This window comes from Brucella daejeonensis (assembly GCF_014199265.1).
In the GTDB taxonomy this organism is placed as follows: domain Bacteria; phylum Pseudomonadota; class Alphaproteobacteria; order Rhizobiales; family Rhizobiaceae; genus Brucella; species Brucella daejeonensis.
Window position 1 is genome coordinate 1 of record NZ_JACIJG010000023.1, and the last position, 53158, is coordinate 53158.

Genomic DNA, 53158 nt, shown 5'->3' on the forward strand with positions numbered 1-53158 from the left:
GTCACGCGGGTCAGCGCCATCATCTGCCCAGATGATGGCTCAGAAGCCGATCATGCATTAAGATTGAAACCGGACCACATCATAGGGGCAGGCCACTTTATTCAACGTGAATCAATGGACTGCGGCCTTCGGTAGCGCTTTGATTGATGTGGGCCTTATGTTTGCAACGGCCATTCAAGGCTTTGTATACGGCGTGTATATGACGCTTCTGCCGGTATTCATATCTTACGGACTTGCGATTATTCTCTTTATTACGCCATTTATGTTCCTCATGGGGCTGATCGTTCCAGCACAGGCACCAGCGGTTATTGTCGCGCCAATTATTGGAATTGCTTTCCTGAAGACTGTAAGCATCGGATTGATCGTTCTCGATCACGTCTTTATTTATCTTATGTTTTGGGTGGATCATATCAATCTGTCCGACCCTGTTCTTTACAAGAGCGTGCTGATTATGATGCACCTGACGGCCAGCGTAATGCTTTTCTCAGTCGCAGGCTTCATATTGTTCGGTATGCGTGACCCCGGTGCGTTTGCAAGTCATATCGGCGGCTTGGATAAGGCAGGGCAGATCAGCTTCAACGAGGTCATGAAATACGGGGCTGCTCCCGTCGCTGTCGCCGCTAAAGGCTTGCAATTGGCAAAGAGCGGTGTGGAGGCAACCGGAAAAGTTGGAGGATACGCTGTTGGGCAGGTGCAAAACCTGTCTACCGAACGCATGAAGTCGGCGGAACAAGGTCGTGCCAAGGCGTTAGCCGACGGGCGCATGGAAGATGTTGCAAAATATGACAAGACCATCAAGCGATGGGAAGATGTCAACGATACGGCTGGTGCGCTCCTGACATTAGGTTAATTCATGCCTGTCGCTGGCAAAGGGCTTCGTAAGGGATACGCCAGCGCGACCGATAGAACCGGCGAGATATTCCGTGCCACGCAACGCGCTGGTGGTGTACGCATGTTGCAGCAGAATGATCCCGGCGAGGCGATCCTGAATGCTGTGAACAGCAAGCATGAAAGGCTCGATCAGCAGTTGAAAACGCACCACAGCGTACCAAGTAGCATGTTGAAGGGCGTGCCGATGGGGGATGGTCAACGCTCGTTGGACGGTATCACCAAAGACGTGCGCTCACTGATAGACAGGGATATCGGTCGCGATGTGAGCGACCCGGCAACGCTTGCCCGCTTGAAAGACCGGCGCGCGACTGCCTTCAATACCGCCATCATCGCCAGACAGCAAAATGGCACCTTGGGCGATCACTACAAGACGCATACGATGGATGACGGGAAGACCAAGGCAACGTTCGCCAGTGTTGAAGCCCTGAAGAACGATGCCAAGCTTAGCGACAAGATGATTGAACAAATGCGGGCCAAGGGCGAAATCCACACGATTGATGGAAAAGAGTTTGGGAAGCTCGATGGTGAGGGCGACGTTGGCAAAGTTATCAACGCCATGACCGGCAACAACTGGTCCTCATCCGGATACGGGAATGTCTCGGTCAACGTGACGTTCGGTTCCCGCGAATAAATAAATAATTAAATAAATATGGATGGCTACATTGTGGGAGAAACTGGAACACATGAAATTCTGACGGGTATCTGTTGGGATCAACGTTTGGGGTTGAACCCTTCACAGAAATTGGCTTGGCCGCTTTACGCTGGCCTCGTAAATAATGCCATACAATCGAAAGCGTCGTTGGAATGGTCCGAGCCATGCGGCCACAATGTCGTTCGCGCCGCCGAATTTTCAGCGGGTTCGCAACTGGAAAGTACGGTGGCGGTAAGTCCGCTGTTCGTCCGCGATCTGGCCGGGCGCATTATCCATATCGGTTTTGGCCCGATGTACAAGGAGAGAGAGGAATGGCGAAACGCTCCGCTGCGCGCATTCCCTCGCTTTAGCAGGCCGATCGGTCAGGAAGACGCGCCGCATCTGGAAAAGATATTCCTGACATGCTTCCGTACATTGGATATGTCGCTGTCGAAAGATGCCAGACGATCTGGCCAACCGCGCGGCGTCTACGGCCATGTAGCGTATCAGAATGCCAATCTGTACCCCTACAAGTTGCGGCTCGACACTTTCTATCAGGATGGCTGGCGAATTCCGCAGACGGAATATCTCTACACCGTCAGCGAGAATATCAACCTGAAGGATAGCGAAGCCTTGGTCGCCGCCGCCTTGAAGAAATGGGACGAGAGGCCAGCAGGCCAGTCGTATGAGCAATTCTATGAAGGCCAGAACGGCGACGAATGGTTTGAAGAACTCTTTTGGCAGGGGGTGACCGTCATCCCGACTTTTGAGGCGCATAATGGCTTCAACAAGGTATCCAGCGATTTTGCCCTTCAGGACTTTTGGCCTGGCCGTGCAGTGTCGGACCTGCACAAAATTATTGAAGAGCGTCCGAGCGATGCGCCGAAAGGCACGATTCTGGACGTGATACGTCCGGGTTTCGCCTTGGCGCGCCGCATAGAGCAGGCTCATGTCGTCGTCAGCGATGGTTCAGGCTACCGAAGCCCGCACGCGCATGACCCGGAACCTCTGTTGCCCGATCTGCGTCTGCCGCATACACGCTGTGTTGCCGAATGGGGCGCGTGCTGGCTTCCCACCCATCCGAAGCACTTTGAAGCCCCCAGCCTTTGGGGCTGGGACGATGATCTGGGCTATTTTACACAGCTTAGCGGACCCCTGTGGGATCCACTGCACTATTACTACAAGTCCGTGGATGAGGTGGTGAAAGCATTCAAAACACCGCTGGCCGATGATCCAAAGCTCGTTCCAGTGCCAGAGAACATGAAGCTGGCTTTCTATCCTGTCACGGTCATGGACGGGTTTGACGTTTCCAGTTCGGAGGTTTTCTTTGCGCGCAGGAAATCGGGCATCCGTATTGATTCCGGGGTCAGGAGGATTCCGCAAGAGCAGCCTTCCAGCACTCTTGGCTATCATCCGTTGCCGATGGAACTGGAATACGAACTGGATAACTGGTGGTTTCCCGAACTTGCTCCGAAATACCGCCTGAAAAACCCTCGCCCAGCGAGAGAGCTTGCCCAGCGCATAGCGCCGGTGATCAAGAGCCACATAGCGCCCGCCGATTATCTGGTTCACGTCGAGGATGAGGCATGGTGGATCAAGAATCCTGAAGGGCTTAAAATCGCTTCAGGCAGGCCGCTGGAAGATTATCCGCTGCTGAACCGCTATTTGGGTGAAATGGAAATCGTGGAAGCGGCCAAGCATCTTGTCCTGCATCTTGAGCACGTGGAAAGCAGCGTGCTGACCAGTTCGCCCTATCAGTTGTGGCCCGATGATAAGGCTGATGTTTTAGACAAAATAGTTCCGGGATTTTATGCCGCGCTCATGACTGCCCGTGAATACGGCCTGAAACTTCTCCGCTTCCGGCACGACCTCTATCAGAACGACATAGACGCTTACTATCTCGGCTTTTGGATGCTGCTGCCGCCTGATGTGGTGGCACAAATACTGATTGATGGTAACGTCAAGCAGGTCGCGCCGGATAATCGTGTCGAAGAAACGAGCAAGTACCTTTCCGGTGAAGGCGATACAAAGAAGCCGAAATTAAGCGGTTCTATTGGCGGAACAGTGGAAGAAATACGGGAATAGGGGAAATTTATTCATTTTATTTGACGGATGCGAAAGGTATGCTACGCTTCAATTAGCAAGAGCCGATTGAACCCGATGATGAAAATCATCAGTTTCTTACAAGTACACACCACCACGGCTCTTGCGCCTCAATTAAAGTTTTTCATAAGCCAGCCAGCCGATTTGCACATTCATCACGGCGTCTATGCAGTGTTCGTCCAATGGCACGGCCATGTCGCTGATATCAAGGACGAGTTTCGTCGTGCTGACTCTTGGGGTTGTTTGCAGATGTGCATAGACCTGTTCCAGACAGGCCCGTTCTTCGGTTGAAGCGGGAACCGTTCTCAGGGTCAGGACAATAGCTGGCGGTGCTTTATATGCTTTCGGGAAAACAACCTCGCCCAAGCCGGTAACGCCTGTCTGCATATTTGCCCTGGAGACAATGCAGCCATCGGCATCAGCATTCGGTGCGTCGGCGGCAGGAATCATCCCTTTCCCATAGCAGCGCGCAAATAATGCAATTTCCCGCTGCTGTTGGGCGAAATCCATCTCTGGCGCTTCGTCGGCCTTCCTTGACGGCCATTTCATGATGGTGAGGTAGCCGAGTGCGGCTACTATTATCGTCGCCAAAATAAGAAACTTCGCCTCCGCTCGTCGCATTTTGGTGCCCCTCGATTCGTGCCGCGTCTTTCTTCGAGACTTGGATTTATTATTAAAATACATAAATTATGTTATTTTATTTTTGCTGAAACACATAATATAAAAGGGTTATCAGGTTAGATTGGTCATTTCTGTGAAGTGTAGAGTAATTTTATTATATGCAATACTGTCTATAACGACTGCGACGGGTGCTGTATTCGCCGCAGATTCGCGGTATGATGCGGAACAGCATAAGGGCAATGATCCCATTGATCTGTCCGAGCGGGTTCTGCAAAAGCCGTTTCAGTCCACCACGGGTAGCCAATATGGCGTCTTGGGGAACATTGGTCGCCCGGTGATCGGCGGGAACTCCATCGCCAAGGATCAGCTTTTACTCACAGAGGATGACCTGAATACGCTCTTCGATGAGGATCAGGGCGCTGCTGCGCGTAACCAGATTCTGGGCTGCGGCGTCATTGATGAACATGCCGCGATGGTTACGGCCATGGACGTAAAAGAGGAACAAGTTAAGGACTATCTCAATAGTCAGCTTGCAAAATATATGCTGACTACCCTGTACAATTCCCCAGCCCTTGCGGCTGTTTATGACAGCGTGGAAAGTTATGGCGCGAAGCGCGTTCAATTGATGCAGGACCGATGCCAGGCCGTGCAGTCGGCGGCAAGCCTTTCGTCTGAAGATATGATGCGCTGGCAAGCGTTGCAGGAATGCGTGCGCCGGAATGTTGGCACGGAAAACCTGAAAACCGGCTCTGCCAAAGAAAATGGGGAAGACTACCGGGACGGCAAAGAAGCGCTGGCATATGCGGCCGCCTACCGGGCGTGCCTGTACGGTTCCCAAAGCCAGATCGCTATGTTTAACGAAAATGGCACGATCAAAGCAACTCTTGGGAAGAATGAGGTGGAATTCAAGCCAAGTGAAAACTTGCAGAAGAAATCCCTTGAGCAGGTTTTGGAAACAAGCCTTCTCAACCCGGACGAGGATGAACTTAAGCCGAGCATGTGGACCGGAGGGCTTCTGGACGCACTGAAAGGCACGTCCCTGTGCTATGTGAAAGGCGGCGGTGGCGGTGCAGCGAAACCAAATGAGGAAGGCGCAAAAGACTGCGCGATCATGGCGTTCATTCCGAATGTCAGATGGTGTGTCGGCTCGGAGCGCTCGAAACAAGCGTGCCTGAACCAAGAGAAGCCGCGCCTGTCGAATGCGCTGTTTACGCCTATTCAGGTTTTCGACATCGCCTATGCGCTCGCGCAAAACGAGATAAACTACCGCTACACTTTCGCAGAGAACCTTACCGAGTTGGTCGGTTACGATAACGCAATGGACATTGCCGTTAAAGGTGAACTGCTTCAGGAACCGATGCAGGAAGCGAAGGTGGCTGAACAGAAGCTAACTGATTCTGAGCCAGATACCGAAATGACCAGATACTTTGGGTGCTCAAAAGGGTATACGCCGGAAGACTTTTCGGAATACATCACCCGTGCCTATAACCTGAAGATAACCAAAAACGACGAGGACTTTCCGGCTCTTGATCCAGAGGCGACAATGGTTTCTGCCTACAATCCTAGCGGTGGCGGTGATGACGATGACGTAAACTTAGTAAAAATAAAAGACTTGGCCGAACAAGTCGGAAAGATGGTCACGAAGCCTTCCAATTTGAACACCGAATATGTGATGGCTGACCTCAAAGAGGTCAACAAGCTTGCCCATGGCGACTATTTGGGCGGAGGGTTGTCAGGGGCCAGTGGGAACCCAGCATCATTCTTCATATTGTCGACGGTGCGCTGCGCAATGGAAAGCTATGTGCGGGGCACGTTGGCCGATTACGTAGCTGTTACCAGCATTGATAATGATGGCGAACGGACAGCCATTCTTATGGCCATGCGCACGCGCACAGCACAGGTAGCGACTGAGATGCTGTACCAGTTCCTCAAGGAAAAATTGTCGTTGGCAAGTATCGAGCTCGCCTACGCAGGGCCGACAGGTAGCGTGAAGGCGACGCCGCCGCACGTATTGCGTGCAGTTGAGAATGTCATTGCCTTGCTTGACAATCAGTTGAACGCCATGGCCGAGGTACAGAGCAGGCAAGCAGGGTTTGCAGATTTGATTAGCCGCCTGCGTGTTGCGAAAGCAGGGATCGGCACAGTCAATCCGGCTGAATAATCGGAGACAGTGCGTTTCCCGCTGGAGAGAAACGCACCGATATGAGGAACAGAATATTATTATTCGTTGGTAATTATCGCCTTATCAAGGATCGCTAATCTATCCTTATATTTTTCCATTTGAGATTTGATTTCTTCCGAATCTATATCCCTTTCTGGAATAGCTATTCCGTCGACTCGCTCTTGAACAAACATGAAGCCAAAAAGGTCATCATACGTGCTGAACGTACTGAAATAGCTTTTTTTGTACGAATTCTTGATTCTATCGATATAATCTGGCAAGCCACCGATAGCGGCACCTTCGTAATTTTCGACGTTCTCGAAGAGTTTTACGAATTTAGTTTTGGTTATGACGATGTATTTGCTCCCATCGGTCGCAAAGGCGTTCTGAAACATCGAGCCGCTAAGCAGTACTGCGAGTCCGCAGGCGTATAGGGCGGATTTCATCCGTGACATGGCTTTCCTCTATTGGAATATGGTGGAGGGTGGCGTTCTTCGGTGATTGTTAGGCGGCGCTGTTTGCACCATCGGCCCGGTTACGTCCCGAAACTCCCAAGATTTCATCTATCTTGTTCTTTAGGGCGACCGCCTTCTGCATTTGCTCGCTTAGCTTCTGGTCTGTGTGGTTGAGATTCTCGGCTACTAGGTTGATTTCTTTTTGATTGTTTTCAATGATGGCCTTGTTCAAAAACTTTGCGAGCATTGCGCCGCCAACAGTGAAAATAAATATGTAAAACAGGTAACCAGTAAAACTGGGAGCTGATGTTGTAAATATAGCCAGAGCCGCGCCAATGACGGCGAACAATGCCGGTGACATCTGTTTCTTCATGGCCTGCTCGGCCCTATATTGCTTTACGTTAGCTTTTTTGGATTCAGCGTCATGTTCACCAGATAGCCTGTCATGCAGCGCGGAAAGGATATGGTCGCAGGCCGCACCGATATTGCGGATGCGCATGGTCGTTTCCACGACGCCTTCGCCGTCTTTCACGGAAAGCTCTGCTGGTTCGGGGCCTTCCACATTCGCATGGGCTTTAAGTTCTTTGTAGAATTGCAGCGCCGTATCTGTCTTTGACCGCCTGTCTGAAACGTAATCGGCTTCAGCCAAGTCAATGACTTTGCTGCTTGCGAAGTCCTTGTCGCTTGAGAACTTGAGAATATAGGCGGGATCGAGATCAAGGGCCTTGCGCGTGGCGGCGAAGGTGGTGTCTTCGTCGCCACGCCGGACGGATGCCTTGGCTTGCAGATAAAGCGCTTCGGTCAAACCACCGTCGATTTCGAGGGCCTTTGCGCAATGCGCCAGAACGGATTCGGTGTCATCAAGGCAATATGCAGCAAAGGCGGCGTGGCAGTACGCTTCAGCCGCAAAGAGGCGGACTTTCTTTTTTTCGCTGCCAACGGCATAGCGGGCGGCATCTTCAAAACTTTGCTTGGCGGCTTTTACGTCCACCACTTCCGGGTCATGGTGCTTGTTGTTGCCGAGCAGAATGTTGCCCTTGAGGAAGTGAAAGCGATGGTCTAGCCGATTGCCTGTCTGGCTTTGATAGCCGTTAATGGCGTTATTGATGAACTCCAATGCTTCTTTGTCGAGGCCGCGAGCATAGGCATCCCGCGCCATGTCAAATTGCTCAAAGGCCCACGTCTGTGACGGCGATTTCGCCGTCTTCAACAGGTCTTTCAGCGTTTGGTTCATCTGGTGGTGTTCCGCCAGAAGGTCACGGAAACCCCATTCAAGGGTGGCACCCATGCTACGCAGGTCTCCACCAATGTTCCGCAATTCTGCGGTAATTTCCGAACTCGCAAAAGCGATTTCGTTCATGATCGCCTCGTTGCCTTGGCGAATTTCGGCGGCAATGTTCCTTCCCGATTTCGTTACGGCGTCCGCGACGTGCATGGAGCCGAGAATTGCGGCCAAGGACGCCGTATCAGAGCGTTTTTGACCGATATAGCCATTCCATGATTTATGTTCGGTGAGCGAAAACATCGTCGTTTCCTCTATTCAATTCAACGAGTAACCAATGAAAATTGCCGTGCGCGCCGCTTCATCGCGCAGGCATTCCGCTTCCAGCGCCATGCCGGTTTGCCCGTACTGGTCGGCATTCTGGAACACCGAACATTTGATGCGGCTGAAGCGCTCGCTTTCCTTGGCGGTTTTGGCAATCGTGGCGGAAAAGCTGGTGCCGTTGTCTTCCTTCCAGCCCTTCACAGCCCTGTCGCGCAGCGTGTTCCATGCAGCCGCCTCATCCAGCAGGCATTGGCTTTGCTCTGCGATCTGCGGGATCATTGCTGCATTTTCTGCCTTGGCTGCGCATGGGTCCGAATATCGGCCAATGCACACGCGCGCGTCTTCAGGGTTTACCTTGCCTTTCAGGCAGTCCGTCAGCGTCTGAAGGGCGGTTTTGGGGGATGCTTCCGCCGTGGGCGGAAGCATCAGGATGCCGGTGAGCATTGCTGTGAGAAGCGTAGCTTTACGCATTGGCATTGCGCTTTTTCCAGCCGGTGTAAGCAAGGAAGCCGCCAATGGCGAATACGGCAAGATGCGCTGGTTGAATGCCGCGCAGGTACAAGATGGTTTCAGTCCCTATGCCGCCGAATACGCCAAAGGCTTGATCCATTGCCAAGCCACGCATGATCTTGTCGTGGAAGATCAGGAAATAGGCGACCGGCGCGAGGATAGCCAAGGCGATGCCGATGCCGAAAAGTACGTTGGGATTGGCCTTCTCCAACATGGTTGTTCCCCTTCTGGCGCTAGTTATTTGCTAAGGTTTGCCAGGACGACAAAGAAGATGATGACCCATGCGACGGGCGATGCAAAAATGGCCGTCAGCAACAGGCCAAGACCGCCCTCTTTACGCTGCATCTGCATGACCGCTATCAGCATGGCGATGGCGATAAAAATCGCACCAACGAATGTTCCAAGGATGGGGATGGCGAAAAACGGTCATCCGATAAAAAGCATTATCCAGCCTGATTTGCTTTTGGTGGAAGGCGTCGTGGTCAGTTGCGACATTTCAATTGCTCCTTATGCGTATGCCGAAATGGAAAAGGTGCGCGGCGCTTGTCGCGCCGCGCATCAGGACTGACAGAGGGAAGGCTAAGAATTGGCTTTGTTCAGGCCGAAAAAGCCGGTGGCCGCGATGGCAACGCCCGTAAGAAACACGCCCACATGAGCCAATTGCAGAAACCGTGCGTCGGTTTTCGCTTTCAACGCTTCGGCGCTGGCCGATGCGGAATCAACGGTGTGTAGGACTTCGTAAATGCTGGCGTGATGCAGGCCAAAATAGATTGCGGCAACCATCGCCGCTGCCGCTACGCCACTGATAATCAAAGCCCATGGGTTTACTGGATTCATGCCCTAGCTCCTTTTGGCCTCGGAGCGAGCAATGCCCCCCCGCCCGTTGGCCGAATAAGAGGATGGGTTATGAAATCAGTTGCCAAGGAGCGGGCTTATTTAGAATAATGACAAAAACGTTCCAATTTGTCAGAGATGAAATATTGCATTTCTGACGCATCATCGGGGGAGAAATTGGCGGTTTAGGGGCGTTTGCTAAATTATTGCAAACAAAGGCAAAAAGGAACGTTTTTGTCAATGTAATAGCTGCGTTTTTCCCTTAAAATAGTAATGAAATGAAAGCTCTATAAATGCGTATCGGCTATGCCCGTGTGTCAACTGTTGAACAAAATCTCAAACTCCAACTGTCAGCGCTTCAGAAGGCCGATTGCGAGCGCATCTTTGAAGACCTTGGCATATCCGGTAGGGCAAACGACCGCAAAGGGCTAGCAGCGGCCATGGACGCATTGCAGGCAGGTGATACGCTGGTTGTCTGGCGGCTGGATCGGCTTGGCCGGTCACTCGCGCACCTCATTGAGATCATCAACGAGATTGCCGCCAAAGGCGCGCATTTCCAATCGCTGAATGAGGCCATCGACACCAGCTCATCGGGCGGGCGGCTGGTCTTCCACATGATGGGCGCGCTTGCCGAATTTGAACGCTGTCTTATCAGCGAACGCACCCGTGCTGGCATGAAAGTCGCCAAGGATGCCGGAAAAACCCTTGGGCGGCGGCGGTCGCTGTCTGCTGATCAGGTCGAGGCGGCGCGTAAATCCTTGACCGTTGGCGAAACCACCATTGACGACCTTGCCAAGCAATACGGCGTTCACGCGCGGACACTGGCCCGCGCCCTCAAACGGAAAGCCGCCGGTTCGTAAGCTGCGCCCAAGCGGGCATTGATGCGGATGGCGGTATGGTCCGCGTGTCAAATTCTTACACCGAAACTGCGGTTTGCCTTTGGCTTTGTCGCGAATATGGAAGCGGCCATGCTCTTTCTCGGCGTTGAATATTGCAGGTTGGCTCGTCCAAACGGCGTTCTGCCTGCACCTTTGCCGATGCACAGATGAACTTCCTTGCTTTGTGGAGTTGTTCTCATACTGGCATTCCTGGCGAGCATTCCCCTAAGACCTCAAGGCGGCGGCAGTTATTTTTCTCCCCGCCTACAGCTCCTCGCGGCCACTTCGTTCCAGAAAAATCCCTGCCTCTGCCTCTCACCCTGCGGGTTCGCCCAAGGGTGAGGTCGGAGCCTGCCCGCTTCACCGTCAGCCATCGAACAACGCACAAGCAAGAAAGGAGTGCATACGATGGCAAAGGTAACGCAGAAATTCGACGTTTACACCGAAATCACCAACCAGATTATCGCCGCAATCGAGAAAGGCGCAGACACGTTCCAGATGCCTTGGCACCGTACCGGCACCGACACCATGTCGCCGGTCAATATCGACACCGGCAACGCCTATCGCGGCATCAACATCGTGTCCCTTTGGGCGGCGGCGCACGTCCGGGACTTCAAGACCGGGGTTTGGGGTACTTACCGCCAATGGCAGAACGCCGGTTGCCAAGTCCGCAAGGGTGAAAAATCCGCTGTCGTCATCTTTTACAAGGAATTTGAGCACGACGATGAAGATGCATCCGACGACCAGCCGCGCAAGCGCCTTATGGCCCGTGCATCCCGCGTCTTCAACGCCGATCAGGTTGACGGTTACGCTCCTGAAGCCAGCACGCCAATCGTCAATCAGGTTTCGCCCATCGAAGCCGCTGACCGCTTCATCACCGCCACGAAGGTAGAAATCCGCCACGGCGGCGAGAGCGCCTATTACGCCCCGGCAACGGACGTGATCCAGATGCCGCCTCGCGAAGTCTTCCACGGTTCCGCCACCAGCACGGCCACCGAAGCGTATTACAGCACCCTTTTGCACGAATTGGTGCATTTTTCAGGCCACGAGAGCCGTTGCGCACGGCTGGAAACGGTCAACCCTGACAAGGACGCCTATGCTCGCGAAGAACTCGTTGCCGAGCTTGGCGCGGCCTTCCTGTGCAACCAGCTTGGCGTGACGCTGGAACCGCGTCCCGACCATGCGGCCTATATTTCCCACTGGCTGAAAATCCTGAAGGCCGATAGCAAGGCTATCTTTCAGGCTTCCAGCCTCGCCACCAAGGCGGTCGATTTCCTCAAGGGGCTACAGGCGTAGCCCCTTTAATTTCCGCATCATCATGCGTTTCAAGTCTTGCATCTTTTGGCGCAAGTTATCGTTCTCCGCCTTCAATTCCTGCATGGCCTTTATCAGTGTCGGCGTGAGATCGCTGCTGTTCAGAATCGGAAATCAGGCGCGGCCTAGCCGTCTCTCAAATCTTTTTCCGCTTTCGTGCTACTTCGGGCAGTACCTTTTCTGCCTCCTGCGCAATGAAGCCGCGCTTTAGGCCATTCATGCCTGGCTTGCCTTCGGCATAGCTGGCTTTGTAGCGAAAACTGACAGGGCGCAGGTGCATGATGGTATCAAGGTTGAGAGCGTGTAAGCGGTTTGCGAACTGCGCCCTGGTCTCCTTCTGTTTGATGGTAGTGTCCACCGGCGTCACACGCGCGGGATGCCCCTTGCGGTCGGGTGAGAGTCGGCAGAATCTTTCCCGTTCTTTTGCCTTGGGTGCTGCCGTGCTGGTTTCCAGATGCCTTTCTTGCCCGGAATGAACTGATTTCGGGTCGTTGGTAAGGTGTTCTGGTTTCGCTGGCATGGGAAACTCTCTCCCCTTTTGGGGTCCGCGTCCCCTTCTCGGCCTTGATTGATGGCGCTGATAACCCGCCCCGTTCGTCCTGCAAGAGGCTGCCCGCTTAAACGTGTTGCCGCTTGCACGCCGAACTTTTCGTTCGGGTTCTTTTCAGACCATCAGGCCGCGTAGGGCGCGGTCGTAACCAAAAAAGGAGATAGACCCATGACAACATCAGCGAAAACCAAAAACCAACCAACGCACGCCCTGTTCCATGTCACCGGCGGCAAGGATGACAAGGCACACTGGACCCGCATTGGCGCGGCATGGCCGCACAAGGACGGCAAAGGCTTCAGCCTGTCCCTTGATCTTCTGCCCTGCGATGGTCGCATCACTCTGCGCGTGATCGACAACGGCAACGACAACAACGCTCAATAAGGGAGAACACGGCCATGCTGTCCATCGAACCGCGTACACGCCTCGACATGATTATCAAATTGCGCTGCCTTCGCGATCAGGCTGACGAACTTCTCGCCATCGCCGTTGAAACCGACGATCCCAACGATTGGGATAACTGGAAAGAAGCAGACGGCCTGTATTACGGCTATCAGGACGCCATGGATGACGCCTTCGACCAAGCTGCCTAATCAGCCTTCAAAGACAAACAGCCTCGCGATTGCGAGGCTGTCTTTTCCTGTTTTCGTCTATCTGGCGCTTTCAGCCCGTGGGGACGAGGCGGTGGCTTTCAATCCAACTCTGGAATGCCTTGCGGTCGATATAGACCCTGTTGGAAATCTTGATGATGGCCGCTGCAAGCCCGTTCGTGTGTGCATGAAATATGTACCAGCGAAGCATTTGTTCGGTCAGAAATGGTGCTTCGGCTACAAGTTGCTTTACGGTGCGCAAGTCCTCGTAATTGGCCAAGTTTTTTATCCATCAATTCGATGTTGCATGAGTATGGTGGATAAATCACTCCCAAAATATGATTGTTTCTGCCAGATTCAAGAACTTTTTTACATGCCCATCATTCACTAGGGAAATGGTAGGCGCTACCAAGTCGCTAGGTATTGCCTACCTATTGGCTTGGTAGTGCATATTTATCACCTACCTACCGCCTACCTCGTGCCTTGGTAGGCGGTAATGGACGATATTTCTTGTCGGTTTCTCCTTCTCTGCGATGAAATCAAAGAAAAGGGAGAGGAAATATGCCTGTTATCGTTTTCGCCAATTCCAAAGGCGGCGTAGGGAAATCCACGTCAGCCGTTGTGCTTGCGCAAGTCCTGGCGCAGCGTGGAGCCACGGTCAGCCTCATTGACGCTGACCCAAATCAACCGCTTTCGCAATGGTGGCAGCGCGACCCTGCGCGCGTGCCCGCCAATCTTGCGCTGGTTCCCAACGTCAACGAAAACACCATCACCGATGCCATCGATGATGTCGCAAGCCGTTCGGCTTTCGTTATTGTGGATTTGGAAGGCTCCGCAAACCTTGCGGTTTCATACGCTATCGGACGTGCTGACCTCGTTTTGGTTCCCATGCAGGGAAGCCAACTCGACGCCGATCAATCCCGCCGTGTGATTGACCTTATCCGCCGTGAAGAAAAAGCGTTTCGCCGCGCCATTCCCTATGCCGTGTTTTTCACGCGCACCAATGCCGCCATTCGCTCCCGCGACTTGCAGCACATTGAACGCGATCTGAAAGAAAACAGCGTTCCACTCCTTCCCGTGGAATTGACTGAACGTGCCGCGTTTCGCGCTATCATGCAGCTCGGCGGCACACTCTACGACCTGACGGCAAGCGAAGCATCCAAGCCGGAAGCTGCGATTGAGAACGCCGAAGCCTTCTCCCGTGCCGTGACGCAGATGCTTATGAACGCCCAACAAGAAGGAATTGCCGCATGACACGCACCCGACCAAACACATTTGCACCACTCACGGATGACCCGCTGGAAAAAGTGGCCGTTTTCCAACCACGCACGGAAAAACCTACCGTGCCCAAAGACGAAACGCGTCGCATTGCCGAAGCAAGCGGGTTTAGCGCCAGAACGCAGAATACCGCATTGCCGAAGGTTGATGCCCGTTCGCTTCGCTCACGTGGCCGCACTGCGCAGTTGAACATCAATGTTAAGCCTGAAACCAAAGATGCGTTTTGGCGCTTCGCGTCCGCCAACGGTTACGGGGCAGGGGAAGAAGCATTGCAGGCGCTTTTGGCTTTAGCCTCGCCGCAGGCGTGATCGTCACCCCGACTTAATAGGCGCTACCTAGTGACTAGGTAGCGCCTATTGCTTGGAAAGGCGATATATAGAAGGTGCGCGGCACCATCAGAAGATGTTTGCATCCAGTTTTTCCGCCAGCCCGCGCTTGTGATCGCCGGACAGGTGCGCATAACGCTTCACCATTTGCAGGGTTTTATGGCCGAGCATATCCGCGATTTCCAGCAGGCCCGCCCCTTGCATGGCAAGATAGCTGGCCGTGCTGTGCCGCAGGTCGTGGAAACGGAAATCCTTGACGCCGGATTCCTCTAGGGCGTTTTCCCACGCAGCACGAATATCAATCGCGGCCAGCAGGTCGCGACGCGGAAACAGCCAGCGCGTTTCCGCTTCCGGGTATTTTTTATTGTAGCTGTCATTCACCCACTGGATATGCTCTTTCAGCAATTCATGCAGGTGGCCGACGATAGGCACTGAACGGGTTTCGCCGTTCTTCGTGTCGCGCAGCACGGCAAGGCCGCGTGCCATATCCACGTCGCGCAGGGTCAGGCCCAAAATCTCGCTTTTGCGCGCCCCGGTCGAAAGCCCGAAAATCACGATGGGGTAAAGCTGATGGTTTTCGCTGGTGCGGCAGGCTTCCAGCAGGGCTTTCCGCTCGTCGTCGTCAAGGTAACGGTCGCGCTGGTCGCGGATGCCCGTGATCTTGTTGACGCCATCCAGCGGATTGCTGCCGATCCAGCCCCATGTATGGGCATGGTTGAACAGCACCGCCAGCGTGTCGCGGTAGTGCTTCAGCGTCTTGCGGGACTTCGGTTTCGGGGCAGGGGAGATTTCCTTGCCGTCTTTTTCTTTTGGCTTGGCGCGGCCATCGGGGGCCGTCGCCAGTTTTTCCATGCGCTCGTCAATCAGTTCTGGCGTGATATAGGACAGGGCATGTGCGCCAAGTTCCCGCTTCCAGTATCCCAAATACGTCTGTGCGGCGCGCTGTGTCGTTTTTGCGAGGTTCGGAAGGACTTCCCGCTCATAGCGTTCAATAACGTCTGAAAGCGCCTTACGCTTCGCCGTGCGCACCACGTTCTTGATTTCGCCGTTGCGGATTGCCGTTTCGGTTTTCGCGGCCCAAATCTTGGCGTCAGTCAAACGCTGAAAGGTCTTCTTCTGGCGCGGCACACCCGCAATCCGAATATCGACCATATAGACGGTGCCGCCCTTGCGCTCGCGCTTCTCAATCGTTGCCATATGTGCCCTCTTTGAACGTGCCCCCGGAACATCGGGAAGGGATAACCTGAAGGTGAGAAAATCGCCCTTTAGGGGCAATTCAGGGGCACATAAACACATAAAATACCTCTATTCGTCAATAGGACGGAAAGGCGACATCAAGGCAACTATATGAAAAAACTATGAAATCCTATTGGCGTTCATTGGCGATTATAACGGAACATGAGGCTCATAACCTGAAGGCCGCAGGTTCAAATCCTGCCCCCGCAACCATCTCAACTTGCGATCGGCCCGCCCCTCCGGCGGGCCGTTTGCCTTTGAGTGAAATCCCAAGGATGCCTGCAAGATCGCCACGCACATCAATCTTCAGCTCGCCGTCCTCGGGTGTCAGAATGATGTCCTTCACAAGCGAGCGGATCACGTCGGCCGCCGTCATCCTCTTCGCCTCCGAATCCTCCTGAAGCGCCGCATACAGTTCATCGACCTGAACATGATAGTGGTGCGCCATGTTCGGATGCAGGAGGGGCGGCGGTTCCTCTGCTTCTTGCAGGAAAGCCGTCAGTTCCTTCTGACGGACCTCCAGCTCTTTCATCTGCTTCATCATGCGGGTGGGCGCGTCGTCGTCACTGGAGGCCATGATGAGCTTCATCAGCTTATCGAGCTCCCGGTCAATCCGTTTCCTCTCGGCTTCGGCTTGATCGATCGACGCCCGCCCTTCCATGCGGAGCCGATTCATCTCGCGGGTGAACTCGTCACAGAATTCCTTGAACAGCGCGGGTTCCATAAGGTGATGGCGTAGCGCGTTGAGAACGCGTGCTTCAAGCTGATCGCGCCGGATGTTCTTGCGATTGTCGCACGTACCCTTGTTGCGTGCCGTCGAGCAGCCGACCAGATCAGCTGAGATCATCGAGTAGCCACCGCCACAGCAACCGCATTTCGTCAGGCCTGAGAACAGGTATTTGGGACGCCGACGCTCGCGGAAATGGATTTCGGCCTCGTTATCGTCGTTCCGGTTTTGCTTGACGGTCTTCTGGCGCTCCTTCACGGCCTGCCAGAGATCATCGTCAAGAATACGCAACTCCGGCACGTCCTGGGTGATCCAGTCCGCCTCCGGGTTCATCCGGGCCTGGCGTTTGCCCGTATCCGGGTCCTTGATGAAGCGCTGGCGGTTCCAGATCAGTCTGCCGACATACAGCTCGTTGTTGAGGATGCCATTGCCGCGTTTTGGGTTGCCATTGATCGTGCTGAAGCCCCAATCGCCGCCGCTCGGCGCGGGGACGGCCTCCTTGTTCAGTTCGAAGGCAATCCGCTTGGCGGATTTTCCGGCTGCATAGTCGCGGAAGATGCGGCGGATGACATCAGCCTGGAACTCATTGATGGTCCGGTCACCGCGGACCGGCTCACCGTTTCTGTCGAACTTCTTGACCACGTCATAGCCATAGGCGTTTCCGCCTCCCGACTTGCCCAATTCCACCCTTCCACGCTGTCCGCGGCGCGTCTTGTCGGCGAGGTCCTTGAGAAACAAGGCGTTCATCGTGCCTTTGAGGCCGACATGTAGATGGGTGACTTCGCCCTCCGAAAGGGTGACGATCTTCACATCCGAATACGCCATGCGTTTGAAGAGGCCGGCGATATCCTCCTGATCGCGTGAGAGGCGGTCCATAGCCTCGGCCAAGACATAGCGGAAGCGGCCACGGGTCGCGTCGGAGATCAGGGCCTGGATACCGGGACGGAGGAGAGAGGCGCCGGATATTGCGTGATCGGTGTATTCCTCGACCACCTGCCAGCCTTGCTTCTCGGCATGGAGACGGCAGATGCGAAGCTGGTCGGCGATCGAAGCGTCGCGCTGATTGTCGGATGAATAGCGGGCGTAGATCGCAACCTTCACAACGCACTCTCCTGTGACATCAGGAGCGCGTCGTTTGGCGTTCCTTCGTCTGCTCCTCGAACGCTTCCCGCGCGGCCCGGCGGGCGAGCAGGCGAACCAGCTCGACCAGACGCGGATCCGGACCGTCGCCATGGGGCAAAAGCGTCAATTCCGGCTCGTTGAGCCGAAGCGTACTCCTTTGCTTTGGGCGGTTGCCAGAATTCATCGTTGCGCCGTTCGAAGCCAATTGCAAGTATATCGGCTTCAAGATTGGCGTGAACCGAAGTATAAGCAACTGCAATCAGAGGCGAATATTCGGCCACATCAGGCTTGCCCTCGTCGGTGCAGGCGAAATCTGGCGTAGCGAAGCGCGTCATGGAAGACGGAAAATACTGACGTTGCTCCGGCCTGCCGAGATCGTCGTGGACTCGCTCTGTCATCCTGTCCTCACTTGTCGGCGTTACAAATCTGGACTATATATCCAGACATAGCACGGAGGATAGTCATGGGCAATGCCGCACAGAAAAGAGCGACGCAGAATTATCGCACGCGCCTGACGCAGCGAGGCCTCACACGCTTCGAGATCATGGCGCTTGAATCCGACCGCGAACTGATCCGCACGCTTGCGCGTCGCCTGGCTGAGGAAGGCCCGGAAGCGGAAAGCGTCCGTTTGGCTGTCAAGACAGCCGTCGGCGGCAAGCCGCCGAAGCCCGGAAATATCCTGACCGCTTTGCGGCGCTCGCCGCTCGTCGGCGCCGAACTCGACCTTTCCCGCCCCCGTGAAGAGGGGCGCAAGGTCGATCTGTGACGCGCTATCTTCTCGACACCAACATCCTAAGCAATATCGTAAAGCCAAGGCCGTCGGAGTCGCTGCTGGCCTGGATGGCCGAGCAGCGCGATGAGGATCTGTTTATTGCCTCGCTGACAATCGCCGAAATCCGGCGCGGCATTCTGGAAAAGCCGCGAGGCAAGAAGCGTGACAGCCTCGACGCCTGGTTCGCGGGGCCAGAGGGGCCGCAGGCTCTCTTCGCCGGTCGTATCCTCTCCTTCGACGATAAGGCCGGTCTACTCTGGGCGCGACTCATGGCGGAGGGCAAAATGGCTGGCCGCCCCCGCAGTGGTCTCGACATGATCATTGCGGCCGTTGCAGGCGCAAATGACTGCGTTGTCGTAACGGACAACGAAAAAGATTTCGTGGGGCTCCAGATCATAAATCCGCTGCGCGGCGGTTTGGAGGGGGGAGAATAAAATGACAGCTGCGCCGCCTGTACCTATCGAGTATCAGCTCATTGGCTTGACGGAAGACGGCAACGCCGGCGATCTTCTGCTTGGGCTCGACCAGAAACAAGGGCGCATTCGCCTCCAGGCTCTGATCTCCGAATGGTTGCGAATGGAAAACCTCGTCGTTCTGACGGGTTCCGGCACGTCGGTTTCGGCGGGCGGCAAGACGATGGCGAACCTCGAAACTGCCGTTTTTGCGACGATTGAGGCTCTTCCCGATGTGCCGGCCTCTATCGGCCCGATCATCAAGGCGCGGCAGGATGCCGTTTCGATGGCCGATCTTCTTGATGAGCCGACGCTGGGGTTCGAGGCTTGGCTGTCCTTTGTCGCTAACGCACTTGTCGTTGGACAGTCGAAGGACGCGCCATTCTCCGGTGTCTCTTGGCCGGGCACGCCAGCACCGAGCCTGGACGATCTCAAGTGGTTCGTTGATCGTCTGCGTATGTCGATTTTCGCCGAATGCGCGCTGTCCTTGCCCGATACGGCCAAAGCGAAGTCGGCAAGCGAGATCGCTCCGCAGCTTGCGTTTCTCTCCAAGCTCGTGGCGCGCGACAGCAATCTTGGCCGAACTCACCTTTTCACGTTGAACTACGATACCCTCTTCGAGCAGGCCCTCGAACTTCTCGGTATCCAGTATTTCGATGGATTCACCGGCCGTGCCGCTGCCCGCTTCGATCCTTCGGTTTACGGGCTCGATATCTATTATCCGGGCGAAGTTGCCGAAGGTCGCGTAAGGCGCTTCGACAAGTTCCTGCACTTCTACAAGCTACATGGGTCCATTCACTGGTTCGAGCAGGACGGCGAGATGCGTGCGCGGCATCCCGATCTTGCCCCGTTCAGAGCCTATGCCGGCCTGAAAGCGGACGAGAAGGCGGCCGCACTCGTCGATTTGGCAGGGGAGACGCCATCAGTCGGAATTCTGCCGACGGCCAATAAGTTCGCGCAGACGCTGACGATGCCTTACGCGCATCTCTTCCGGTCCTTTCAGGTTCGCCTCGGTATCCCGCAGACCTTCCTGCTCGTTCTTGGCTATGGCTTTGGTGACGATCATGTCAGCCGTATCATTGAAAATGCGCTTATGAATCCGTCACTGGTGATGCTCGTGGTTGAGCCTAATCCAGCAAGCCCCGTCATCGAGCGGGTGCGCCGCTACAAGGATCTCGGCAAGCGAGCTTTTGTGCTGACCCCAACCGACGCCGCATTTGCTGCTGCCAAGTTCAAGCATGCCACCTTTGACGATTTCGCTCGCTCGGTAATGCCCGACGTACAGTGGCTGGACGACTTCCTGCGCCTGCGACGTTTCGAGAAGCAGATTGCTTCGTCTGCGACGCCGACCGACCCTGATCCGGCGGTGTAGGATGGATAATCCACGTCTTATCGGCCACATTGTTTCAGTTCAGGGTTTCCGGGTGAAGGTGGAATTGCTGCCCGAGACTCGTTCGGCGCTGCGGGCGACCCTCGATGGAGTTCAGGTCGCGATCGCCATCAATGCTTATCTCACCTTCTCGCTTGGCGCAGGCGAAACTGTCATCGGCATCATCACCGATCTCGAGGCGCGGGAAAGCTTCGACCCTTCCAGCGGAGATGATCTCAGTCTGGAACTTATGAAGCCACGCCGGATTGCCAGCGTGCAGTTGTTGGGCACCATCGAGCACGCCGATGATGAGCCGTCTTTCAGTCCAGGCATATCCGTTCTGCCGACGTTGGATACACCGGCAGAAATCGGATCGCCCGACATCCTGCGTGCGATATTTGAGACCCCACCCCGTCGCAACAGGCCGGAAGGCTATGATGACAAGGATTTCGACTACGACTTGAAAATCGGCTTTCCCACTGGCCAGGCGCGCAATGTCGTGCGAGCGTCCTACAATGACCTGTTCTCCAGGCCGTTGGCGATCGTTGGAAACACCGGCTCAGGCAAATCCTTCTCAGTGTCGAGCCTTATCCAGAAGGCCATGAAAGCACTGGACGGTGCTGCGCAGGAGCCGCACGTCTTCATTCTCGACATCAATGGCGAATACGCCAAAGCCTTTCCCGCCACTATGGCCGAGACACGCCTGCCGGATCGCATCTATCTCAATGGCAGGGAGTTCAGCCTCCCGCTCTGGTTCCTGAACGCCGAAGAGATCTGCGCATGGCTGAGCGCATCGGAACAGACGCAGGAACCCGTACTGAAGGACTGGTGGGCGATCGCGAAGGGCGGGAACGCTACGGCTGCCGCCAGCCTCGGTTCGCTGCAAAATGCAATGAGCGCGCTCGATCAGCTTCTCAGCGAACTGACGAAAGTGAAAAGGAAGTTCGCCGGTTCTTACTGCGACGCCATTGTGGGCCACCTCGCGGATTCCGACATCGACACTGCGGCCTTCGAAGTCCTTTTCAAGACTCATCGCAGTGTCGATCAGTACAACCAGGACGTAATGGGCAATCAGGCTGCGGTCGCGGCCGAAGCGGAGAAGCTCAAAGATGCCATCCGGATCAAGATTGTCGGCGGGAGCGATACGACGGAGGCAGGCGCGCGCACCGCAGATTCGCCGATCCCGATTGCGCGTTCAACGCTGACCGATCCGTCTCTGATCAATCGGGCGGTGTCAAAGGAAGACACGTTCAGGGTGGACGCCCATTTGACGACGCTGAAGCTGCGTTTGAAGACCCGCCTCGATGACAAGCGGTGGCGCGCATTCCTGAACTACGAGGACGCTGGCACTACGATCGCCAATCTATCCACCTGGTTCGCTCGCTTCGGTTTGGGCGCCACCACAGGTCCGAAGGTGTCTGTGCTCGACCTCTCGATGCTGAGCAACGAAGTGCTTCCCTATGCCTGCGCCGTCATCGGGCGCGTGCTGCTGGAAGCGCGGGAACGCTTGCCCGCGGCGTCGCGCTACAAGCACCCATGGGTACTCGTCCTCGAAGAGGCGCACAATTACGCCCGACCAGCTCGTACCGACGAGGATCGCGGTCATCGCCTGGCGCGGCTGACCTATGAGCGCATCGCAAAGGAAGGGCGCAAGTTCGGACTGTCGCTCATCATCGCCAGCCAACGCCCGAGCGAGATCAGCCAGACAATCATCAGCCAGTGCGCCAATTTCATCAGCCACCGTCTGCAAAACCCGGATGACATCGACCATTTCCGCCGGATCATCCCGATGCAGGCGCGGCGTCTGCTCGACCAAGTGACGATATTGTCGTCAGGCGAGGCGATTGTTTTTGGAAGCGCATTCCATATCCCGACGCGGGTCCAGTTCGATCGTCCGGAGCCCGGTCCATACAGCCAGACAGCAGCGCCGTATCACGAATGGTCGAAGGAAAAGATCCCATTTCCTCTGGGCACAATCATCGACGCCTGGGGAGCATAGAGGAGCCAACTGCCTCAGTTTTTGAGGCCTATACGATGCGCTCTCCGGACCTCTGGTGCAACGCCTCTAGCTCTCGAATCCCTCCTTCGGCGACCATCGCCTCGTCTCGAACTTTCGTGGACGGAAAGGATCGCCTACCAAGGCCAGGCCATCGCGGAACAGCGCGTAATTATAGTCAGAGCCGTCGGCACGCCGACCCCGGCTGTCCTCGCGAATGCCGAAACCAGCGGGATCAAAGCTGGGGAGGTCGAGTCGTTCGGGACGATCGTCACCACCGGCTCGGATCATACTGGTGAGGCTATCGAGGAACGCTCTGCAGGCCGTCTCCTCCATGACGAACCAACCAACCGACTCGCCCAGCAAACCGCGAACGATAGTGTCTCGAATGGCAAGCCGCCGCCAATTCGGATCGTCCCAGAGCTCGTCGTGCCACCAATAGGGGCGTAAAGCCGGCCAGATCGAGAAGGCGTTGCCAAGATACCAACGGCCTGCATATGGAAATCGGACAAACGTGACTGGCCCGGATTCCACGGGAAACTCGCCAGCCGTATTGATCCAATCGATCCAATTGACAACGGGGCTCATGCCCATAAGCAGGAAGTTCGACCGGTGGGTTGCCAGCGCCATTTGCGTTGTCACGCCGCGGCCAACAGATGGCTGGCTCGTAGGCGGCAGAGCCTTTTTCCTTGGTTTCGTAATCCGCGTTTCGGCTACGCTCAGGAAGGCGCCAGACGTGCCCGGCTTCGAGCCAAAGGCCACGGAATAGCCGTGGACGACGTGGCCGAAGGGAGATCTCACATTCACGTAGGGTTTCACCTGCCTTGCATATTTGCGCTTCGCTTGCGAAGCGACTGTCTTCTCCGTGGCGTTGGCAGCGAATGAACCGTGGGCTTCAGCCAGCACGACACCGTGTCCATCGGCGTTCCCGCCGTCGTAGAGAAAATCGGCATGGGGATCGAGCGTGCTGGACAAGCAGGCCGCATTCGCGCGCCAGACATATCCCAAAGCGTTCATATAGAGATCGGTTATCCCGGCTCCGCACCGTGCGGTGAACAGGGTCCGTTCGGTATCAGCCAGATCCGCAAAGTCATCGGTGAGTTCGAACTTCGGAGTGTTCGAGATCAGGCATTCCAGTTGAGCGAGTGCGCTCTTCTGAAGGCTGGCCAGCAGTTGCGCTCGCGCCTGACGTGTCGTCGCCGTTCTGGCGACAGCCGCCGCCAGCGCGACGGGAGAGAACGTCAAGGTCGACGCGGCCTGAGGCGCTTCGAAATGCGGTGATACCGGGCTGGGAACATGTCTGTGCTTTGTATGGGTCGTCAGGCCGATCGTGACGTCGACATCCCACAATTTGGCAGTTGCACTCACAACGTTCATCCGTCCCCCAAGCGCTGGTCCTACTTGCTACTTGCCTTAGCGGTAATGTCGAAGTCAGGAATCGAAAGGCCGACGATCAGGTTAATGAACTTCTTCGCTTCAGCAATCGCATCCTCGGCCTCCTTTGCATTGCTGAATGTGCCTTGATGCACGACTGCGTTTCGCACGACATTGATGTTCTCGGCGGACTTGATGAGTGTCTTCCCTGTTTTACTCTTCGCGGGATGAGCGAAATAGATGGGCACGAACAGGCGGGTGACTTTGCCGTGGAGGCCGTTCGCCCACCGCAGGAACTGGTCGATGATCGTTGCGTCGAATTCGGTTTGGCGAGCCCATTCGGTTCGGATGGCATAGTTCGCAGCGATCTCGGCAGCGGTTGCGCAACGCACGATGGCGGCTGAAGGCTCATCCCTCAAATGAAGGCCAGATAGCTTGTTCCACTGCGATTGCAGCTTCTCGAGGTCGGATCGCTCATTGTAGGGTTTCTTGGATGTCTTCCTGTGCGTTTCATTTGTCGTTTTTGTCATAGTCTCCCAGCCCTCATTAAAGACGCGCCTCCAGCAATATCGTTTATGTTAATTCTTCTGCCGGGCAGATAAATGCTGAAACTTGATGTATTCACAGTATAGCGAGTTGCCGACCCTTTTTAGAAAGAAGAAACGACAGCAACAGCTGCGGCGAATGCCGACTCTCTCATGCGCTCTGGTGAGCCGCACCCACAGGGCGAGCATCAGCTTGGCCGCAAGCGGATGGGGAAAGCCTTCCCCCTGGCCGGCGCCAAGGTCGCCGGCGCACCCCCTTCTGCGGGGAGGCCCCGCAACGCCCCCTAAGAGTGAGAGTGTGGATTGGGTTTCCATGACGGGTTGAGGGCTGGAGAAGAGGTCTCCGGCGCCCGTCATGGAGATTGCTCCCATGAATATGCAGGTTCTCGACGGTCGCCGTGACGCGAGCGGTGGCTACAAGGTGGATGTCAGCCGCGGCGAGCGCATCGGCCGGGTATCTTCGGAATGGTTCTCGCGCCCAGCCGACGAACGCTATCTCTCGCTCAACGAATTGATGGATTCCGTGCGCGGCCGCGCCGAGCGTAGCCGGACGCGCGTAATGGAAAGCGCGCTCATCCATGTAGAGGCAAGTCGCACAGACGCTGAAAACCTCTCTCTGATCCTGCCCGGTTCAGACACGCCGGTCGCGCCGACGCACTGGAGTTTCGGTCAGCTCGCCAGTCAGGTCGGCGCTCCCGCCGCCTATCTGCGCCAGCTCCCAGCTGCGCTTGCAGGCATCAACCTGCAATACGGTCTGACGTCCAACCGCGCCGAGCAGATAAAGACGCTCGAAACCGACGACGGCCGTGTCGAGCTCCGCGCCGTTACCGGCCCTGACTATGGACGCATCTACGACTACGAACTTGTCGAGGCCGTGCAGCGCATCGCCGGCAACGGCACCGGGGATACCCGTTGGAAGGTGCCGGGCGTGCTCGACTGGTCGACCGGCATCTACAATCCGCGTGTTGATATCACCAAGGATACGACCACGCTCTACGCTTCCGATCGGGACGTCTTCCTCTTCCTCGTGGACGATCTCAACCCCATCGAAGCCGGGCGTCTGCCGAATGGTTCGCCCGACCTCTACTTCCGGGGCTTCTATGTCTGGAATTCGGAAGTTGGCGCCAAGACGCTCGGCATGGCCAGCTTCTATCTCCGGGCGGTCTGCCAAAATCGCAATCTGTGGGGCGTCGAGGATTTCGAGGAAATCACCATCCGACACTCCAAATATGCCGCGTCCCGTTTCGCGCACGAGGCGGCTCCGGCGCTGCTAAACTTCGCCAATTCCTCCCCGGTGCCTTTCATCAACGGCATCAAGGCCGCCCGCGAGCGGATCGTGGCGAAGAATGACGAGGACCGCACTGACTTCCTGCGCAAGCGAGGCTTCTCCAAGGCCGAGACCAGCAAGATCATCGACACGGTGCTGGCCGAAGAGGGCAGGCCGCCCGAGTCTATCTTCGACTTCGTGGCCGGTATCACCGCCGTTGCGCGCAACAAGCCGCATCAGGATGCGCGCCTCGACATGGAGGCTAAGGCCAAGAAGCTGCTCGACAGGGCAGCCTGACATCCGTCAAGCGGGGAATGCGGGTTTCCGGATTTCCGGCTTTGCACGTTTCTGCCTTCCGTTTCGCCGGTTTCGTGGCGCTGCCCTCCTAGAGTGAGAGGGCGGCGCTTCGCTTCATGACGGGTTTAGGGTCGAGAGAAAGGCTCTCGGCGCCCGTCGTGGAGACTACCCCGATGGCTACTGCTACTCAGAAAATCACGTTGTCGTCCTCGCGCGACATTCCCTTCAACAAGCTCGTCCTGAGCCAGTCGAACGTCCGCCGCATCAAGGCCGGTGTCTCGATCGAAGACCTGGCGACTTCGATTGCGCGTCGCGGCCTGATCCAGAGCCTTCACGTCCGACCTGTCCTTGATGCAGACGGTCAGGAAACCGGTATGTTCGAAGTGCCTGCCGGAGGACGCCGCTATCAGGCCCTCGCAATCCTGGTAAAGCAGAAGCGCCTCGCAAAGACCGCGCCGGTCCCCTGCGTCGTCGGCGATGCCGCCAGCAACATCCTGATGGAAGAGATTTCCTTTGCCGAGAATGACGAGCGCGTGCCGCCCCATCCGCTCGACCAGTATCGCGCCTTCCAGACCATGCGCGACAAGGGCATGACCGAGGAAGACATCGCCGCAGCCTTCCTCATCGACGTTAACGTCGTCAAGCAGCGCCTGCGCCTGGCATCCATCTCGCCAGTGTTGCTCGACATCTATGCCGAAGACGGCATCGAGCTGAAGCAGCTCATGGCCTTCACCGTTTCCGATGACCATGCTCGCCAGGAACAGGTCTGGGCGGCGATCAAGGACGGCTGGCAGAAGGAGCCTTGGCGGATTCGCCATATGCTGACCGAGACTGCGGTACGCGCGGCCGACAAACGCGCCGTGTTTGTCGGCATCGACGCCTACGAGGCGGCGGGCGGCTACGTCCTGCGAGACCTGTTCGAGAGCGACAACGGCGGCTGGCTGCAAGATCCGATGCTGCTCGATCGACTGGTCGGCGAAAAGCTGAAGACCGTCGCCGAGGAAATTGCCGGCGAAGGCTGGAAGTGGGTCGAGATCGCCGTCAACTTCCCATTTGGGCACAATGACGGCTTGCGGGCGATCGTCGGTACGGTTGCCGATCTGTCCGACGAGGAGCGTGCCGCCCGTGAGGCGCTTCGTAATGAATATGATCGTCTCGAGGCCGAATATGGGGAAGCCGACGAACTGCCGGACGAGATCGATCAGCGCCTTGGCGAGATCGAACAGGCGCTCGATGCCTTCGAGCACCGTCCGGCGATCTACCATCCGGCGGAAATCATCCGCGCCGGCGTGTTCATCAGCATCGATCGTGATGGCGATCTGTTCGTAGATCGCGGCTATGTCCGCCCCGAGGACGAAGCTCCTCTTGCCGATGATGTTGAAGAGAGCGATGTCGATCACGAAACTCCGGCCGCGGTAATCGGGGCCGATGGCGCGATCCAGCATACCGTCATCACCATCGGCAGCCAGGCGGCCGAGCCGGAGGATGAAGACGAGGAAGACGTCATCAAGCCGCTGCCCGAACGGCTGGTGATCGAATTGACTGCACATCGCTCACTAGCGCTCCGCGATGCGGTCGGTGCCAATCCGCATGTCGCGCTCACGGCTCTTTTGCATAAACTGGTTCGCGACACCTTCCAGCGCACGAGTACGTCGGGTGCGAGCCTGCAAGCTTCGGTCAATCACGTCTTTTTCCGTGAGCAGGGCAGGGATCTCGCTGACGCGCCCTATGCAAAATCTGTCACCCAGCGGCATGAGGACTGGAAGGCGGATATTCCGGCCGACGATGACGCGCTCTAGGATTGGCTTGCCGTGCTCGACGATACCAGCCGCCTAGCGCTGCTCGCCCATTGCGTCGCCTACGGGGTTAACGTCTTATATGAGCGTCCAAATCCCCACAGCGCCACCGGAATCTCCCAGGCAGCTCTTGATCGCCGCATGGCCGAGGCCGATCGGCTGGCGCGCTCCACCGAACTCGACATGGTGGACGCGGGCTTCCGGCCCACGGTCGAGAACTACCTCGGACGCGTGACCAAGCCGCGCATCCTCGCCGCCGTCCGTGAAGGCGCCGGCGAGCGTGCGGCCGAGCTCATCGCCCATCTGAAAAAGGGTGACATGGCGGTGGAGGCCGAGCGACTCCTGGCGGATACCGGCTGGCTGCCGGAACCGCTGCGCCTTGCCGATCTCGATGGCGAGGCTGCCGCAGAGGTCACCGCGGCCGAAGCGGATGGCGCCGGGGAGGCGCTGCCTGATTTTCTCGCCGGTGACGACGACGATGCCGACAACGACGACGAGCATGGTGCGATGATCGCGGCCGAATAAGTGCGACGCTGGGCTGCTGCGATCGGCCCCGCATTTCTGCTCCCCTTCAAAAAAGGCGTTCCGCTGTCCGGCGGAGCGCCTTGTCTCATGCCGCGCTCGGTCATCCCGCTAGCTTGTCAGGGATGAAGCTGTATCAGTGGCGAGCAACATTTCTTGAATTTCTTGCCGCTCTGGCAAAAGCATCGATCATTCGGTCTGGTGTTGCGGGCGAGATCGACGAAGACGGCGCCAAGGCTTTGCTGGACGACTCGTCCGAGTGCTGCGAGATGGTTGCGATCCATGGTGAACCGGTTGCCCAAGGAATGTTGTTCGATCGTTCGCTGCAATGTGTCTGCAGCCCGTATCCAGTCCGGAACACTGGCAAACTGGCCGAGGCTCTTCTTGATGTTGATCAGTCGCTTTTGCCCAACGAAATCGTATGTGCGGACGGGGTCCGGGAGAAACAAAATTCTTGTTTCACCGTTTATCGGCGGGGTAATGTCGAGCAACGCCCCGTCCTTCTCCCAAACCGCATGATGTTCCGCCTCGATGAACACACGCGGCCATTCCCAGATCAGCCAGCCGTAGACGAGCGATCCGCCGTCACGGTCGACCTTGGCCGCGACATTGTTGAAGCATTCTGACGGTTGCGCCTCATTATCGGGCTGGACTGCGATGTAGGCCGGCCTGGCATCGGCATTGATACCGGCGCAGAATGCCAGTACGGCCGGGCTCAACTCCTTCGGCGACGTCGTATAGCTCTTCTTGAACAGGTCGGTGCTGATCGCGGGCACGCCGATCCTCCGGGTTCGGTGTTACGGCGATCAGTCCCGCCGCACGACGACGACATGTGACAGGCCCCGGTCGACGGCCTGCTCCTTCGCCCGCTCGATCACCTCGGTCAGAAGCATGTCGAAGGGACCGGAGCCTCCCCAGTCCTTTTCGTCGCTGACGTGGAAATAACCTTTGTCACTCGTGCCGGGTATGCCGTCCCTGTGAACGCGCACAACGATGTGACGTTCGTCCGGCATTTCGGGCGGCGCCCAGATGACTGTTACCATTTTTCGGGCCCCATAACCCATGCACGTCCCGTCACCTTAGAGTCATCGACAAGACGGGACATCGTCCGCACCAGGAATCATTCTGTGCAGGGATCATATCTCAACAAATGGCGGACAGTTTCGATTTATGATTTTCTCCCGCTTATTTCGTTTGAAACTGTAGTGTTGATATCCGGAAAAACAATAATCGTCGCTGCATTGGGGGAGCGTATGGAAGTCGAAGGACAAACGATCCGGGCGATATGGGATGCGTTACAACGACCGGAGCCGACCGATCGCCCATTTCCGGTTTCGTTGGCCACAAAGATTACTGAGGCCGGATGGGCATCGACGGCCGATATCGAAGATTTGCTGCTTATGCTCGACCGCAGATCGGACCCGCCGGCGGTCATCGATATCGAAAAGTTCGCCGCCGCGCTCGACTTGCAGTTCCGCGCTGTTTTCTCGCGTCCGAAACATCGTCTCGATGACGGTTTTGGTCGTTCCATGCTTTCCGCGATCGATACTGCCGCCTTCTGCATCTTCATCGAACGATTGGGGTTCCGGATCGACCTGACGATCTTGTGCGCTCGGCTCAAGGGGCTAATTCCGCCGGTTTCGCATCTGAGTGAGGACGAGATCTCGGTTCTCTTCTACGACCAGAACCGTCATCGCTTGTCGCCTGTAACTCTCTCGGCGCCCCCCCGGCCATGGCGGGGAATGCGCACGCTGCGGCACAAGACGGAATTGGGTTATCGGCTGGAGTATCTGATTGACGACGATGGTGAGCCTCTGTGGCTGAAGATCGTCGCTCCGAAATATCGCAAGCGCCCAGAGACGCAATCCGTGACCTGCCCCGATTGCGGAATGCTCTACGTCAAGGGCCTGCGGACCGATGAACAGATGCACCGGTCGTTCCATCGCAAGCGCTTCGCCATTATAGACCCGAAGCCGAACCGGCAATTCGCGGATGCATTGTCCCGCGATCTCGACGCTCCCTGGGTGGATGCGTCGTCACCGAAATGGAAACGCAAGGCGGTCTATGATCGGGCGCTGGAGTTCAAGCGCGAGCTTGGCTACGACTTCGTGCAATGGCAGACCGATCCCGATCACGACGATGAAGCGGTCGGGTTCCTGTTTTCCGATGACGAGGATCGGATCGTCGGTGCCTGCGCGTTTCGCCCCCAGCCGGATGGTCGCGGAGAGAGCCCCTGGCGGCTCGACTGGATATGGATTTGCCCCGATGCGCGGCGCCGGGGTCTGTTGGGGCGCCAGTGGGATCGCTTTCGCCAGCGTTTCGGTGTCTTCGACATCGAGCCGCCGATCTCGGAAGCAATGCAGGCGTTTTTACGCAAGCGCGGATGCGCCGGCCTGATCAGGTAATCGTTTCGAGGAATTCGGCCAGCAGCCTGTTGAACGCCTTCGCCTCCTAGCGATGAGGAGCATGCCCTGTCCCTGATTTGATGAGGGCGGTTCCCGCGTACGTTCATGACGCGGGGGGAAGTCGCAATATGCAAATCTCCATGTAGCGGCGGTTGTCGGAAAGGAAAAGGGCCGTGGGACGGGGTTGAGCCTGGGCGGTCGAGAGAGAGCGCTGCGCGGGCTTCCCCGTTCCTGCTCTCCCGAGGCTTCCTCTCATGAACATCACCTTGCCCCTGGCCGCCCCGGTCGCGCCTGTTGCCCATGCACCCGCCATTCTCGCGGCCGCCAATCATCTTCTCGGCCATCTCGAACGCGGTGAGCGCATCGATGCGGCCATCCTGCGCTCGGCCATGGAGACCGCCTTCGGTGCATCAGACTCCAGCGGGGCCTGGAATTGGAAAGCGGCCTACGACGCCTGCGAAGTGGCCACGGTCCTGTTTCTCCGGAAATACGGACGTGCGCTTTTCCGTAAAGCCGTCTCTCCGGTTTCGCGGCTTTCCGCTCTGTCGAAAATCGCCGGCCTCCTGCCCACCCATACCCGCCGCTCGGAAGAGAGCCAGGCATTCCAGCAGTTTTCGACGCCCGTTCCGCTGGCCCTAGCGAGCGTGACGGCGGCGGCCATCATGTCGAACGACATCGTGCTTGAACCTTCGGCTGGAACCGGACTTCTCGCCATCCTGGCCGAGATCAGCGGCGGTACGCTCCTCCTCAACGAACTGGTCGAGGTTCGCGCCGATCTGCTCGCCTCTCTCTTTCCGGCGATCGCCGTCACGCGCGTCGACGCCGCGCAAATCGACGATCATCTCGCACCGGGCGCCGTGCCATCCGTGGTGCTGATGAATCCGCCATTCTCGGCCCTGGCGAACGTCTCCGGCCGTGTGGCCGATGCCGGCTTCCGCCATATCGCCTCGGCGCTGAACCGCCTCGCTCCTGGCGGGCGGCTGGTGACGATCACCGGCGCCAATGTCGGGCCGGACCTTCCCGACTGGCGCGATGCCTTCGTCCGCTTGCAGGACCGTAGCACGATCGTCTTTTCCGCCGGTATCGCCGGCTCGGTCTATGCCAAGCACGGCACGACCTTTCCGACACGGCTCACGGTCATTGACAAGACGCCAGCCGATGATCCGGCCATCGTCCCGGCCTCGCCGGGCGTCGCGTCGGACGTCGCCACGCTGCTCGGCTGGATCGAGGCTCAGGTTCCGCCGCGCCGGCCGGTCGCGCTGCCGCAAGTCCCGATGCAGCTTCCGGCGGCGGCGGCCAGGAGCGTGCGCGGCTATCTCGCCCGCTCGGCCGCGTCACGTCCTGCCGCGACCGTCGCCGCCGATCCCGAAGGCGTGGAGCTGGCCTATGAGACGGTGGATTGGACGTCGCCCGACACGGCGCATCTGACCGATGCCATCTATGAGGAATACGGATTGCAGGCGATCCGTATTCCCGGCTCTCAGGTGCATCCGACCAAGCTGGTCCAGTCCGCTGCGATGGCGAGCATCGCGCCGCCGAAGCCGAGCTATCGGCCGATGCTGCCGGCCAATATTCTCGGCCTCCTGTCCGACGCCCAGTTGGAAACGGTGATCTATGCCGGCGAGGCCCACTCTGACTATCTCGCCGGATCGTGGACGGTCGATGACACCTTCGACGTCATTCAGGCCGCCCCGGCCGACGCCGCGAAGGCGGTGCGTTTCCGCCGCGGCTTCATGCTCGGCGATGGGACCGGCGCGGGCAAGGGACGCCAGTCGGCCGGCATTATTCTGGACAATTGGCTTCGTGGTCGCCGGAAGGCTGTCTGGATCTCGAAATCCGACAAGCTGATCGAGGACGCGCAACGTGACTGGTCGGCCCTCGGCATGGAGCGCCTGCTGGTCACGCCGCTGTCGCGCTTCCCCCAAGGCGCAAGGATCACCCTGTCGGAAGGCGTCCTATTTACGACCTATGCCACGCTACGCTCCGACGACCGTGGAGAGAGGGTTTCCAGGGTCCGGCAGATCGTCGAATGGTTGGGCTCCGACTTCGATGGAGTGATCATTTTCGACGAAAGCCACGCAATGCAGAACGCTGGCGGCGGCAAGGGAGAACGCGGCGACGTCGCCGCATCACAGCAGGGGCGCGCGGGTCTGCGGCTGCAGCACGCGCTTCCCGATGCGCGCGTCGTCTACGTCTCCGCCACAGGCGCCACCACGGTCCATAACCTGGCCTATGCACAGCGGCTCGGCCTGTGGGGCGGGGAGGACTTCCCCTTCGCCACGCGGGCCGAGTTCGTGGAAGCGATCGAGGACGGCGGCGTTGCAGCCATGGAGGTTCTGGCCCGCGATCTCCGCTCGCTCGGCCTCTATACCGCGCGCTCGCTGTCCTATGACGGCGTGGAATACGAGCTGGTCGAGCACAAGCTGACGGCCGAGCAGCATCGCATCTACGATGCCTACGCCGGCGCGTTCGCGATCATCCATAACCATCTCGACGCGGCGATGGAGGCGGCCAACATCACCGGCAGCGGCGACACGCTGAACAAGCAGGCGAAGTCCGCCGCCCGCTCGGCCTTCGAGTCGGCCAAGCAGAGGTTCTTCGGACATCTCCTGACCAGCATGAAAACCCCGACGCTGATCGGCTCGATCGAGCGCGATCTCGAAGCGGGCCACGCCGCCGTCATCCAGATCGTCTCGACCGGCGAAGCGCTGATGGAGCGCCGGCTGGGCGAGATCCCGACCGAGGAATGGAACGACGTCCGCGTGGACATCACGCCGAGGGAATATGTCCTCGACTACCTCGCCCATTCCTTCCCGGTTCAGCTCTACGCGCCGTTCACCGACACGGAGGGCAACCTCTCTTCGCGGCCGGTCTATCGCGACGGCCAGCCCGTCGAGAGCCGCGAAGCCGTCGCCCGCCGCGACGAACTGATCGAGCGGCTCGCCAGTCTGCCGCCAGTCCCCGGTGCGCTCGACCAGATCGTCCAGAGATTCGGCACGGACATGGTGGCGGAGGTGACAGGCCGATCCCGCCGGATCGTCCGCACAGGCGAACGGCTCGTCGTCGAGAATCGCGCGCCATCCGCTAATCTGGCGGAGACGGCCGCCTTCATGGACGACCTGAAGCGCGTGCTGGTCTTCTCGGACGCGGGCGGGACCGGGCGCAGTTACCACGCCGAACTGTCGGCGCGAAACCGGCGGCTGCGCGTCCACTATCTTCTCGAACCGGGCTGGAAAGCCGATGCCGCCATTCAGGGCCTCGGCCGCACCAACCGGACGAACCAGGCGCAACCGCCCTTGTTCCGACCGATCGCGACCGATGTGAAGGCGGAGAAGCGCTTCCTCAGCACCATCGCCCGGCGCCTCGATACGCTCGGCGCGATCACGCGCGGACAGAGGCAAACCGGCGGGCAGGGCCTGTTTCGGCCCGAAGATAATCTGGAATCGCCATACGCACGCGACGCGCTACGCCAGCTCTATCTCCTGCTGGTGCGCGGCAAGATCGAGGGATGCTCGCTCCACCGCTTCGAGGCCGCCACCGGCCTGAAGCTGATGGACAGCAACGGCATCAAGGATGAGTTGCCGGGTATCACCACCTTTTTGAACCGGCTGCTGGCGCTCACCATCGAGCTTCAGGGCATCCTCTTCACGGCCTTCGAGCAATTGCTCGACGCCAGGGTGCAGGGCGCCATCGCCAGCGGCATCTACGATGTCGGGCTGGAGACGCTGACAGCCGAGAGCTTCGTCGTCACCGACCGCAAGACGATCTACACCCATCCGGCCACCGGAGCCGAAACGCGGCTGCTCACCATCACCGAGCGACGGCGCAACCGGCCGATGATGCTCGACGATGCCTTCGGCTGGATCGCCGACGGCAACGGCAAGCTGCTGGTCAATGCGAAGTCTGGCCGTGCCGCAGTGCAGGTTCCGGCGCCTTCGCTGAGGCTGGACGATGGCGAGATCGAGCGGCGCGTGCGGTTGATCCGGCCGATGGAGCATCACCACGCTTCGCTGAAAATGATGGCCGAAAGCCATTGGGAGGAAACTGATCGCAAGACCTTCGCTGCCGTCTGGAACCGGGAGGTCTCGGAAGTGCCCGCCTTCTCCGACAGCACCATCCATGTAGTCGCGGGATTGCTGCTGCCGGTGTGGAAACGCCTGCCGAATGAATCGACGCGCGTCTATCGGCTCCAGACCGATGACGGCGAACGTATCATCGGCCGCCGTGTCTCTCCGGCCTGGGCTGCCAATGCGACCGCGACCGGTACGACCTCGCTTGCAGCGGACGATGCCTTTGTCGCGCTGATGGACGGTCGCACGATTCTCGACCTTGCCGAGGGCCTGCAGCTTCGCCGCGTCCGCGTCATGGGCGCGAACCGCATCGAGCTTTCCGGCTTCAGCGAGGCCATGCGTGAGCGGCTGCGCGCTTATGGTCTCTTCACGGAAATCATCTCGTGGAAGCTGCGCTTCTTTCTTCCGGTCGATGCCACGGGCGTCGCGGTACTCGAAAGGCTGCTCGAAACCTATCCGGTCGAGCGCATCGGTGAACGGGAGGCAGCGTGATGTCCCGTCACGACGCCTCGGATCTGGCAATCCGTCTCGGCCGCAACGCCGAGGCGGTCTGCCGCCACTATCTCTCGTCCGGCCATCCTGCCGGACGATACTGGCTCGTCGGCGATCCGCAGAACAGTCCCGGCCGGTCCATGTTCGTGCGCCTCACCGGGCCGGAAACCGGCAAGGGCGCCGCCGGAAAATGGACGGACGGCGCAACGGGCGAACATGGCGACCTTCTCGACGTCATCCGCGAGGCGCTCGGTCTTGTCGACTTCAAGGACGTGGCCGAGGAAGCGCGCCGTTTCCTCTCGCTCCCGCATCCCGAACCTGCGAAGCCGAGGACGCCGACCGGCGGGACGTCGAGCGTGGCTGTCGGTTCGCCCGAAGCGTCGCGGCGGTTGTTCGCCATGTCGCAGCCGATCGGCGGCACGCTTGCGGAAATCTACCTCAACGGGCGGGCGATCAAGTTGCTCTGCGGCACCGCCGCGCTGCGTTACAATCCGCGCTGCTATTACAGGCCCGATGAGCATTCGCCCTCCGAGATCTGGCCGGCGATGGTCGCGTCCGTCACCGACCTTGCCGGACGGCAGACCGGCGCGCACCGCACCTGGCTCGCCACGGACGGTTCGGGCAAGGCGCCTGTCGAGACGCCGAGGCGGGCAATGGGCGACCTTCTCGGGCACGGCGTCCGCTTTGGCGTGGCCGGTGAGGTGCTCGCTGCCGGAGAGGGGATCGAGACCGTGCTGTCGCCCCGCCAAGTCTTGCCCCACATGCCGATGCTGGCGGCGCTGTCGGCCGCTCACCTCGCTGCCATCCTGTTCCCGGCGACGCTGCGCAGGCTTTATGTCCTTCGAGACCGCGATCCGGCCGGGGACGGCGCCAGAGACAGCCTGATCGCCAGAGCAGGGAGCGTCGGGATCGAGGCGATTGCGTTATCGCCGGTCGGCGAGGACTTCAACGACGATCTGCGCTGGCGCGGCACCGATGCCCTCCGGGCGGCTTTGAAGGATCAGCTTCATCCCGCGGACGTCAGCCGGTTCATGGAGGGGTGAGGAGATGATCGGTGGGGCATGGGCGCAGCCCCAGGCATCTGCACCTGGTGTCTCCATCCATCATCGAAAACATCCTTCCTTGTCGGAGAAGCCGGCGCCCACGGCCTTCTGAGAGGGCGATCGGCTCACAAACGCGCCGGCCGGGCAATGGCGCGGTGGCCGACTATTTTCCGCCGGCGGCTGCGCCGCCTTTGCAGCGCGAGACAAAATAGCCGGCCTTGGCCATCAAGGCCCTCGCGGGAGCGCGAGGGCTGCCAGTCCGTCCCGCCTGTGAGCTTCGACGCCTGCGAAGGCCGCGATGGGCGCGGTCTCAGACGAAGGATGCTCCTGATGATGAACGAAGACGAAAACTTGAGGTTTGAGCCGGTCCACACCTCATCCCCCACCGATCATCTCCTCACCGAACTCCAGCTTTACGGCTGGCGCCCCTACAGCGACGAACCCGATCCGAGGCCGCTCCCGGAGGGCAATCTGGTCGCCGCCGCCGTCACAGACATCTTCGATGCCCTCGTTTCCACACTCGGCGATACCCGCCTCGAACCTGACCTCGACGACCTGCTCTGGGGGGCCGTCAACCTCTTCCACCGAGCCACCAGCCGGGTGGTACGCGAACTCGACGACAACGAACAGGCGCAGCGCCGCCTTCAGAGGGAACAAGATGGCAGCGAGGTGAAGTCGGTCGAGCTGGAGCGCCTGACGGCAGAGGGGCAGACGCTGATCGAGCGGCGCAACAGCATGGAACTCTTCCGGGACCTCTCCGCCGAAGCTTTCGAGCACCACACCGGCACGCCCTGGCGGCCGCGCACCGGCTCGATGGTCAACCATCGCCACCTGACCTCGGCGATGATCGACAGCCGCGACTTTCTTGCCGCGAAGCGCCGGGCCGAGACCGAGGTGATGCTGCCCACCGGCCCCAAGGTTGCCGTGACCGGCGGCGCTGACTTCAATGACCATCGCCTGATCTGGGCGAAGCTCGATCAGGTCCATACAAAGCACCCTGATATGGTGCTGCTGCACGGCGGCACGCCGAAGGGCGCCGAATTGATCGCCTCCCGCTGGGCAGATCACCGCAAGGTGCAGCAGGTCAGCTTCAAACCCGACTGGACGAAGCACGGCAAGGCCGCGCCCTTCAAGCGAAACGACGCCATGCTCGACGTCCTGCCGGTCGGTGTCCTCGTCTTCCCCGGCACCGGGATTCAGGAGAACCTTGCGGACAAGGCCCGTAAGCTCGGCATCCCCGTCATGAAGTTCGACGGCGGCGCGTAATGCGCCGCCGCTCGGCGGTTGCTTCTATCACCGATACTTGACTATCGGAGAAGCTGATGGCTTCAATAAAGCATCCTTGCAGAACCGGCGAAATAGCATAGTCGCAGGCGGAGCGTCTCTCCCGGCAGCCTGTCGTGATCCTCAACCGTTCATGTGGAGGTTTTCATGACGCTGATCCTGCTCGCCGTCTTCCTGACGATCGCATTCTCCATCATCGCCTATAATCTCGCGATCTACGCCCTTCCCTTCTGGGTCGGGCTGACAGCGGCTCAATACGCTTGGGCCGCGGGAGCCGGATTCGTGATGTCGGGCTTGGCCGCCATCGCCGCTGCGTTGCTTTCCATTGCGCTGGTGATCGCCGTTATCGGGTTCGCCAGGAACCCGATATTGCGCCTGATCGCGCTCGCCATCTTTGCTGTCCCGGCAACGGTGGCAGGCTACGCACTCATCCATGGCATTGCGAAGAATGCGATCGACCCGTCGATCGCACTCGATCTGCTCAGCGGTGCCGGCGGCCTGTTCATCGGCGTGGCCGCGATCGTCAATCTCAACGCTCTCGGCGTCGCAACACTTTCGCGCTAAAGCGACCGCGATCTTCCGCTCCGGAGAAAAATCGCGGCGTCTTTCGCCGCCGGGCCTCCGGTCTCCGCTTAGAACAGGATGTCAGGTCGGAACTGGCTTGGGCACCCCCCGTTTTCGGTCGGCTTCGCTTGGTTCAGGAAGTCGGTCATGGCGTATGAATCTCGCACGGACGTAGCGGTGGATGCCGCTGCCCTGGCCCTCATTCGTGTCGTGGACGCGGGCCGCCGGAACTTCATAGCTATTTTCCGCAATGCCGCTGGACCGAGCCTCCACCTGTTGAAGCGAGTGACGCGGCGCCATTCGCTCGGAGCCCGATATCCGGAACACCTTGTGCCGGACATCCTTGCCTTCCGGGCAGCGGCGTGAAGGGTGGCCGTGAAGGGGGTAGATTGCGGGCGACGGCCCTGGGTGGTGCGGCGGTGGTCCTGTCGCGATGACGCACTCGGCGAGGACGAAGGTTTTGCTGTGTGTCTCTGTCTGTGCTCTCAAAGGCATCAAACCCTCCGACTGACTGATCCCCTAAGACCGTTCGGTTTCCGACCGCAACCCCCGCGGCTCCGGACCGTGTTGCCGCGCAAGCGCGGCTGCCCGCCCCACTCCGGGCCTTAAGGGCGAGCTGCCGCCGGGGCGGCAGTTGCTGGCGTCTCCCGACGGCCTTGGCCGGGTCTCCTCGGAGGGATGGTCCCTCCGAGGAGCAACGGAGACTTACAATGCAGAACATCGTCATTCTCGCCGGCAACATCGGCCAGGACCCCGAAACCCGCACCACCCAGGGCGGCACCCGCATCACCCACTTCACCTTGGCCACCTCGCGGCCTCGCTATTCGGAAGGCAAGGTTGTCCGAGACGAGAACGGCTATCGGGTCCAGGATACCGAATGGCACCGCATCACCGCCTTCAACGGCCTCGGCAAGACGATCCACGAACATTGCGAGAAAGGCATGAAGGTTCTGGTCCGCGGCCGCATCCACTATACCAAGTGGACCGATCAGCAGGGCAACGACCGCTACGGCTGCGAGATCATCGCCGAGACGGTCGACTTCCTGAACCGGGCGAAGCAGACCGATAACGAAGATGGTCAATTCACCGACGATAGCGACATACCATTCTGAGTGGGATGGCCAAGACCCGGCGGCGCAAGCCGCCGGGATTTTTCATGTTCGCGGCGATCGCGACCATTGTGCTTTCACCATTCTAATCCGACAGCGGCTAAAGCCCTGTCCGGCTCAGGCGAACAAATCTCGTCTGATCTCATCCAGTCATATTCGGCGGCGGGCATCAAGTTCCATCTCCGAAGCACGCCAAGGATCGAGACCATCAGGGTGGCAGCATCGACCAGCTACAGCGTGAGGGTGCCGCAAGGTTTTCCGGCCCCGGTCCGCGCGCACCATCCCCGCTCTTTGAGGCACAACCTTGGTTTCAATTCCGGCCTTCCAGGGTCAACCCTTGCAGGGTCCGCTACGCGAGCGTGCGGTCGCCTCGGCCTTGCCTCCGCGATGACCCCGGCCGTGACCAAAACACTTCGGGCGCCTGTCGAGCGGGGAATGGTCCCCGCCTCCAAACGGGAGCCGGAAGATGTCCCTTGCAGACGCTCATGCCTACGCCCTCAGCCTCGCTGCCACCCTGATGGTCTCGATCGTCATCTTCCGTGCCGGCGACGGAACCCTCAACGTGATGCTCGCCGCCGAATATGACGGTGATGACGATACCGTCATCAGGGAGATCGATCCATTCGCCTGACGGATAGAGCTTCGGTCCCGCCGCCGAGCACTAGCGTTGCAGCCGCCGGGCTGCAACCGAATCAGATGAGGGCCAATGCCATCAATCGCGCCTTTTCGGGAGGTTCCCGCTGGCATTCGAAGCCAAGAGCGACTAAAATAGCCGTAGTTTTGGAATGTGCGCAGGTCTGTGTGGGAGGTGATCATGCATGATCACCGCCCGACAATCGCGGGCCGCGCGTGCGTTGCTGGGTTGGACACAGGAGACGCTCGCTGACAAGGCCCGTGTATCACTGACCGCGCTCAAGCGCCTCGAATCCGAAAGCGGTCTCGAGGTGTATGAGAGCACGCGCGATCAGGTACGGCGGGCTTTTGAAGACAACGGGATCGTCTTCCTCAACTCCGGCCCTGATGTGGGAGTGATGCTTGTCAGCGAAAAGCGCTAAATCGGAATCGATCATTAGCAGTGCTTATATTCCCGAGCCCAGATTTTACTATACCATTAAAATTCCGCTAACGATCGCCAACAACAGGGGCAAAAGCGGAACGGGAGGACTGCATGACCAAGGTCAAACTCGCGGACTGTCCGCCGACGGACGCCGAACTCACGGCCTACGACCGTGAGCATCTCAAGCTTTATCTGCGTCTTCTCGATGCGGAGGCGGAGGGCGCCGATTGGATGGAGGTTGCCGAAGTCGTACTTCGCCTCGATCCGAAGCGCGACGGCGAGCGCGCTCGCCGGATCTATGCAGCTCACCTTGCACGCGCGAAGTGGATGGCCGAACACGGCTTTGCTGGCCTTATGCGCTCAAGTCTTCATTGATCACCGTCGCGCATGATGCAAAACCTGCATCACGTTAAGCGATCTTCGTTATTCCCAAAAACCGATCGAGTTGAGATCGTCCCCCCTCCGTAACCCACAGTCGTAACGTGCGTGGAGGTTTGGAGGAATGCCGCAAGACCATGACTGGCGATCGAATGCCGAATATGACTTTGTCGATCAATTGACGACGTCCGAACTTGCCTGGGAATTCCTTCGCCGGAACCAGGAATACCGCCAGGCCTACCGCGATCTTTCCGCTCGTGGGCAGCTTCACAGCGACAAGGCGCGCGAGGTCGCTGAAAAATGGGGATTGTGCTTTTGTTGCAGATCCTCAACGCACAGCACTCGACCAACCCGTCTTCTGGACCCCGATTGCCGACCCCGGAGCCATTCTGCTCCACAGGGTCTTATTCGCTTCAAGCGATTCTGGGGCTGCTGAAGAATTCATCCGAGCACACGCCGTCGACGGCTCCGGTAACTGGTGCCTGCGGCTCAGCGTCAACGAAGAGCGTCTCGAGGTCACCCGGATCGATTCCGATTCCGGTGGCGTTCTGGTCGCCATCATCATCCTCGACGACGACACACCGGATCGGCTTCACGCGCTACTCCGCTTTTCGGCCATGCTGACCAGTCAGCGCGTCCCGCCCGATAATCGTCTGACGCCGCAGCGTCGGCGGCGCACTCGTCAGATGCTGCGCGTCTTCGATGCTCGCTCAGCCGGCGCGACGTACCGTGACATCGCCATCGCGATTTACGGGCGCTCGCGCGTCGCCTCCGAGCCCTGGAAAACATCGTCCTTGCGAGACGCCGTCATTGGCCTCGTTGAGGGCGGCTTCACGATGGTCGATGGCGGCTATCTCCAGCTGCTGCGCCGCCGCCGCCGATCCTAGCAGTTTCCGATCCAGCATGGGGTGGGGATTTTAGCTCATCTAAATTCCCCATCCCCCTGACGGCTCCTCTCCGCCACCGTGGTCGCCATCCGCCGCTGAACCGCAGCGGCCGCCAGCAACCTCACGGAGGCCCGATCCATGCGACCCGATCTCGTCGTTTTGCCGCCGCGCTATCTGCGCACCAAGGAAGCCGCGGAATTCCTCAGCCTGTCCGCCCGCACCCTGGAGAAGCACCGGACTTACGGGACAGGCCCGTCATACCGAAAGCTCGGTGGTCGCGTCGTCTATGCCGTCGACGACCTCGAAGCCTGGGCCTCCCGCGGCGCTGTCACCTCGACCTCCGATCCGCGTGGCCAAGTGCTGCCGGCGAAGCGCCAGACGCTCCCAGCCGTGCCGCAGCCCGGCCGCTACGTCCGCTGATCGCGACCGGCTTCCTTCATGGCGGTGCGGCGTCGATCCCTTTCGGAGCGCGGGCAGCTCGATCTGTTCCGGGCGCTTCCCGGCGACTTCGCGCCACGAGACGCGCAGGATCTCATGGCCTATCCTTTCTTCTCCCTTTCCAAGACGCATCGCGTTGCTCCGATCGATTTCGTCGCCGGCAACGTGACGATCCGGGTAGAGGCGGTCCCCGATCATGGCATGGCCACGATCTGGGACGCCGACATCCTGATCTGGGCGGCGAGCCAGATCGTCGAAGCCCGCGATAACGGGCTTCGCACCTCGCGGCTGATGGCCGCCACGCCCTATGAAATCCTCACCTATGTCGGACGGGGTACGAGCTCACGCGACTATCAGCGCCTGAAAGCCGCGCTCGACCGTCTGCAGTCAACGACGGTTTCCACCTCGATCCGCCAGCCTGCCGAAGGCCGCCGTCATCGCTTCTCGTGGATCAACGAGTGGCAGGAGCGCACCGACCGCAACGGCCGCCCAGAAGGCATCGAGCTGATCGTGCCGGACTGGTTCTATCAGGCCGTCCTCGACAATGCGCTCGTGCTGACCATCGACCGGACCTATTTCGACCTGACGGGCGGTCTCGACCGCTGGCTTTACCGCCTGGTGCGCAAGCACGGTGGCCGCCAGCGCGCCGGCTGGCGCTTCGACTTCCAGCACCTTCACCAGAAATCAGGCAGCTTGTCGCCATTCAAGCGCTTCGCCTTCGAGCTGCGCGAAATCATCCGGCGCCAGCCGCTGCCCGGCTACACCCTGTTCCTCGAAACCGAAATCGGCGGCCGCGCACTGCTCGCTTTCGAGCCGCTGCCCGCCTGTGGACAAGCTGTGGACGGCCTCGTGCTATCGGGAACCCGGACTATCGTGCTATCGGGAACCCGAGGCTCGTGCTATCAGGAACCCAAACAGGGTTTAACGCACGGAAATTCCACACGAAATCGCGACCTTAACTTAGAGTCTAACATAGACTCTAACCTTGAAGAGCGCGCGCGTGATGTGGAAAACCTCATCCGCGACGCCGCCAGAAGCCTCAGCGTTGCCGCCAGGAAGAGCGCGCCGATCGCGCCGGCCGAACCACTACAGGCGGCTGCAAGCCGCCGCGATGAAATCTCTCCATCCATCGATCCCGAGACGCCCCGTCTTCCTCTCGATCCACCGGGAGGACGCCGATGATCGTCGCGCTTCTCAACCAGAAGGGCGGCGTCGGCAAGACGACGCTCGCCCTCCATCTCGCCGGCGAGCTGGCGGTGCGCGGTAAGCGCGTGACCCTGATCGACGCCGACCCGCAGGGCTCGGCGCTCGACTGGTCGCAGCAACGGTCGCGCGAGGGCCTGCCGCGCGCCTTCGGCGTCGTCGGTCTCGCACGCGATACGCTGCACCGCGAAGCACCCGAACTCGCGCGCGACGTCGATCACGTTGTCATCGATGGCCCGCCGCGTGTCGCCGGCCTCATGCGCTCCGCGCTGCTCGCCGCTGACCTCGTGCTGATCCCGGTACAACCGTCGCCGCTCGACGGCTGGGCTTCGGCCGAGATGCTGGCGCTCCTGGCGGAGGCGCGCATTTACCGGCCCCAGCTCGGCGCCCGTTTCGTGCTGAACCGCTGCGGCGCCCGCACCGTCATTGCTCGCGAGACGGCCGAGACCCTGGCCGACCACGACCCGCCAGTGCTCGCCACAACAATCGGCCAGCGCGTCGTCTTCGCTGACGCCGCGCAGACCGGGCGGCTCGCCTCGGACATCGATCGGCGTTCGCCCGCCGCGCGCGAGATCGCGGCGCTGGCGGCGGAGGTCGAGCGTCTTCGCATCGGGAAGACCGCGCCATGACGGTTCTCCCCGAAATCATATCGTCCGGAGACTGCCGCGATCGCATGCCGGCGCGCGGCCCGTTCGACATGATCCTCGCCGATCCCCCCTACGGGGACACATCACTCGCCTGGGATCGCCGTGTCGAGGGCTGGCTGGCGCTCGCGCGCGGCGCGCTTGCCCCGACCGGCTCGATGTGGGTCTTCGGTTCGCTGCGCAGCTTCATGGCAACCGCCGACCGCTTCGCCGACGCTGGCCTGCGGCTCGCCCAGGAGATCGTCTGGGAGAAGCAGAACGGCACCGGCTTCCATGCGGACCGCTTCAAGCGCGTGCATGAACTGGCCGTTCAATTCTATCCGGCCGAGACACCATGGCGCGCGGTCTACAACGACCCACAAACCACGCCCGACGCGACGGCCCGCACCGTGCGGCGCAAGCAGCGTCCGCCCCATACCGGCCAGATCGACGCTGGCCACTATGTCAGCCACGACGGCGGGCCGCGCCTCATGCGCTCGGTCATCTACCTGCGCAACTGCCACGGCCGCGCGATCCACCCGACTGAAAAGCCGTCGGCGCTCCTCGAAATCCTGATCCGCACAAGCTGCCCGGAAGGCGGTCTTGTCGGCGACTGGTTTGCCGGTTCCGGCTCCGCCGGCGAAGCCTGCCGGCTCTCTGGCCGACGCTATATCGGCTGCGAGATCGACCCCACGATGGCCGACCGCGCCCGCGACCGCATCGCCACCGTGCTGCCGTTCCATGACGGAGACCCGTCATGACGACGCGCACCGAAAAGCGCGGGTTCGCGCAGCGTCCAGCCGATCCGGACGGATGGATCAAGGCAGGCGACACGCCTCCGCCACGCAATGGCGCAGCCGTGACCTTCACGGCCCGGCTCACCATCGACATCACGCCTGAGCTACGCGGCCGGATCAAGATCGCCGCCTTCGGCCGCGGCGTCACCGTCGCCGACATGCTGCGCGAGCTGTTCGAGCGCGAATTCCCCGACACCCAAGGAGAAACACCATGACCGGCAATGCGGCGCTCCGCATCGGCGGCCGTCCGTTGCCGGACGGTCCAGCCGCGTTCACCACGCTCGTCGAACTCACCTGGATCGAGAAACGCATCGAGAACTGGATCAGGTTCGGCCGCGAAAGCTACGAGCAGAAACTCGACCGCCGTCACAGGGTGGTTGGCTTCGCTCCAGGCACGATATTCTGCCTCGTCCGCTGGGCGGCGAACGAGTACGGAACGATCATCTCGCGCCTGGACATCGTGCGCGCAGTCGACCGTGGCGAGCCGTTCCAGACGCTGCCGTTCGTGCGTCCTGGCGGCGACATGCTGCTGAAGATCGAAAGCTGGCCGAAGGTCGAGGACGTGCTTCGCCATGTCGACGGCATCGAGGCCCTCGGCATCGATCCCGCGGACACCGATCCCGATCACTGGCGGCACGTCGCGCACTGGATGAATGCCGGCGAGATGCCGCGCCCGTACACGGCCGGGCGCCATCAAGCCTGGCTCCGGCGGCGGGAGATCGGGCAATGACGCGGCTCGGCTACCTCGCGACGACATCCGTCGCCGTGCTCGGCATCGCCGTAGCCGGCGCCACGCCGATGCCGCTGAAACTCATCTGGAACGCGACGGCGAGCGCGCCGGTCGGCTTCTACACGGTCTCGCTGACCGGGCGGATCGAGGCGCCGGATCTCGTCGCCGTCATGCCGCCCGAGCCGTTCGCCTCCTTCATGGTCGAACGCGGTTATGTCGGCCGCGACGTGCCGATCCTCAAGCACGTCGTCGGCCTGCCGGGACAGCGCGTTTGCCGCGACGGTCGCGCCATCACGGTCGACGACGTTCCGCTCGGCGAGGCCCGCGACCGCGACAGCCGTGGCCGCGACCTTCCGGTCTGGCGGGGCTGCCACGTGATCGGCGGCGGCGAACTTTTCCTCATGAACCTCGAAGCCGCCGACAGCCTCGACGGCCGCTACTTCGGCCCGTTTCCCGCCGCGGCGGTGATCGGCCGGGCCACCCCGCTTTTCACCGACGAGGACGGCGACGGTCGCTTCGTATGGCGCGCGCCGACGCGGTGAGCGCGCGTCCTTCGCAATCCCACCGCAGCACAGGAGACCATGACCATGGCCCAGATCGGACAGTTCACGCGCACGGAAGCGGGCTTCGAAGGCGAGTTCCGAACGCTCGGCATCAAAGAGGAAATGACCCTGGTTCCTGCCGAACCCTCGGAGACCGAGAACGCCCCGAAATACCGCGTCCTTCTCGGTGACGAAGACGGCCTCGACATCGGAGCGGGCTGGACGCACGTCGGCGAACGGGCCGGCGAGTTCGTCTCGATCACGATCTACAGCCCGCTTCTCGGCGGCACGTTTCGCGCAAATCTCTTCCGCGCCGGTGACGATGGCTCCGCCTGGGTGCTGAACACCGTCCAGCCCCCCAAGAAGCGGCAGGAGGACTGAATGGCGGCGCCCCGAGACCGCTCCTGCGCCGGACGTTGTTCCACCGTCCGGCGCTCAGCGCTCTTTCTCCTTTCCGGTCTGCTCTTCACCGCAGCCGCAACGCCGACGGTTCTGGCGCAAAGCGTGTCGCCTACGAGTGCCGTCGCCGCGCATCCGCATGCGGCGCATATCGCCGAGGCATCGCGCCGCTTCGGCATTCCGCCACCATGGATCGTCGCCGTCATGCGCGCAGAAAGCGCGGGCGACGTGCGGGCTGTCTCCTCGGCCGGCGCGATGGGTCTGATGCAGGTCATGCCGGACACCTGGGCCGAGCTTCGCATCCGCCACGGCCTCGGCCGCAATCCTTACGACCCACGCGACAACATCCTCGCGGGTACTGCGTACCTGCGCGAGATGTGGGATCGCTATGGCGACATCGCCGCCATGCTCGCGGCCTACAACGCGGGGCCCGCACGCTACGACGAGCATCGTGCGAAGGGCCGCCCGCTGCCCGCCGAGACGCGGGCTTACGTCGCTTCGCTCGCGCCCGCGCTGCGCGGCGACCGCCCTTCGAAGAACGGTTCGGCGATCGCTCGACCGCTCGACTGGCGCGAGGCGGCGATCTTCGTCGGGCGCGATGGCGGCACTTCCAGCGCCGATCCCACGTCTGCGGACCGCTCGACGGACGACGCCCTTTCACCCGTCACGGCGACGCCGCCGATGCTTGTCGCCGCACAGCCGGATGGGCTGTTCGTCACACGGAATGCCACCGGGGACCGGCCATGAGCGGCCCGGCGGCATTTCGCATCCCATCGTGCGTTGGCGTGTCGTGGAGAGCGCCGGGGGTGGCGGCAGGCGCAGCAACCGGACGATGGCAGGATAAAAGGGCGCACGGTGCGCTTCGGTCGGGCGGTTGTTTTTGTTCATGTTTTTGGCGCGTTCCGCACCGTGCAGCGCTTTCGCGCACCGTGCGCTCCGCGCCCATCTTCATGATTTTCTTGTCCTTTTTGCACCGTGCGGGTTCACGTCATGTCCGATGACCACGAGTTCCGCATACGTCCAGGCCGCATCCGATCGACCCGCGCGCAGCAGGCCCGGCCTTTCGTTGCGCAGGCGCTCGCCGCAGCGAAGAAGGCAGGCGGCGGCGTCTCGCGATCCGGCCGCGTCACCTCCGGCAACCGTTCGCGCTTTGGGCGCGGCCAGCGCGCGAGCATCCAGGCCAATCGCCTCATCAGGTCGCGCACGCGCGGCGCCGTCGTCAAGGCCCGTGTGGTCCGCCATACCGCTCGATCAGCGCCACTCGGAACGCATCTGGATTATCTGCGCCGCGACGGCGTGACCCGTGACGGGGAGAAGGCGCGGCTGTTCGGGCCGGGAACGGAGAATGCCGACGCCCGCGCTTTCGCCGAGCGCTGCGGCGATGACCGGCATCATTTCCGCTTCATCGTCTCGCCCGACGACGCGCCCGACATGGCGGACCTCAGATCCTTCACCCGCGATCTCGTCGGCCAGATGGAAAAGGATCTCGGCACGAAGCTCGACTGGGTGGCGGTCGATCACTGGAACACCGAGCATCCGCATGTCCACCTGATCGTGCGTGGCGTTCGGGACGATGGCCAGGACCTCGTGATTTCGCGCGACTACATCAAGGAGGGCATGCGCGACCGGGCGCGCGACCTCATCACCCAGGAGTTGGGACCGCGCACCGACCTCGATATCCGCCGCACTCTCGAAAGCCAGATCGAGACCGAACGCTGGACGCAGCTCGACCGCCAGCTTGTCCGCGACGCCGGCAAGTCCGGCATCATCGACCTCGCGCCGCGCGCCGACCGACAGCCGGACGAATTCCACGCTCTGAAGGTCGGCCGGCTGCGGACGCTGGAAATTCTCGGTGTCGCGGGACAGGTCGGCCATTCGCAATGGTTCATCAGGCCCGAGGCGGAGAGCGTCCTGCGCGAGCTCGGCGAGCGCGGCGACATCATCAAGCGCATGCACCGCGCTCTCACCGAACGCGGCATCGAGCGCGGCTCGGCGAGTTATGTGCTGGCCGGTGAAAGCCTCGACGTGCCCGTTGTCGGCCGCCTGCTCGAACGCGGTCTGGATGATGAGTTGAAGGGAACGGCCTATGCCGTGGTCGATGGCGTGGACGGCCGCACCCATCACATCAAGCTGCCGCATCTCGATGCGGCTGGCGACAGTCCACCCGGATCGATCGTCGAGCTGCGTGCCTACGAGGATGCGCAAGGTCAGCGCCGCGTCGCGCTCGCCGTCCGCTCCGATCTGGATATCCACACGCAGATCAACGCAACGGGCGCGACCTGGCTCGATCGGCAGGGGGTTGCCCGCGAGCCCATCGCGCTGTCGGAGGGTGGCTTTGGCGCCGAGGTGCAGCAGGCCCTCGAGCAACGCGCCGAGCATCTGATTGGCGAAGGTCTCGCCGAACGGCAGGGCGGGCGCGTTGTCTTCGCGCGTCGTCTGCTCAACACGCTACGCGATCGCGAGGTCAGTGCGCTGGGCGAAAAGCTCGCGGCCGAGACCGGCCTGCCATTCAACCATGCCAATGGCGGCGAATATGTCGCCGGCTCTTATCGCCAGCGCTTCACGCTCGCCTCCGGCCGCTTCGCCATGATCGACGACGGCCTCGGCTTCCAGCTCGTCCCCTGGTCTCCCTCTCTCGAAAAGCAGATCGGTCGCCACGTCTCCGGCGTCGCGCGCGACGATGGCGGCGTCGACTGGGACTTCGGCCGCAAACGGGGGCTCGGCCTCTAACACCCGTCAGAAAGGAACCTCGCCATGTCCGGCACCAAGATCCTCTGGGGACAGATCACGATCGTCTTCCTGATCGTGCTCGTTACCACCTGGGGCGCGACGCAGTATGTTGCGTGGAGCCTCGGCTATCAGGCGCAGCTCGGCGAGCCGTGGTTCAGACTCTTCGGCGTCCCGGTCTATTTTCCGGCCGCCATCATGTGGTGGTGGTACTTCTACGACGCCTACGCGCCCGGAATATTCGCGACCGGCGGCATGATCGCCGCGTCGGGCGGTTTCATCGCCATCGCGGTCGCTATCGGCATGTCGGTCTGGCGAGCGCGCGAACAGAAGAATGTCGCCACCTATGGCTCGGCCCGCTGGGCAGAGAAACCCGAGATCGAGGCCGCGGGCCTGCTCGATCCCGACGGCGTGGTACTCGGCCGATACGATCACGAATATCTGCGCCATGCCGGGCCGGAGCATGTGCTGTGCTTTGCGCCTACCCGGTCAGGCAAGGGTGTCGGTCTCGTCGTCCCTTCGCTCCTGACCTGGCCGGGCTCGGCGATCGTCCATGATATCAAGGGTGAGAACTGGACGCTGACCGCGGGCTTCCGGTCACTCCATGGCCGCGTGCTGCTCTTCGATCCCACCAACCCGAAGTCCTCTGCCTACAATCCGCTGCTCGAGGTCCGTCGGGGCGAATGGGAGGTGCGTGACGTCCAGAACATCGCCGACATTCTCGTCGATCCCGAGGGGAGCCTGGACAAAAGGAATCACTGGGAAAAGACCAGTCATTCACTTCTGGTCGGCGCAATCCTGCATGTCCTCTATGCCGAGCCGGAAAAGACGCTGGCCGGCGTCGCCAACTTCCTCTCCGATCCGAAGCGCCCGGTAGAGTCGACACTACGCGCCATGATGAAGACCGCGCATCTGGGCGAGGCCGGACCACACCCTGTCGTGGCCAGCGCGGCGCGCGAGCTCCTCAACAAATCCGACAATGAGCGCTCCGGCGTTCTATCAACCGCCATGTCGTTTCTCGGATTGTACCGCGATCCTGTCGTTGCCGAGGTCACGCGGCGCTGCGACTGGCGGATCAGCGACATCGTCGGCGGCGAGCATCCGACGACGCTCTACCTCGTCGTGCCACCCAGCGACATCAATCGGACCAAGCCCCTGATCCGCCTGCTGCTGAACCAGATCGGTCGGCGCCTGACCGAGGATCTGCAATCGGGCGGCGGCCGCCATCGCCTGCTATTGATGCTAGACGAGTTTCCGGCGCTCGGGAGGCTAGATTTTTTCGAGAGTGCGTTGGCCTTCATGGCCGGATACGGCCTGAAATCCTTCCTGATCGCGCAATCGCTGAACCAGATCGAGAAAGCCTATGGGCCGAACAATTCGATCCTCGACAATTGCCACGTTCGCGTGAGTTTTGCGACCAACGACGAGAGAACGGCGAAGAGGGTGAGCGATGCCCTTGGCACCGCCACCGAAATGAAAGCCATGAAGAACTATGCCGGGCATCGGCTGTCGCCCTGGCTCGGCCACCTGATGGTGTCCCGATCGGAAACCGCCCGCCAGTTGCTTACGCCGGGCGAGATCATGCAGCTTCCGCCGACTGACGAGATCGTCATGGTCGCCGGCATTCCGCCGATCCGGGCGAAGAAGGCCCGCTACTATGAGGATGCCCGCTTCCGTGAGCGCCTGCTGTCGCCGCCCGACCTGAAGCGCCCGGATCAGGTTCGCCCGGATGACTGGAGCCGCCTGCCGATCCCGGCGCGGCCGGAAGCGCTCAATCCGCAGCCGGCAGGCCGCTCCGACGACGAAGACCCGACCGAATCTGAACGGCGGCTGCAACCCGAACTCAGCCGGACGAAGCCGGTGGACAAAAAGGCGCCGATTGAGAATGAGTTCGAGATCGAGCCGCCGGATGATATCGATGAGGACGCCGTTCGCAATCGGCGCATGATCCGCCGGATGCAAGGCGTCGCTCGGCAGGTCTCGCTTGATCCGAATGACGGCATGGAGCTGTAGGCGCCATGACCACTCGCCGGAAGAAGATAAAGACCACGATCTATCTGGACCCCGATGTCGAGAAGACACTCGCGGATTTCGCCGCCCGCCGCGATCAGTCGCAGTCCATGATCGCGGAAGCTGCCATCGCGTCGTTCCTCTCGCCGGACGACGCCGAGCGGCGCGAGGCGATCGTCGCCAAACGTCTCGACCAGCTCGACCGCCGCATGACGCGGCTGGAACGGGACGTCGGCATCGCCGTAGAGACCCTTGCGGTGTTTATCCGCTTCTGGATCACCACGACGCCCGCATTGCCGCAGCCCGCCGCGCAGGCCGCTCGAGCCAAGGCCAGCGAGCGCTATGAGGCGTTCATCACCGCCCTCGGGCGGCGCTTGGCGCAAGGGCCAAAACTGCGTCAGGAAATCTCGGAAGACGTGGCTGGATCAGACAAGCGATAAAGCCTTCTTGTACGTGACCCTGCGGATTGGGCCACCGGCTGCTACCGACCCATCGCGACCGCTCCCACATCGCCGGTTGTCCAGAAGCCGTCGCTCCCGGTACCTGGAGTAGCTTCTTGCCTAACGGCTGAAATTTCTACGGAAAGGCTGCCGCTTATACCTCTTCGCTATGTTGAGGCAGGTGGCGGTGCTGCTTGCTTTCCCAGGTCTCGATTAAGAAGAGTGCGATCGAACTTGCGGAGTTGAGGGCTAGGCGGGCGATACGTGCGTCAATGCGTCGGAAGCCTTTCTCACGCCCGTGGGCGTCACCGCCATGTGTGCGCAGCGCACCAATACCCTTGGTAACAGATGTGAGCCCGCCGAGGACCTGGCGCACATCTTGCTCGATCTCCGCAGGCAGGTCGGTGCGACCTGGGGAGAGTCCTAATGGTTCCTGCACCGCTTTGAGCAATCCGTCGATGTCACGCTTCGCCGGCAGCGGCAATCCTAGCTCGATCAAGATTGAGCGGCATACCGCTTCTATGAGCGAGCATGCTGCTGTGACCGCGTCTTCTGGGTCGGCGTTGAGACTCGGCAGCGCCCGCGCAATTTCTATTTGCACGGTGTCAAAATCCAGCTTTGCTACCTTACTGATGAAGGGCTCGACGATGAGGCCTGCAGCCGTGCGCTCGACCAGATGCGCCTTACCGCTGACAATGGTGATGGCTAAACCGTCGGCTTCGAGCGCAGCATTCAGATGCTGTCTGACTGCAACGGCCTTTTCGGGAGCAGAGAGATATTCGCGCGGATCACAGACGCGCAGTATTACGCGCTTCATAAGGTCGTCGCCGTCCCATTGAACGGCGAGGTCGCGTAAGAACTGGGTCGTCGCAGGGACACGTGAACTGCTGCCTATGCGCATGTCGAGACTGCAATCGAGAAACAGCGCCTCTATCTTCGGGCCGCTCCGATAAATTCCGATCGGCTCGGAGACATCCGGTCCTTGGCCCGCGCCGCCGGTAATGACATCCGTAAGTGCCTTGATGACAAAAGGGGAAAAGCGCCCGCTCATGCCACTGCCGCCAACCGTCGATCGAGGTCAAAACTCCCGATCCATTCGGCCCACGATTTGACGAAATCCAAGAAGGCTTCCTCCGTCGTGATTACCACTCTGTAGGTTTCAGCTTGTTCGCGTTGTGCCGCAGTTTCCTCGTAGCGCGAGAGGAACGCCATGTAGACCATTTGATGTCCGGCGATTTCCTGGCCGTTCTTGTCGAGATAGATGATATTGCCATGCGCCAAGGCATTGCGGAGCACACGCAATACCTCGCTGGCTTTGCGGGTTTGGATCGTGTTGGCTTCTTCTGAACGCGGGTCGCGGCCGTCCTGATCCAACCAACCATGCACTTCATCGACGGTGTTTACGATGCGGGACTGCCGCCATACGCCGTCCGGCGGAGCTCGCCAAAATGGCGCTTCCAGAAAAACGGCCTTCCCCAACGCCTTTAGATTTTTCACTAAGTCCGCATCGCGCGCGTCATCGTGTAGGAAGTGGCTTTTGCGCATCCGCTCGAACGGGATCGTCAGGATTGCAGATGCTGCCAACAGGCCAAATGAGCCGAGTAGGTTGTTCTCCCTTGCTGGCGCCTCAAGCATGCCGATAAGCTCAAGCGCCCGTCTCGGATATTCAATAGCAAACCGATCTGGCACTCCCATGCCATCCCTCCTAGGTCCTGTTGACAAAGTATGGCAGCCATATCTTTGCGGCTGCCAGGGCGAGGAATGCCGAGAAGGATTTTCGTGTCTTGTCGTATCGGGTCG

The 53158-nt window shown here is 59.9% G+C and carries 55 protein-coding genes and 3 pseudogenes; 42 read left to right on the top strand and 16 right to left on the bottom strand.

Going from position 1 to position 53158, the window contains the following annotated elements:
- Positions 1 to 157 precede the first annotated feature (157 nt).
- The 3 genes from FHS76_RS19465 to FHS76_RS19475 all read left to right on the top strand — a co-directional run bounded on the left by FHS76_RS19465 (position 158) and on the right by FHS76_RS19475 (position 3607).
- Complete coding sequence (locus tag FHS76_RS19465; RefSeq protein ID WP_183656926.1) at positions 158 to 850, top strand: hypothetical protein; 693 nt, start codon at positions 158 to 160, stop codon at positions 848 to 850.
- A gap of 3 nt (positions 851 to 853) precedes the next feature.
- A complete protein-coding gene (locus FHS76_RS19470; protein ID WP_183656929.1) occupies positions 854 to 1522 on the top strand; it encodes a hypothetical protein in 669 nt (222 codons plus the stop codon).
- A 168-nt stretch (positions 1523 to 1690) separates the two neighbouring features.
- Positions 1691 to 3607 (top strand): hypothetical protein, encoded by a 1917-nt coding sequence (locus FHS76_RS19475; RefSeq protein ID WP_183656932.1) that lies wholly within the window; start codon positions 1691 to 1693, stop codon positions 3605 to 3607.
- A 132-nt stretch (positions 3608 to 3739) separates the two neighbouring features.
- Here FHS76_RS19475 and FHS76_RS19480 read toward each other — a convergent pair whose 3' ends face one another.
- Complete coding sequence (locus tag FHS76_RS19480; protein ID WP_183656935.1) at positions 3740 to 4246, bottom strand: hypothetical protein; 507 nt, start codon at positions 4244 to 4246, stop codon at positions 3740 to 3742.
- Positions 4247 to 4379: 133 nt separating this feature from the next.
- Between FHS76_RS19480 and FHS76_RS19485 the strand changes: the two genes are divergently transcribed.
- Positions 4380 to 6407, top strand: a complete 2028-nt coding sequence (locus FHS76_RS19485; RefSeq protein WP_183656938.1) for a hypothetical protein — start codon at positions 4380 to 4382, stop codon at positions 6405 to 6407.
- 59 nt (positions 6408 to 6466) lie between these two features.
- Here the strand turns inward: FHS76_RS19485 and FHS76_RS19490 are convergent, their stop codons facing one another.
- Genes FHS76_RS19490 through FHS76_RS19505 form a run of 4 tightly spaced genes read right to left on the bottom strand, consistent with a single transcriptional unit; the run spans position 6467 to position 9132 of the window.
- Positions 6467 to 6862, bottom strand: a complete 396-nt coding sequence (locus tag FHS76_RS19490) for a hypothetical protein (protein ID WP_183656941.1) — start codon at positions 6860 to 6862, stop codon at positions 6467 to 6469.
- A gap of 49 nt (positions 6863 to 6911) precedes the next feature.
- Entirely contained in the window at positions 6912 to 8387 is a 1476-nt protein-coding gene (locus tag FHS76_RS19495) for a tetratricopeptide repeat protein (RefSeq protein WP_183656944.1), read from the bottom strand.
- Positions 8388 to 8402: 15 nt separating this feature from the next.
- The gene (locus tag FHS76_RS19500) at positions 8403 to 8885 is read right to left on the bottom strand and encodes a hypothetical protein (RefSeq protein ID WP_183656947.1); all 483 of its coding nucleotides are present in this window, start codon (positions 8883 to 8885) and stop codon (positions 8403 to 8405) included.
- Entirely contained in the window at positions 8872 to 9132 is a 261-nt protein-coding gene (locus FHS76_RS19505; RefSeq protein ID WP_183656950.1) for a hypothetical protein, read from the bottom strand. The genes FHS76_RS19500 and FHS76_RS19505 overlap by 14 nt, the downstream gene beginning before the upstream one ends.
- A gap of 57 nt (positions 9133 to 9189) precedes the next feature.
- Between FHS76_RS19505 and FHS76_RS19510 the strand changes: the two genes are divergently transcribed.
- Complete coding sequence (locus FHS76_RS19510) at positions 9190 to 9486, top strand: hypothetical protein (RefSeq protein WP_183656953.1); 297 nt, start codon at positions 9190 to 9192, stop codon at positions 9484 to 9486.
- A gap of 11 nt (positions 9487 to 9497) precedes the next feature.
- Here FHS76_RS19510 and FHS76_RS19515 read toward each other — a convergent pair whose 3' ends face one another.
- Positions 9498 to 9755: a hypothetical protein gene (locus tag FHS76_RS19515; RefSeq protein WP_183656956.1), complete on the bottom strand. Its 258-nt coding sequence runs from the start codon at positions 9753 to 9755 to the stop codon at positions 9498 to 9500.
- Positions 9756 to 10045: 290 nt separating this feature from the next.
- Between FHS76_RS19515 and FHS76_RS19520 the strand changes: the two genes are divergently transcribed.
- Both FHS76_RS19520 and FHS76_RS19525 read left to right on the top strand, forming a co-directional pair.
- On the top strand, positions 10046 to 10612 hold the full coding sequence (locus tag FHS76_RS19520) for a recombinase family protein (RefSeq protein ID WP_183656959.1): 567 nt from the start codon (positions 10046 to 10048) through the stop codon (positions 10610 to 10612).
- Positions 10613 to 11038: 426 nt separating this feature from the next.
- On the top strand, positions 11039 to 11926 hold the full coding sequence (locus FHS76_RS19525) for an ArdC family protein (protein WP_183656961.1): 888 nt from the start codon (positions 11039 to 11041) through the stop codon (positions 11924 to 11926).
- A gap of 154 nt (positions 11927 to 12080) precedes the next feature.
- On the opposite strand, the gene FHS76_RS19530 is transcribed toward FHS76_RS19525, so the two are convergent.
- A complete protein-coding gene (locus tag FHS76_RS19530; RefSeq protein ID WP_183656964.1) occupies positions 12081 to 12464 on the bottom strand; it encodes a tail fiber domain-containing protein in 384 nt (127 codons plus the stop codon).
- A 198-nt stretch (positions 12465 to 12662) separates the two neighbouring features.
- Between FHS76_RS19530 and FHS76_RS19535 the strand changes: the two genes are divergently transcribed.
- The 5 genes from FHS76_RS19535 (at position 12663) to FHS76_RS19555 (ending at position 14667) form a co-directional block, all read left to right on the top strand.
- Positions 12663 to 12875: a hypothetical protein gene (locus FHS76_RS19535; RefSeq protein ID WP_183656967.1), complete on the top strand. Its 213-nt coding sequence runs from the start codon at positions 12663 to 12665 to the stop codon at positions 12873 to 12875.
- A gap of 14 nt (positions 12876 to 12889) precedes the next feature.
- A complete protein-coding gene (locus FHS76_RS19540; protein WP_183656969.1) occupies positions 12890 to 13084 on the top strand; it encodes a hypothetical protein in 195 nt (64 codons plus the stop codon).
- Positions 13059 to 13472 carry a hypothetical protein gene (locus FHS76_RS19545; RefSeq protein WP_183656972.1) on the top strand — a complete coding sequence of 138 codons (414 nt, stop codon included), beginning with the start codon at positions 13059 to 13061 and terminating at the stop codon, positions 13470 to 13472. The genes FHS76_RS19540 and FHS76_RS19545 overlap by 26 nt, the downstream gene beginning before the upstream one ends.
- A gap of 170 nt (positions 13473 to 13642) precedes the next feature.
- Positions 13643 to 14335, top strand: a complete 693-nt coding sequence (locus tag FHS76_RS19550; RefSeq protein WP_183656975.1) for a ParA family protein — start codon at positions 13643 to 13645, stop codon at positions 14333 to 14335.
- On the top strand, positions 14332 to 14667 hold the full coding sequence (locus tag FHS76_RS19555) for a stability/partitioning determinant (protein ID WP_183656978.1): 336 nt from the start codon (positions 14332 to 14334) through the stop codon (positions 14665 to 14667). Before FHS76_RS19550 ends, FHS76_RS19555 begins: the two co-directional genes overlap by 4 nt.
- Positions 14668 to 14754: 87 nt before the next feature.
- Here FHS76_RS19555 and FHS76_RS19560 read toward each other — a convergent pair whose 3' ends face one another.
- Positions 14755 to 15882 carry a tyrosine-type recombinase/integrase gene (locus FHS76_RS19560; protein WP_183656981.1) on the bottom strand — a complete coding sequence of 376 codons (1128 nt, stop codon included), beginning with the start codon at positions 15880 to 15882 and terminating at the stop codon, positions 14755 to 14757.
- Between the two features lie 208 nt (positions 15883 to 16090).
- On the bottom strand, positions 16091 to 17749 hold the full coding sequence (locus tag FHS76_RS19565; RefSeq protein WP_183657094.1) for a recombinase family protein: 1659 nt from the start codon (positions 17747 to 17749) through the stop codon (positions 16091 to 16093).
- Positions 17750 to 18233: 484 nt separating this feature from the next.
- Between FHS76_RS19565 and FHS76_RS19570 the strand changes: the two genes are divergently transcribed.
- The 4 genes from FHS76_RS19570 to FHS76_RS19585 are packed head-to-tail and all read left to right on the top strand — an operon-like array spanning position 18234 to position 22362.
- Positions 18234 to 18536 (top strand): hypothetical protein, encoded by a 303-nt coding sequence (locus tag FHS76_RS19570; protein ID WP_183656997.1) that lies wholly within the window; start codon positions 18234 to 18236, stop codon positions 18534 to 18536.
- Entirely contained in the window at positions 18533 to 18976 is a 444-nt protein-coding gene (locus tag FHS76_RS19575; protein WP_050747136.1) for a PIN domain-containing protein, read from the top strand. The genes FHS76_RS19570 and FHS76_RS19575 overlap by 4 nt, the downstream gene beginning before the upstream one ends.
- Position 18977: 1 nt before the next feature.
- On the top strand, positions 18978 to 20366 hold the full coding sequence (locus FHS76_RS19580; protein ID WP_183657000.1) for an SIR2 family protein: 1389 nt from the start codon (positions 18978 to 18980) through the stop codon (positions 20364 to 20366).
- Between the two features lies 1 nt (position 20367).
- On the top strand, positions 20368 to 22362 hold the full coding sequence (locus tag FHS76_RS19585) for an ATP-binding protein (protein ID WP_183657003.1): 1995 nt from the start codon (positions 20368 to 20370) through the stop codon (positions 22360 to 22362).
- Between the two features lie 66 nt (positions 22363 to 22428).
- Here FHS76_RS19585 and FHS76_RS19590 read toward each other — a convergent pair whose 3' ends face one another.
- The gene (locus FHS76_RS19590) at positions 22429 to 23736 is read right to left on the bottom strand and encodes a hypothetical protein (protein WP_183657006.1); all 1308 of its coding nucleotides are present in this window, start codon (positions 23734 to 23736) and stop codon (positions 22429 to 22431) included.
- Between the two features lie 20 nt (positions 23737 to 23756).
- Positions 23757 to 24263 (bottom strand): hypothetical protein, encoded by a 507-nt coding sequence (locus FHS76_RS19595; RefSeq protein WP_183657009.1) that lies wholly within the window; start codon positions 24261 to 24263, stop codon positions 23757 to 23759.
- A gap of 385 nt (positions 24264 to 24648) precedes the next feature.
- Between FHS76_RS19595 and FHS76_RS19600 the strand changes: the two genes are divergently transcribed.
- A complete protein-coding gene (locus tag FHS76_RS19600) occupies positions 24649 to 25842 on the top strand; it encodes a DUF932 domain-containing protein (RefSeq protein ID WP_183657012.1) in 1194 nt (397 codons plus the stop codon).
- A 173-nt stretch (positions 25843 to 26015) separates the two neighbouring features.
- A pseudogene (locus FHS76_RS19605) lies at positions 26016 to 28163 on the top strand (ParB/RepB/Spo0J family partition protein).
- 116 nt (positions 28164 to 28279) lie between these two features.
- Here the strand turns inward: FHS76_RS19605 and FHS76_RS22810 are convergent.
- On the bottom strand, positions 28280 to 28936 hold the full coding sequence (locus tag FHS76_RS22810) for an SEC-C metal-binding domain-containing protein (protein ID WP_183657014.1): 657 nt from the start codon (positions 28934 to 28936) through the stop codon (positions 28280 to 28282).
- A 30-nt stretch (positions 28937 to 28966) separates the two neighbouring features.
- Positions 28967 to 29203 carry a hypothetical protein gene (locus tag FHS76_RS19615; protein WP_183657016.1) on the bottom strand — a complete coding sequence of 79 codons (237 nt, stop codon included), beginning with the start codon at positions 29201 to 29203 and terminating at the stop codon, positions 28967 to 28969.
- Positions 29204 to 29560: 357 nt separating this feature from the next.
- Between FHS76_RS19615 and FHS76_RS19620 the strand changes: the two genes are divergently transcribed.
- The 24 genes and pseudogenes from FHS76_RS19620 to FHS76_RS19730 all read left to right on the top strand — a co-directional run bounded on the left by FHS76_RS19620 (position 29561) and on the right by FHS76_RS19730 (position 51358).
- A complete protein-coding gene (locus FHS76_RS19620; RefSeq protein ID WP_183657017.1) occupies positions 29561 to 30565 on the top strand; it encodes a hypothetical protein in 1005 nt (334 codons plus the stop codon).
- Between the two features lie 254 nt (positions 30566 to 30819).
- On the top strand, positions 30820 to 35127 hold the full coding sequence (locus FHS76_RS19625) for a strawberry notch family protein (protein WP_183657019.1): 4308 nt from the start codon (positions 30820 to 30822) through the stop codon (positions 35125 to 35127).
- Positions 35127 to 36170: a DUF7146 domain-containing protein gene (locus tag FHS76_RS19630; RefSeq protein WP_183657021.1), complete on the top strand. Its 1044-nt coding sequence runs from the start codon at positions 35127 to 35129 to the stop codon at positions 36168 to 36170. Before FHS76_RS19625 ends, FHS76_RS19630 begins: the two co-directional genes overlap by 1 nt.
- A gap of 330 nt (positions 36171 to 36500) precedes the next feature.
- The gene (locus FHS76_RS19635; RefSeq protein WP_183657023.1) at positions 36501 to 37436 is read left to right on the top strand and encodes a DUF2493 domain-containing protein; all 936 of its coding nucleotides are present in this window, start codon (positions 36501 to 36503) and stop codon (positions 37434 to 37436) included.
- Between the two features lie 165 nt (positions 37437 to 37601).
- Entirely contained in the window at positions 37602 to 38018 is a 417-nt protein-coding gene (locus FHS76_RS19640) for a hypothetical protein (RefSeq protein ID WP_183657026.1), read from the top strand.
- Between the two features lie 147 nt (positions 38019 to 38165).
- Positions 38166 to 38384 (top strand): hypothetical protein, encoded by a 219-nt coding sequence (locus tag FHS76_RS19645; RefSeq protein ID WP_183657029.1) that lies wholly within the window; start codon positions 38166 to 38168, stop codon positions 38382 to 38384.
- Between the two features lie 344 nt (positions 38385 to 38728).
- Positions 38729 to 39130: a single-stranded DNA-binding protein gene (locus tag FHS76_RS19650; RefSeq protein ID WP_183657032.1), complete on the top strand. Its 402-nt coding sequence runs from the start codon at positions 38729 to 38731 to the stop codon at positions 39128 to 39130.
- Between the two features lie 463 nt (positions 39131 to 39593).
- Complete coding sequence (locus FHS76_RS19655; RefSeq protein WP_183657035.1) at positions 39594 to 39758, top strand: hypothetical protein; 165 nt, start codon at positions 39594 to 39596, stop codon at positions 39756 to 39758.
- Positions 39759 to 39945: 187 nt separating this feature from the next.
- Positions 39946 to 40182, top strand: coding sequence for a helix-turn-helix domain-containing protein (locus FHS76_RS19660; protein WP_183657038.1), 237 nt, complete (start codon positions 39946 to 39948; stop codon positions 40180 to 40182).
- 113 nt (positions 40183 to 40295) lie between these two features.
- Positions 40296 to 40559: a DNA -binding domain-containing protein gene (locus FHS76_RS19665; protein ID WP_183657041.1), complete on the top strand. Its 264-nt coding sequence runs from the start codon at positions 40296 to 40298 to the stop codon at positions 40557 to 40559.
- A gap of 127 nt (positions 40560 to 40686) precedes the next feature.
- Positions 40687 to 40818, top strand: a pseudogene (locus FHS76_RS22925) (transcriptional regulator domain-containing protein); the annotation flags it as partial.
- Between the two features lies 1 nt (position 40819).
- The gene (locus FHS76_RS22750; protein ID WP_183657043.1) at positions 40820 to 41449 is read left to right on the top strand and encodes a DUF2285 domain-containing protein; all 630 of its coding nucleotides are present in this window, start codon (positions 40820 to 40822) and stop codon (positions 41447 to 41449) included.
- Positions 41450 to 41587: 138 nt separating this feature from the next.
- Positions 41588 to 41869 (top strand): helix-turn-helix transcriptional regulator, encoded by a 282-nt coding sequence (locus FHS76_RS19675; protein WP_183657046.1) that lies wholly within the window; start codon positions 41588 to 41590, stop codon positions 41867 to 41869.
- Positions 41870 to 41887: 18 nt separating this feature from the next.
- Entirely contained in the window at positions 41888 to 43069 is a 1182-nt protein-coding gene (locus FHS76_RS19680) for a replication initiator protein A (protein WP_183657057.1), read from the top strand.
- Positions 43066 to 43719 (top strand): ParA family partition ATPase, encoded by a 654-nt coding sequence (gene parA, locus FHS76_RS19685; protein WP_183657059.1) that lies wholly within the window; start codon positions 43066 to 43068, stop codon positions 43717 to 43719. The genes FHS76_RS19680 and parA overlap by 4 nt, the downstream gene beginning before the upstream one ends.
- On the top strand, positions 43716 to 44474 hold the full coding sequence (locus FHS76_RS19690) for a DNA-methyltransferase (protein WP_183657062.1): 759 nt from the start codon (positions 43716 to 43718) through the stop codon (positions 44472 to 44474). The genes parA and FHS76_RS19690 overlap by 4 nt, the downstream gene beginning before the upstream one ends.
- Entirely contained in the window at positions 44471 to 44725 is a 255-nt protein-coding gene (locus FHS76_RS19695) for a hypothetical protein (RefSeq protein ID WP_183657065.1), read from the top strand. Before FHS76_RS19690 ends, FHS76_RS19695 begins: the two co-directional genes overlap by 4 nt.
- Positions 44722 to 45240 (top strand): DUF2840 domain-containing protein, encoded by a 519-nt coding sequence (locus tag FHS76_RS19700; RefSeq protein WP_183657068.1) that lies wholly within the window; start codon positions 44722 to 44724, stop codon positions 45238 to 45240. The genes FHS76_RS19695 and FHS76_RS19700 overlap by 4 nt, the downstream gene beginning before the upstream one ends.
- The gene (locus FHS76_RS19705) at positions 45237 to 45782 is read left to right on the top strand and encodes a S26 family signal peptidase (protein WP_183657071.1); all 546 of its coding nucleotides are present in this window, start codon (positions 45237 to 45239) and stop codon (positions 45780 to 45782) included. Before FHS76_RS19700 ends, FHS76_RS19705 begins: the two co-directional genes overlap by 4 nt.
- 45 nt (positions 45783 to 45827) lie before the next feature.
- The gene (locus tag FHS76_RS19710) at positions 45828 to 46163 is read left to right on the top strand and encodes a DUF736 domain-containing protein (RefSeq protein WP_183657074.1); all 336 of its coding nucleotides are present in this window, start codon (positions 45828 to 45830) and stop codon (positions 46161 to 46163) included.
- On the top strand, positions 46164 to 46928 hold the full coding sequence (locus FHS76_RS19715; protein WP_183657077.1) for a lytic transglycosylase domain-containing protein: 765 nt from the start codon (positions 46164 to 46166) through the stop codon (positions 46926 to 46928).
- A 243-nt stretch (positions 46929 to 47171) separates the two neighbouring features.
- The gene (locus FHS76_RS19720; RefSeq protein ID WP_183657080.1) at positions 47172 to 48911 is read left to right on the top strand and encodes a relaxase/mobilization nuclease domain-containing protein; all 1740 of its coding nucleotides are present in this window, start codon (positions 47172 to 47174) and stop codon (positions 48909 to 48911) included.
- 24 nt (positions 48912 to 48935) lie between these two features.
- Positions 48936 to 50921 carry a conjugal transfer protein TraG gene (locus FHS76_RS19725; RefSeq protein ID WP_183657083.1) on the top strand — a complete coding sequence of 662 codons (1986 nt, stop codon included), beginning with the start codon at positions 48936 to 48938 and terminating at the stop codon, positions 50919 to 50921.
- Between the two features lie 5 nt (positions 50922 to 50926).
- Positions 50927 to 51358 (top strand): CopG family transcriptional regulator, encoded by a 432-nt coding sequence (locus FHS76_RS19730; protein ID WP_183657085.1) that lies wholly within the window; start codon positions 50927 to 50929, stop codon positions 51356 to 51358.
- Between the two features lie 154 nt (positions 51359 to 51512).
- On the opposite strand, the gene FHS76_RS19735 is transcribed toward FHS76_RS19730, so the two are convergent.
- The 3 genes and pseudogenes from FHS76_RS19735 to FHS76_RS22970 form a co-directional block, all read right to left on the bottom strand.
- Positions 51513 to 52409 (bottom strand): abortive infection family protein, encoded by an 897-nt coding sequence (locus tag FHS76_RS19735; protein ID WP_183657088.1) that lies wholly within the window; start codon positions 52407 to 52409, stop codon positions 51513 to 51515.
- Positions 52406 to 53053: a hypothetical protein gene (locus tag FHS76_RS19740; protein WP_183657091.1), complete on the bottom strand. Its 648-nt coding sequence runs from the start codon at positions 53051 to 53053 to the stop codon at positions 52406 to 52408. Before FHS76_RS19740 ends, FHS76_RS19735 begins: the two co-directional genes overlap by 4 nt.
- Before the next feature lie 10 nt (positions 53054 to 53063).
- Positions 53064 to 53158, bottom strand: a pseudogene (locus tag FHS76_RS22970) (IS5 family transposase); the annotation flags it as partial.

Coding starts and splice junctions, on each gene's coding strand:
- FHS76_RS19560 (WP_183656981.1), bottom strand. CDS start 15,882: ATGGCAACGATTGAGAAGCGCGAGCGCAAGGGCGGCACCGTCTATATG.
- FHS76_RS19545 (WP_183656972.1), top strand. CDS start 13,059: ATGACGCCTTCGACCAAGCTGCCTAATCAGCCTTCAAAGACAAACAGC.
- FHS76_RS19540 (WP_183656969.1), top strand. CDS start 12,890: ATGCTGTCCATCGAACCGCGTACACGCCTCGACATGATTATCAAATTG.
- FHS76_RS19680 (WP_183657057.1), top strand. CDS start 41,888: ATGGCGGTGCGGCGTCGATCCCTTTCGGAGCGCGGGCAGCTCGATCTG.
- FHS76_RS19535 (WP_183656967.1), top strand. CDS start 12,663: ATGACAACATCAGCGAAAACCAAAAACCAACCAACGCACGCCCTGTTC.
- FHS76_RS19580 (WP_183657000.1), top strand. CDS start 18,978: ATGACAGCTGCGCCGCCTGTACCTATCGAGTATCAGCTCATTGGCTTG.
- FHS76_RS19710 (WP_183657074.1), top strand. CDS start 45,828: ATGGCCCAGATCGGACAGTTCACGCGCACGGAAGCGGGCTTCGAAGGC.
- FHS76_RS19490 (WP_183656941.1), bottom strand. CDS start 6,862: ATGTCACGGATGAAATCCGCCCTATACGCCTGCGGACTCGCAGTACTG.
- FHS76_RS19465 (WP_183656926.1), top strand. CDS start 158: ATGTTTGCAACGGCCATTCAAGGCTTTGTATACGGCGTGTATATGACG.
- FHS76_RS19480 (WP_183656935.1), bottom strand. CDS start 4,246: ATGCGACGAGCGGAGGCGAAGTTTCTTATTTTGGCGACGATAATAGTA.
- FHS76_RS19625 (WP_183657019.1), top strand. CDS start 30,820: ATGAACATCACCTTGCCCCTGGCCGCCCCGGTCGCGCCTGTTGCCCAT.
- FHS76_RS19500 (WP_183656947.1), bottom strand. CDS start 8,885: ATGCCAATGCGTAAAGCTACGCTTCTCACAGCAATGCTCACCGGCATC.
- FHS76_RS19665 (WP_183657041.1), top strand. CDS start 40,296: ATGACCAAGGTCAAACTCGCGGACTGTCCGCCGACGGACGCCGAACTC.
- FHS76_RS19570 (WP_183656997.1), top strand. CDS start 18,234: ATGGGCAATGCCGCACAGAAAAGAGCGACGCAGAATTATCGCACGCGC.
- FHS76_RS19590 (WP_183657006.1), bottom strand. CDS start 23,736: ATGAACGTTGTGAGTGCAACTGCCAAATTGTGGGATGTCGACGTCACG.
- FHS76_RS19695 (WP_183657065.1), top strand. CDS start 44,471: ATGACGACGCGCACCGAAAAGCGCGGGTTCGCGCAGCGTCCAGCCGAT.
- FHS76_RS19675 (WP_183657046.1), top strand. CDS start 41,588: ATGCGACCCGATCTCGTCGTTTTGCCGCCGCGCTATCTGCGCACCAAG.
- FHS76_RS19735 (WP_183657088.1), bottom strand. CDS start 52,409: ATGAGCGGGCGCTTTTCCCCTTTTGTCATCAAGGCACTTACGGATGTC.
- FHS76_RS19640 (WP_183657026.1), top strand. CDS start 37,602: ATGACGCTGATCCTGCTCGCCGTCTTCCTGACGATCGCATTCTCCATC.
- FHS76_RS19505 (WP_183656950.1), bottom strand. CDS start 9,132: ATGTTGGAGAAGGCCAATCCCAACGTACTTTTCGGCATCGGCATCGCC.
- FHS76_RS19730 (WP_183657085.1), top strand. CDS start 50,927: ATGACCACTCGCCGGAAGAAGATAAAGACCACGATCTATCTGGACCCC.
- FHS76_RS19725 (WP_183657083.1), top strand. CDS start 48,936: ATGTCCGGCACCAAGATCCTCTGGGGACAGATCACGATCGTCTTCCTG.
- FHS76_RS19630 (WP_183657021.1), top strand. CDS start 35,127: ATGTCCCGTCACGACGCCTCGGATCTGGCAATCCGTCTCGGCCGCAAC.
- FHS76_RS19650 (WP_183657032.1), top strand. CDS start 38,729: ATGCAGAACATCGTCATTCTCGCCGGCAACATCGGCCAGGACCCCGAA.
- FHS76_RS19615 (WP_183657016.1), bottom strand. CDS start 29,203: ATGGTAACAGTCATCTGGGCGCCGCCCGAAATGCCGGACGAACGTCAC.
- FHS76_RS19700 (WP_183657068.1), top strand. CDS start 44,722: ATGACCGGCAATGCGGCGCTCCGCATCGGCGGCCGTCCGTTGCCGGAC.
- FHS76_RS19705 (WP_183657071.1), top strand. CDS start 45,237: ATGACGCGGCTCGGCTACCTCGCGACGACATCCGTCGCCGTGCTCGGC.
- FHS76_RS19690 (WP_183657062.1), top strand. CDS start 43,716: ATGACGGTTCTCCCCGAAATCATATCGTCCGGAGACTGCCGCGATCGC.
- FHS76_RS19555 (WP_183656978.1), top strand. CDS start 14,332: ATGACACGCACCCGACCAAACACATTTGCACCACTCACGGATGACCCG.
- FHS76_RS19510 (WP_183656953.1), top strand. CDS start 9,190: ATGATGACCCATGCGACGGGCGATGCAAAAATGGCCGTCAGCAACAGG.
- FHS76_RS19525 (WP_183656961.1), top strand. CDS start 11,039: ATGGCAAAGGTAACGCAGAAATTCGACGTTTACACCGAAATCACCAAC.
- FHS76_RS19635 (WP_183657023.1), top strand. CDS start 36,501: ATGATGAACGAAGACGAAAACTTGAGGTTTGAGCCGGTCCACACCTCA.
- FHS76_RS19550 (WP_183656975.1), top strand. CDS start 13,643: ATGCCTGTTATCGTTTTCGCCAATTCCAAAGGCGGCGTAGGGAAATCC.
- FHS76_RS19585 (WP_183657003.1), top strand. CDS start 20,368: ATGGATAATCCACGTCTTATCGGCCACATTGTTTCAGTTCAGGGTTTC.
- FHS76_RS19600 (WP_183657012.1), top strand. CDS start 24,649: ATGAATATGCAGGTTCTCGACGGTCGCCGTGACGCGAGCGGTGGCTAC.
- FHS76_RS19620 (WP_183657017.1), top strand. CDS start 29,561: ATGCTCGACCGCAGATCGGACCCGCCGGCGGTCATCGATATCGAAAAG.
- parA (WP_183657059.1), top strand. CDS start 43,066: ATGATCGTCGCGCTTCTCAACCAGAAGGGCGGCGTCGGCAAGACGACG.
- FHS76_RS19720 (WP_183657080.1), top strand. CDS start 47,172: ATGTCCGATGACCACGAGTTCCGCATACGTCCAGGCCGCATCCGATCG.
- FHS76_RS19520 (WP_183656959.1), top strand. CDS start 10,046: ATGCGTATCGGCTATGCCCGTGTGTCAACTGTTGAACAAAATCTCAAA.
- FHS76_RS19740 (WP_183657091.1), bottom strand. CDS start 53,053: ATGGGAGTGCCAGATCGGTTTGCTATTGAATATCCGAGACGGGCGCTT.
- FHS76_RS19715 (WP_183657077.1), top strand. CDS start 46,164: ATGGCGGCGCCCCGAGACCGCTCCTGCGCCGGACGTTGTTCCACCGTC.
- FHS76_RS19495 (WP_183656944.1), bottom strand. CDS start 8,387: ATGTTTTCGCTCACCGAACATAAATCATGGAATGGCTATATCGGTCAA.
- FHS76_RS19530 (WP_183656964.1), bottom strand. CDS start 12,464: ATGCCAGCGAAACCAGAACACCTTACCAACGACCCGAAATCAGTTCAT.
- FHS76_RS19595 (WP_183657009.1), bottom strand. CDS start 24,263: ATGACAAAAACGACAAATGAAACGCACAGGAAGACATCCAAGAAACCC.
- FHS76_RS19655 (WP_183657035.1), top strand. CDS start 39,594: ATGTCCCTTGCAGACGCTCATGCCTACGCCCTCAGCCTCGCTGCCACC.
- FHS76_RS19515 (WP_183656956.1), bottom strand. CDS start 9,755: ATGAATCCAGTAAACCCATGGGCTTTGATTATCAGTGGCGTAGCGGCA.
- FHS76_RS19470 (WP_183656929.1), top strand. CDS start 854: ATGCCTGTCGCTGGCAAAGGGCTTCGTAAGGGATACGCCAGCGCGACC.
- FHS76_RS19660 (WP_183657038.1), top strand. CDS start 39,946: ATGATCACCGCCCGACAATCGCGGGCCGCGCGTGCGTTGCTGGGTTGG.
- FHS76_RS19645 (WP_183657029.1), top strand. CDS start 38,166: ATGGCGTATGAATCTCGCACGGACGTAGCGGTGGATGCCGCTGCCCTG.